Genomic DNA, 57,671 nt, shown 5'->3' with positions numbered 1-57,671 from the left:
TGGGGTGAATGATGCAGGCAAATCCTGCCGGGAAAGGCACCGGGCTCAACCGACCACCGCGCAGCGTCAGAAACTCTGGATGTGTACAGTAACCCGCCGCACCCAAATATAGTTCTACTGGAGTTGTTGTCAGCATGATTCAGCCCTCCACCAATCTGCAAATTGTTTCAATCCCTCTTCAACAGACACCCCAGGGACATACCCCAATCGCTCCCTTGCATCCGTAATATCCAATGTCTGTGGGATGGATAAGGAGCCAACGGTATAACGTGTCAATGCAGGTTCACCGAGCGCAGGAATAAAGCCATGAACACGCTCCAGCAATGCTGCCGCGCTATATGCCATCCGATAAGGAATGTTAAGGCGACGCAGAGACATATCCAGCATGCCAAAAAGGCTGCTCACCAACTCATTAAACGCCCTCGGATCGCCATTGGAGATATTGTAAGCTCTGCCGAGCGCTTCGTCAGAGGCATCACGGCACAACAACAAGACGTCCACCACATTATCCACACAAGTCAGATCAATTAATGCCTGTCCCCCGCCAATCATCGGCACGCCTGATTTCGCGTTCGCTACGACAATTCTGGGAAATAACGTCTGATCATACGGACCAAAGATCGCTCGCGGTCGAATCATGATCGACGGAAGTCCCTTCGCATGCCCCTCCATCACAACCTGCTCCGCGAGAAGCTTTGTGGCTGCATAATGATTGGCTGGTTTGGATGGCAACGGGTCATTCTCATGTACGTCATATCGCGGTATGTAGTTAAAATAGATACTTGGAGTCGAGACATGTATGAATCGCTGTACATCATTATGCAGGCAGCCATCTATGAGGTTTTGTGTCCCTTCTACATTACTACTGTAAAAGTCACGATAACGGCCCCATGGCGATGACAGAGCCGCACAGTGAAAGACCACATCCTGCCCCGTACACGCTTCATTTACTGCCGCCTTATCCCGTATATCTCCATTCAGAAATCGGATGCCTGCCGACTCAAGTTCTGCACCAATCTTTGGCTGTCGGCCCATGCCCGTGACGTCCCATCCCTCTTTTGCAAGCCGTATCGCGAGGTGCCTGCCCAGACATCCCGTAGCTCCTGTAACCAATGCTCTCTTCATTGTTGTTCACCGTTCCATTCTATGTCGTGAGTCAAAGCTTCAGTCAGCGAGAACTTCTGTGATCTTGCCAGACGCCAGGCGGTCAGCACCACTGCAAATTGTTCAAATAAAGGCTGGATATCCTGCCGCATATAGACCACATCCCTGGCTCCACGCCAGGCAGCTACCCATGCCCGGAACTTTCCTTTGCCGAAGATCTGCTGCAGCCCGCTTCCCAGCATGGGAAGCATGAGCATGGCTTTGCTGCCCCGTGCGGGCGTGATCCATTTTCTTTCTTTGACCAACGTCTCCGGTTCAGTCAGTGCACGTACCAAGTCATCTCCGGGGTGAAACAGATGAATCCCGCTCGTTGCCCTCGGATTACACTCAATTGCGTACAGTTGCCCATCCTGACCTTCTATAAAATCAAACCCAATCTGTCCACTAAAACCCGTTGCCTTAACAAATTGTTTCACCCACGCAAGAGCCCTCTCATGTTCCACCTGTTCAAAAAAGACACTGGCTCCCACGCTACCTGTGCGATAGCGGCTGTCGTACGCGGCGTGCGCAATCAATTGACCTTCGTGGGCTATGCTGTATGTACATAATATCTGACCAGGAATGTAGGCCTGTGCAACCCAAGGCGAAGCAAAGGATAATTGCCCGTGTCCCGGAGGGTCGTTTCGTAAATGTCGACGTTTGTTTTCACTTGCTTTTCCTTCCTGATCGGTTCCTGTGCCAGTGTCATCGGTCATACGTGCTGGCATGCGAACCTTGGCGGCAAAGCGGGAATACACCGGTTTCCATACCCAATCCCCCATCGTCTCCAGAACAGACTGAGCGTCCATCCATTCCTGCTCATTGTTGATCAGACGTGTATCCGGAACCGAAAGGCCGAGTGAGCTTGCGAGCTGTATAAAATGATATTTATGGTGCAGCTCATGCAGCTGCTCCAGAGTCGTAACCAGAACACGGCAATATGCACGCAGTCTGTCTGCCCCTTGAGCCACATAGAAGACTTCTTCACACATGGGGATCAGCAGGTCGATCTGCCAATCCTGTGCCAATCGTTCCAGCTCCGCCAGATACGCAGATGTGTCTTGACGGGGCGGTGGGACCACAGCGCACTGTTCTACTGCACTGGATAATCTGGTCAGATGCCGTACGGTACTCTCCGCAACATAGACCCGATGGCCTGCACGATGAAGCATGCGGGCCAGATCGAGTGTTACGGGAGCTCTTCCGCCTGTAAGAAGTACGTTGAGAGAAGCAGATGGACGATGTCCAGTTTCCCCAGATCTAGTAGTCAAAAATGAGTCCTCCCAATGATAATCCGGCAGCCGTGCCAATCATCAGCACCCGATCCCCCCGCTGAATCCGCTGCTGTCTAATCGCTTCATGCAGCCCCATCGGAATGGATGCCGCAATCGTATTGCCATGGTCTCGTGTGATGTCCATGAATCGATCTTCAGCAATGCCAAGCTTCTTGCGGATCAATCTCATCGCCATGGCACTCCCCTGATGGGGAATAACCAACTGGAAATCTTCCATCCGATTACCGGTTGCCTGTAACATATCGCTTGTGAATTCCGGCAGAAGTCTGGAAGCCATGCGGAAGATCGCTTGTCCATCCATATGAAACAGGTAAGGCTCAGGCTGATCTGCCTTGTAATTCGAAGCGTGCAACCGTGTGCCGCCACCTGCTATCTCCGAGAAGCGCGCACCTCGGCTGTAAGTTCGAAGTGAAGCATGCACGATCTGTGATGATGATCCTTCAGGTGAGCGTTCTATAATGACGGCGGCCGCTCCATCTCCGAACAGGGCCGCACTTTCTTTATCCAACCAATTTAATCCCGCCGAGGCAATCTCAGTGGCAACAATCAGTACTCGTTGGTATCGTCCGGCATCTACCATATAGGAGATCACATCCAGTCCGTTCAGGAAACTCAGGCAGGTTGCATCCATATCAAAGGCGGGTACGCCCGAATCTTGCTGCCCCATGGCCTGTTGGATAAATACCGCCGTACTAGGCAACGGTTGTTCCTTCGTGCCACTGGTGCAAACCAGACAGTCGATATCCTCGAATTGCAATCCTGCATCCGCCAGTGCAGCTTCGGCAGCCCGTGCGCCCATGAAGGAGGAAGTCTCTTCACCCGAAGCATAATGCCGTACACCTACGCCAGTTGCTTTGCTCACCCAGCCCGCAGGCACGCCCAAGCGGCGATCCAGTTCCTCATCGGTGACTTCCTGTACAGGCAGGTACTTCCCTGTTCCCGCGATCCTTACTCTTCTAAGTTGCATTTCCCCAACCTCTTTCTGTTCATCTGACTGATATATATAAGTTCAGCTAATTAGTATTTACACAGACACTCCGATGACAGAACAACTTTCCGATCGCTGTTATCCCCAGATTTTTTTGATTCCCTTCTTAAAAAGGGAAAATCCGGGGATAAAGGCGCACGCTTCGCTTCTTCAAGTTATTTCTGTCCTCTCCGTTATCGTGTAAATGTTTAGTTGAACATATATAAATGAAATGAGTCCTTAACCTCAAATGGCGAAACGCCATTTGATAGAAGCCTTAAAATATATAATAAAGGGCAGATGCCTCTGCCCTTGCTGTTGTGTTTTCTTTTGTATGAAGTATTATTTCTTCTTACTCAGGATCTCGGCAAGAGCGGTATCAAGCGTTCCGTATGTGAATGTGAAGCCTTCCCTCTCCAATCGCTCAGGAATGACCCAACGACTTTTGAGAACCAATTCCGTCTCAGTCTGAATGAAGCGTGCACCCAGTTCAAGCATCCAGCGAGGAGAGGGCAGCCCGATCCGAACACCCATCTGTTCTCTCAGACGTGCCATGAGCTCCCGATTCGTCACTGGATGCGGAGAAGAGGCATTGAACACACCATTAAGATGTGGATGCTCTTGCAGATAGATCACCATGCAGAACAGATCCTCGATATGAATCCAGCTGAACTGCTGTGTGCCTGCGCCTTGCGATCCTCCCAGGCCAAAACGGACTAGGTTCGTCATGGGCACCATCACGCCACCCTCACCAAGCACAATCGCAATCCGCAGTGCAATCTGACGCGTAGACGGCAGACTGAATTCAAAGAAAGCCTGTTCCCAAGCTTTGGCAACGTCAACCGAGAAGCCAGATCCAATCTCGCCCTCTTTTTCCGTCATGGGACGATCTTCAGCATGTCTGTATATGGTTGCTGTACTCGAATTAATCCACAGTTGGGGAGGATGATTACAATCCAGGACGGCTTCCCCGAGAATACGCGTTGTACGCGTTCTGGATTCCAGAATGACTTTGCGATTCTCAGCTGTATAACGGCAGTTCACCGATTTACCTGCCAGGTTAATCAACATCTCCGCTTCTTCCAATGCCTCTATGATTCCCGCACGATCCTCCCAGGCAATATGTCCGGGCTGACGCGAGATGATCAGCACCTCATAACCCAGCTTCTTGAACCTCTGGGCAAAATCCTGTCCGACAAAACCCGTTCCACCAGCCAATATAACCTTCTTCACGGTATCCCCTCATTTCCCATACTGGGTAAAGATTTCGCAAGAAATAGATCAACCTGTTTCTATACATGCAAAATACAGATATTAGATTAAACACCGCTGGTGACCCCTTGGTTTGATTTAATTCACACCCAAGGATGCGTACAAGCGATCCCGCTCTTCGAGAGCCCAGATGTTTGCAGGGTTTTGTTCCAATTGATATCGGAGCTCATCATAAAAATCATGAATCATGAATCCGTCTGGCAAGTTGCCAAGCATGGCTGTAAAGTTGTACTCTGGCAGTGTTTTCTTTCCTTCACTGATCTGTTTCAGCCAGTCCATCCACTTCGCAAGAGTGAGCACTTCCTCCTGCCATAATTCAGCCTGTAACCCAAGCGCATCCTGAAGTTGCTCGTACGCCAATGGATCGGCAAAGGCGCGGCAGGTCTGAACAGCCAGTTCATACAACTGGGTCACTGCACGACGCACCTCATGCTCAAGTTCGACCTCCAATCCTCCCATATAATCCTGAACCTGAATGCTCTGTCCATCATCATATAGTAACGGGGCTTGGGCCAACAGGCGTACAATCTCTTCCATCTCGTGCATTGAAACTCGCTTCTGCTCATAGAGAGCAGGTAATTGATATGCTGTAATGATCATTCACTCCTACATCGTTCTTCTATTAATGACCTATATTATAACATGGTTTGGCAATCATCTATCAGGATAACTTGACTACCCACTACAACTTGTAGTAGTTTATACGTACTACGTAGTGTAGTAATACGATCGTTATGGACGCATAACGATGTTAAGGAGTGTTCACTGTGAACCAGATTCAAAAATTATCCGAAACAGAAATGGAGTTAATGGTCGTTATATGGTCATGCGATCCCCCCGTCACCTCGACAGAGCTATTAGACATATTCGCTGATAAGGGAAAAGCGTGGAAAGCGCAGACCATGTCTACCTTTCTGTCCAGATTGGTGGATAAAGGCGCTCTTACCGTGACGAGGCGTGGAAGAATTAATGATTATAAACCTCTTCTACAACCAGAAGACTACAAACTACAGGAAACACAGCACGTGCTTGATGGACTTTATCAAGGTTCAGTCAAGAATTTGGTTTCGGCCATGTATGACGGTGATAAGCTTTCAGACGAAGACATTTCAGAACTGAAAAAATGGCTTTCGGAAAAGTAGGTGCAGATCATGAACATCTTTTTTGAAATTCTGTGCAGTCTGACCGTGGCTGGAAGTATCGTTGCCGTTTGTATTTTGGCACTACGACTCCTACCCGTGGCTGTTTTTCCGACCAAGTGGCTCTACAGGCTCGGTAAAATGGCTCTCCTGTTCTATCTGTTCCCGGTATCTCTTGGCCTTTCATGGCTTTTGGGTTTTGCATTCCCTCCTGCATCAACTGTACCAAGTACGGAGCATGCAACATCTTCGAGCTTACTTGCAGGACCATTCATCCCGGAACAAACCATTTCTGTGACCACAGCCTGGTTCCTGTTATGCATATGGGGCATTGGCGTCATCGGTTTTTCTGCATGGCAGATGTATTGTTATCGGAGATTTTTGAATGAACTATCACGTACACGTACGCCAGTCCTCTGTCATAGTGAGGCAGCTATACAGCTACCATTACTCAAAAAGACTTTGGGTCTCAAAGGGAATGTAACGCTTGCTCACAGCACTGTAGTACGGAGCCCTATACTAGTCGGCTTATTTAAACCAACGATATATCTCCCACCCGAAAATACGGTCAAGATGGACATCAAGATGGTCATTCATCATGAGTTGGTACATCTGAAACATCAAGATCTGTGGGTCAAGGCTCTGACCTTGGGGGTTAGTGCCCTGCACTGGTTCAATCCTCTGATTCATATGATTCGTCGGGACATTCACACATGGAGCGAGTTAGCCTGTGATGAAGATGTGGTGAAAGAGATGTCGCATGAAGAGCGGAGACGGTATGGTGAGACGATTTTAAATGTGATGGCGGGAACCAAGAAAACGCCTGCTCAATTTTGTTCATCCCTCTCGGGTGAAGGCAAACAATTAAAAAGGAGATTGATGAACATGTTTAATGTGAAAAAACTGAAAAAGAAACACTGGATGTTAAGTATGGGAGCCCTATTGCTTATTACAGGAGTAAGTACTTCCACCGCAGTATGGGCATCAAACCATACCGTTAAAGTAGAGGCCAAGGCTACTGAAGCCGTGCCTGTTCCTTCAGTATCTGAAACTCCTGAGATCGTAGCTTCTCCCGATACAGCCGGAGTTTCTGAAGCTGTAACTGCTCCCGCTGCTTCCGAAAAGCCTGAAATCGTGGCTATCCCTGAGGATGAAGTTTCAGAAAATGTGCCAGCTCCTTCTTCTGTTGAACCTTCTGAGGATCAAGTTGTAGAATCGGCCACAGTTCCTTCTCTTGCTGGACCTTCTGATATGGTAGCCCTCCCTTCCGAGGACAAGGCTTCCGAGGCTGCAACCGTTCCTTCTCCTGCCTCATCTTCTGAAATGGTAGCGCTCCCTGCGGATCAGGTTTCGGAAGCTGTACTTGTTCCTTCAAAGAAGTAACTCAACGTTAAGGAACAAGTACACCCAGATAAACAAAAAGGACGAAGCATAAGTCTTACGCTTCGTCCTTTTGTATATTAGATAAACGTTTTGATCGTAGCAAAATATTCACGGATCATGTTGACCGGCTTCAAATATCCTGGTGATGGGGCAGATATGCCGTATTCTGCCGCATAACCGTTCTTGGCTGCAATATATTTGGAGCGGAACATGTGATAGTCACTCGTGACAATCATGATCTCCGGGTGCTCCAACCCGGATTCCTGAATAATTTTTTTGGAAAAGGCCAAATTCTCCTGTGTACTTGTGGAGCGATCTTCCATAATGACTTGCTCAGGGCTAATCCCCTGTTCAACCAGATAGTTTTTCATAGCGAGCGCTTCGGGAATCGATTCTCCAGGTCCCTGTCCACCCGATACAATGACCGGTGTCTGAGGGTGACTGCGAATGTAGTCCAGACTGGCATCCAACCTTTGCTTCAAAGTCAATGATAATTCCGTTCCCCGAATGCCTGAACCCAGAATAATAACGTAGTCCGCCTCTTCCGGATCATTCGCACCCAGCTGTGTGAATACAAGCGCCTCAATAATGACAAAAGAGACGGCAGCCACGCCAAATCCGGTAAGGATAATCCGTTTCAAAATAACATGCTTCTGATAGTCAATCCTTCTTAGCATGATAAAAGCCACCGTGATCAGGCCGAACAACATGACTGGAAATCGTTGGCCCCAGAAGACCAGAAACGCCACAAAACATGCCAACAGGACGAGATCAATGATCAGTCCATATTTTTGCAAGAACTTTTTTATCAAGTCCGTAAACACCCCTTCTTGTACCTTCAATTCCGCGTATCTCTATGATTCAAGCTGTTATGATCGTAATTTGGGCCATTGTTCCTGCCAGCACTTCTTATGAACACGCTGATTGTAATAATCAGCATCCGCGAAGAAAGGACTTTTGCGGACTACGAGTTGGTACAGGTCATGCAAACCATGCGGAGCACAGATGTTCACTCGGTCCTCTTCATCCAGCTGTACGCCTATGGCAGTCACAATTTCTGGCCAATAGCGAAGAGCATCCTTAGTAGATTGATAAGGAACTGTGCCATTGCGCAGATGCATTCTCGCCTGGTTTTTGACCGACCACTTGGCATTGCCAGTCTCCTCACGAAGCTGTTGTTCGAGCTGTATGTCTCGCTCCTCCCGCAAGTCTAGCGCGTCATAATAAACAACATCAATATCGCTATGAAGTTCACGTAGATCATATCCATGCAGAACATCCCATATATAATTACGAATATATCCAGCACCTATGTAACATTGAGGCAGTTGCAGACTTCGAACTCGCCGCAGGTCGTGCATCAATTGCTCGTGATCCATAATTACCCGAATGAATTTCTCCTCATGCAACATATCTGCCTCCCTGCGGTTCACTTTTCATTCTGTCATGAAATAAACCTTTGTTCCAATATATCATGTTTCCCTATCTGCAATAAAATGAACAACGCTTGAACATCCTCATCATTACTTCGCGTTTCTGACCAATCACAACCAAATAGCCCGTAAACAGAGTCGGTTATCCGACTGTCTATGGGCTACATTCTTATAGAGTTTGAGACGGTTAATATTTACTTAATCGGTATCCAGATTTGCGGCGGTTGGTTCGGTCCCGGGTATACTTCCAGCTCTGGCATATACGCATGCTCATAAGGATTGGATGGAAACCATTCCGCAATAATCTGTTTCCACAGAAGCTGCATGCTCTCCGGCATCGGGCCTTCTACTTCAAAAACACTCCATTTGGAAGCAGGCATGGTGAAGGTTGAAAATCCTTTCGGCACTTCACCATCGTAAGTCGTAGCAATCCAATATTGCATCTGTTTCTCCTGAATTTCACTCTGATCGACAACGACGCCAAGTAACCCTGGGATACCCCCATTGTTCAGTTCAAATAAACGATCCTCTGTACCGCTTGTCCACGCCTCCTGCCACATCTTCCCGATTCCTTGCAGATGTTCTCCATCTACATATGAGAAAGTCTGCTTCACCCCTACGATAGTAAATTCAGGATGTTCAACGATTCTATATTTCATCGGTTCTGCTCCTTTTAGACTCACTTGAATCACCAGACGATTATACGATTTGACAGCGTTACTATTCTTTCGAACCTCACTGGGTGCGATTCCATGTTGTCTCCGAAAGGCTTTGGAGAAAGATTCTGGTGTATCGTAACCATATTTAAGCGCCAAATCGATAATTTTAACATCACGCTGAAGTAGCTCATGTGCCGCCAAAGTCAATCGTCTGCGTCTTATGTACTCGGCTACAGTAATATCAGTTAATAAGGAAAAGGTACGTTGAAAATAAAAAGGAGAGATATGAGCCTCTGCTGCAATCTGCTCCATCGTCATGTTTTCGAGCAAGTGGTCTTCCATATATTGAATAGCGACCTGTAATGCGTTGATCCAGTTCATGTGGTAATCACTCCTTGATGTCTAATATAACGGATAAACACCTCAATAACCTGTCATACTGTGCTTTCATTTGTCCGGTGAAAGCACAACGATGTAGTTCATATAACGCCATCTCACAGAATTTGACAATGTAAACGATTTACTATAGCCTTTGAGTATAATGATCGTTCTATCATATTTTAAGGGAGGACATTCCTGATTATGAGCAGCAAAAAAGAAATGCTTTTGAACGTGGCTGAAGAACTGTTCTATCTTCACGGCTTCCATTCCATTGGCTTGAAACGAATTATAACGGATGCCGGGATCGCCATCATGACGTTATATAATCACTTTGAGTCCAAGGATGATCTTATTGTCCAGGTGCTCCTGCGACGTGAACAGCGTTATTTGGAACAGCTTCGGCAATATGCTGACAATAAAGCACAACCCATGTTCCTCAATTTGGCTGAAGGACACGCAAAATGGCTAAAGGAGCACGAATCAAGAGGGTGCTTATTTTTACGCGCCAAGGAAGAATTTGGAGGTCATGCAGATCATATCATCGTCCAGACTGTCAATGCGCACAAAAGACATATGCGAACCTTAATCCATACATTAGCGCCTGCTGCGAGTGAACGTGATCTATTGAGATTCTCCATATTGCTGGAGGGCTCCACCGCACTCGCTGAGACAGAAAATGTAAATGACGTCTGCCGTGAACTGATCCATATGACGCTAACCAGTTTCAAGTAATGCCATTCCGGGTGAGTTAGTAGTTCAACTCACTTTTTTATTTCATGAGAAATATAATGATCGTTCTATCTAAAAAGGCGGTGGACTAAATGAAAAAAATGATCTTTCCAGGCATTGCACTAATTGCTGTATGTTATGCATTCGGGCGATTCAGTTATGGGTTGTTTATGCCGGAAATTTCGGAAGCCTTACAATTAAATGATGCAGCCTCAGGCGCGATTAACTCAGGCACGTATATTGCCTACTGTCTATCCCTTTTAACTGCCCCCCTGTTGATTAATCGCAAGGGACATCATTATGTCATCCAACTGGCCGGAATCAGCGCCGTGCTAGGTTTAACCGGCATTGCCCTATCTCAGAATGCATGGATGCTTACTTTCAGCATATTTCTCGCTGGTCTGAGCACAGGCTGGGCTTCCCCGGCCCTTGGTAATGCAGTGAATGCCGAACTGGCTCCTAATCTGCAAGCAAGAGGCAACAGTTGGATTAATACAGGGACCAGCTTCGGGATTGTTGTATCTGGCCCACTCTACTTGCTCTTTACGGATTACTGGCGTTTAACCTACATCCTGTATGCTGCAATCGGCGTTGTCGTTCTTTTGTGGAACAGACGTGTCATTCCAGCAACCAAGACCCTGCCTTGTACCAAATCTCTCTGGACATGTATGAAACCAACCAGACCTGGGTCTGCTCTGCTCATGGCATGTCTGTTGACAGGTTTCAGTTCTGCAATCTATTGGACCTTTGCCCGAAATTTCCTTACAGACGAGAAAGGGGCCACCGATTCGGAAGCCGTGTTGTTCTGGATTGTGATGGGGGTTATGGGCATACTCGGCGGATGTGCTGGCCGCATTATTGAACGGATCCAGATTGGGTGGTCCTACCGAATTGGCATAATGTTACTGGCTATTTCGCTTGGGGTTATCCTTCTGCCATCCATGACTGCCAGCATAATTTCTGCCATCATGTTTGGGAGCACCTACATTTTCCTGACCAGTGTATTTATCGTTTGGGCAACGAGATTATTCAGTCCGAATGTATCCATTGGAATCAGCCTCGCCTTCCTCGCATTAGGTGTTGGGCAATTTCTCGGCTCCTCCATGGCAGGTTACACGATTGAAGTGTTTTCCAATACAACGGCATTTCTGGCCTTTGCTACGCTTGGACTGCTCGGATTGTTCATTCGGGTGAAATAAAATGCAAGCACAGCCTTCCGGTTGTGTTATTCTACCCGGCGTACACTTCCGGTCAGTCCATGTTGAAGCCGTACATCTGTAAAAGTAACCGTAGTCCCTTGTCCAATTGGGGATTGAGCCACAATGCCGACTTTGATCTCTTCCGGGCAATCAAGGCCAAAATAACGTACCAACTTCCACTTCTCGCCATCCTGAGAATAATGGAAAGCAAAGCTGTCGCCTGCCCGGGCTACACGTAAATAAGGCTTACTGACATCTACAGGGGATGATACACAATCATCCGACTTACCACGGGTCACAACACTGAGAATGGACGGCTGTTCTTCAAAAAATTCAAAGCAGACTTTAGCCCAATTCGTATCGTCCACCATCACCATCAGGCAGCCCGAATCATACTGTTCTTTCATATCCACCTGTACTTGAGTGACGAGGCTGAAATCTCCCTTAACTACCGTATGTAAAAATGGAGCTGAAGCTTTCACCGGCTCACCTCCCGGATCAATAAAAAAGTCGCTGATCGGCGAAACGGTTACCGTTACTTTACCGTCTTCAATGGACCAATCTGCTGGCTTGTTCAGCCATCTCAAGTTGGCAGATAATGTTTGACCTGAACAATGTTCGAATAGATTCGTCATGTGGCACACCCTTTGTGATGGAGTTTAAGCTGACTCATTTCTCTATTTGTATTCGGTATGTAACATGGTTAATCCTGTATGTTTCCCATCAGGTTCCCATCTCTGATATTGTACACTGAAGTCTACAGCTGACAACCATTCACATGCTCCTAGCGTTAGATAATGGGGATATGATTGTACAGGCTTACCCCCCTTGGCAACAAACTGCTCATATGCTCTTTGCTCAAGTGTTCTGCGAATTGTCATGTAATCAGCGGATCGCCGACTGGCAAAGTTCCTTCCCTGAAGACGGATCTTCTGTATTACTGTTTCTGCTTCATCCGCAGACAGGCTGGAGAGATTTTTGAAAGGACCAAGACTTTGTTCAAAATAATGATAGGCATTCCAGTCGTTCAACCCTTCCACTCCCTTCATTATTAATTAGGTAATTTTATCCAAAATATGATAAACTGGACATACGAGATTACTTCAATAATTTGAATCACAACAGGAGGTCATCCTATGTTTGGTGTTAACGTGAAAAAAGCAGAAGATCAACTGGTCATCCGGTGGCAGTTCTCCAAAATTGAAATTCCAATTGCACATATCACATCGGTCACCCTTGATGATACGTACGGTGGAAGCGAACCATCCGCCATTCGGATCGGTCCAGTCAATGGCACAAGCGAGAGGATTCTGATCCGTACGGTTAATCAATCATATATCTTATTCACGAACAGTGTGAATTTATATCCCAATATCCGAGATATGCTACAACTGGCAAACTAGATTGTGGTTCGAAACGGATTTTAATGTTTCTCCAAGGAATAGCTCCATTTACATATGTACGCCACCAGAAAGAAGCGTGAGTATTCGCATTAAATCTTCCAGCGAATACTCACGCTTCTTTGATGCTAATACCAGTTGTTTGAAGTAACGTTCTTACAACCAACTCCATTTCGGTAACTGATCGAGCGTAATGACCTCTTCGCTGCTATACACTTCCTTCAAAAACGCTAGTTCATTATGCGTCCCGTCTTTCAGAAATCCACCTGTCCAAGTGCAGAACCAACTCCAGTGTACATCCTGTTCCTTCATTTGTTTGGAATCAGGGATGGAGCCGTTCTCGGCCAGTGCAATGATTTTGTTGTTCTTCACAAGCTCACGCAGGTTGGTGTAACGTGCAGCCAGCGGGCTGTGGTCTCCTGCTTCCGGGTATACATCCACACTGACAATATCCACGACATCATCCCCTGGATACCATTCCTGTTTTTCCGAGTTCCAGACCCAGATGAGATTGTGCAGTTCGTGCTCGTAAACTAATCGATCATACAACAACCGATACAACTGTATGGCAGGTTCGGGGCCTCTCGCTCCCCACCAGAACCATCCACCTTCGGCTTCGTGCAGCGGTCGGAATAACACGGGCACACCAGCATCTTTCAACTCTTGCAAATGAACTGCAATCGCATCGATATCCCGGATTAATAATTGATATGCTTCCGATTCAGTATCAGCCAGCGCTAAACTCAGATCAAAGGTAGTCGCATCCGTATAAAAACCCCGCCACCACTCCTTGCCCGGTTCATCGATCAGATCCATAGGTGCATTCCAGTGCCAGCACAGCGTCACAATTCCACCTTGTCGGTGCCATGCTATGGCATCCCGAATCTCCTGAGAGACCGAGCCGCGCTCTATTCTCGATGGCGAATATTCCATGAGATCGAAGCCAATCACAGCTGGTTTCCGGCCTGTATTTTCATTAATCCAGTTCAGATTGCTGTAGTCCTGCTGACCTGACAACATCCCTTTCCCATAACGCTCGACCAGGAACGCCATTAGTTCTCTCGCTTCGGATGTCGCTGCTTCATTCACCGGAGCATGGTTGATCGTACGTACCGTCATCGCTAATACCTCCAATTAGGTTTACCATGTTAACCCACAACCCCTGAGCGCTCAATACTCTCCACGAAATACCGTTGTACAAACAGATACAAAATAATCAGTGGTGCAATCGCCAGCAAAATACCTGTATCTACGATCATGGCCACATAGTTCGGATCGGCCTTGATGCCCGAGTTCGAACCAAAGCCCATCAGTTGTGGAATCAACTGGTTCGCCTGAGCAGGCAAGGAAGCCACCTTCAGTGAGATCAGTGGACTTTCACTCATGAATAATGCCGAATAGAACGTATCGTTGTACTGCCACACAAAGGAGAACAGAATGACCGTAATCAGTGGTGAGATGGCATTGGGCAACATGATACGGGCAAACGTCTTGAATCCACCAGCGCCGTCAATCAGTGCAGCCTCCTCGATTTCCTTCGGCATACCCTTGAAGAACTGACGGAAAATATAGATGAACAACCCCGCCTTTAGCCCTCCTGCCGTAGCCGCCGTAATCATGGAGGGCCAATACGTATTCAGCAAATTGATGCCATTCTTTCCCGTGAACAACTGGATTATTCCCATAAAGTCAAAGCTGCGGAAATGTAAATACATCGGCACCATGAGTGTACTTGTGGGCACCAGAATGGTGAGAATGACCAGGATAAAGAGCACATTGCTGCCTGGAAAAGAAAACCGGGCGAAGCCGTATCCGGCAAGTGCACAGGATATGGCTGTCAGAAGCGTTGTGATGGTAACGAACAATAACGTGTTCGCCAGCAGAGGCAGGTAATCCATCACTTGGGCCGCTAGCCGAATATTATCCAACGTAAAGTGCTGAGGAATCATATAGATCGTTGGATTGTAGATATCCTGCTTATCCTTGAACGCAACTGACACTTTGAGAAATAACGGATACAAAATAATAAATGAAATACCAATGACCAAAGCATATCTGAATATGGAATAGAGAAGGTCCGATGTCTTGTTTCGCACCCGCTGCATGTGGTAATTCTGCTTCGGAACTACCACCATGCGATCTGTTCCTGATGCAGCCATAATCTGAAGCCTCCCTCAATGTGAACCGTCAATTGTAATGAACGCGCCGTGATAACACCCAGCCCACTACGATCAGTACAAGGCCAATCACCAGCGTGTACAGCCAGGACATCGCCGAGCTCAAGCCAAAGTTCTGGGTTTTAAATGCAGTCTGATAGATGGCCTGTGTGACCGGACTTCCGGCAAAGGAATCAATGATTGTATAGATGACATTTGTCAGAATCAATGGACTGACCATGGGAAATGTTATTTTCCAGAACGATTCATAGGCTGTTGCCCCTTCGATCTTCGCAACCTCATACATTGATCCCGGTACCGATTGCAGCGCGGCGAGAAAGATCAAAATCTGAACGCCTGAGCTGCTAATAATCTCATAGATTCGCATGATAGCTTCAACGATGTAATCCACATAGGCCATCGGCAATCCCACATCCGCCAGCATTCGCACAATGGATACCACATTGAACGAGGCACCGCCATCAGCGGCCGCATCGACAGCACTTGCATCCCCCATCAGATTGATTAATCCCGCAGACTCTGCTGCTGCGACTGCACTGGAAGCCAGAATAACCGGCAGGAAGAAGATCGCACGTGCCATCGTCCTACCTCTGAACTTCTGGTTAAGCAGTGTTGCCGTAAACAGACTGAAGAACAGAATCATCGGCACATTCAGCAACATCGCTCCTACGGAATCCACCAGAATCCGGTTGTATGTAGCATCAACCAGAAGCGCATCCTTGAAATTTTTGAATCCAACGAAGTCCAGAACGTATCCGCCTGGAGCAACCGACAGATTACTCAGACTGAACCGGATCGATTGCAGGAGCGGTGTGGCAAAGAGGAAGATGAACCCGAGCAGCCACGGGGAAATAAATGCAAGTCCAAGCAGCGCTCTCCGTGACTTCAGCGATAATCGAATGGTTCTCATCGGTTCACTCCTCCCACCACATAGTCCATCCCGCCAACCGTCGTTCCATCCACAGTTACTGCATCCGCATTGTAATTCACAAGAATGGTTGTACCGCCAGTATAGGTGACTCTGACTACACCTTCCTGAATGCGTTCATGTCTGAGGATCTTCTCATTCGCTAAATCTCCCAGTACTTCATCGGCCTGCTTATACAAAGCAATGGCGTCATCCACCCAATAGCTGTACTCCGTTGCATAGGCCGAATCATAATTCGTCAGCTTCAGCCTGGATGATGGTTCATAGGTCCATTTAAAATACGGAGCTGCCCCAAGTTCCAGGCTACGCAGCAACTGTTTGCGTAGATCCTGATCCCCCGACGTGTTCATCGGAGATGCCGCATAGTTCATGTATCCATGAATAACCATCGCATAAAAAGGAACTTCTTCATCGGTAATATTGAACCGACTCGACCCTGCGGGTACATTCACAACATGTTGTGCGCTACCCCAAGCGTAGCTATTCGCTGAGGATACCATCAGGTTCGGATAGGACTGTGCCAACTTGCCCAGCTGCTCCTTCACAATGTTCTTCGCCGTCTCCCGATGAATCACCCGACTATCCCGGTAATCCGAAGTCAGGACCTGCCCCAGATCACGAAGGGATAATCCGCCAAGGTCCAATTGATTGAAATGGTCAGCAAACTCACTCACCACATAAGGAAGCTTCGCGGCTGAGAGTAAATAATAGCTGTCCCTACTCTGATCCATGCGATTAAGCGCAGGATTGTACGGATACAATTCTGCTGTCTCCTTTGTGACAAACCTTGCCGCATCCGAGGAAGGAGCAAAGCTCATATCATCGTGATACATGTGCTGGAAAGCCACATCCGGGAACAAAGCTCCACCCGACTGCTCCAGCTTAGCGGACAACGCTTGCAGTTCGGAACGACTGCCTACTTCACTGTCCAATTTTACCTGGGTTGGTGTATGATGGCTGATGCCACCGCCGAACCATCCCTGATAACGCATTTGTACACGTTTCACACCTTCCTGCTGTAACTTCGCAGCCATTTCAGCGGCCTGTTCGTACGTCGTCATGGCCAAGGTAGTCCGATAGGGCACACTCAGGAACGAAGCCTTTTTGTCCACTGCACCAAGCACATCCACATAGAACGGCAACTCCGTCTGTTCTGCGAGCGGCTTCAGTACGTCCTGCTTGATCAACTGCTGCTGATACAAGCGGGCCATGCCCGAGTAACTGGCATCTTCTCCATGAAGGAAATGATAGCGGACCTGAATATCTCCACGGAAAGGCTCTTCGCTAAGCAGCTGGATCTCCTGCATTTTCTGGGAGGTATACATCTCCAGCTCATCCTCCCCCCGCAGGGAGAAGGTCGCATGTACATGGTTGTAGCTGTTCTGTCTGCCTCCAATATCCGCAGAGATACTGGCTATGCCATCCCCTTTTTCAATGACTGCAAACCACGCATTCTCCCCGTTCTTCAAACCAAACACAGGCATATGCGCGGATTCGCTAACCTGAGGACGACTGAGTGAATTATCATTCGGGTCTGCACCATAGACACGCTGTACATACTGCTCTTCCTGGGTTTTCCCGTTGTTCAGGTGGATCAGACTACCCGAACCGTCAGGTACCAGCATGTAGCCTTCACCTTTCGTATCCGCAGCACCAAAATAAGCGAGCAAATCAATATTTCGGATACGGTATTGCCCACTTTCCTCTATCTGACTCAGAGGCACGGTCACAACAAGCGCCCCTTGATCCAATCGGTATTCTACTGAAATCACGAAGCTTGGCTTATCAGACACACCTCCGCCTTCGACCCCGTTCTCCTGATTGTCATAAGCGAGATCTTCCGCTGTGTAACCTGCCGTCTCGAAGGCACTCAACATCTTGTTCAATACAAGCTGTTTGGAAATCTGTCCATCCAGCCGTTCCAGAATATCGGGATTGTTCTTGGTTGGATAATAACGAGCAGATGTGTATCTTGCGACAGTAGCATCCAGCTTGGAAAGAACCATCTCCTCGAGTCGTTGCTTGCTGATCAGCTTGGGCAGTGCATCAATACCAAGTGATGTATCACCAAGTGTATAGTTGACCCGTATGCCCTGATCGATCTGGCCCGCGGTGAATTGTTTGTTGCTTATACTCGAACTGAAATTTGGAAAGTTCTCCAAAGTGCCCATCGAATCCCGGAAAGACACGTTCAACTGGGAGGACAGGACCTCTTTTTCATATGCGGAAGCAAGGCTGTCCTCCGCCCGTTCTTTCGGGTTGCTGTACCAGATCTCTCCACTTTTCCCGTCACGTACGGCAATTTCCGTTGTCTCCTCGTTATAGTACAAGGCCAAACCCTGATCTTCGGCGACCAGCTTCATACCAGGCACACCCTGCGAAGAGTCGCTAAGAAACTGCAACGGGTCCTCCGTGACGGGCATGGCTTTGGTTGTCGCATCCAGATAAGCCGCGGCTTCTACTGCAGGAATGCCCCTGTTGTTTATATACAGCAGTCCGGCTGCAATCATGATTACAGCTGCACCACCAGCCAGCACCGTATATAGTCGTTGCCTTTTGTTCACGGATGCCGCCTCCTTTAGGTCCGAAAAATCAACTCGCGGTAGATGTTATAACCGAATTCGTACAACTGTTGCAGCATGCTGAAGACCAGTGCGCCAAGGAATACAATAATACCCATCACAATAAGTGTCAGCACCATCGTAACGATTGTTTTAACCACCGTGTACTGGTGTACCGTCATCATGCCAATGAACAGAAGCAGTACAAACCAGAAAAACGCGATGCTATTGAACAGATAATAAAAAGCAGTCTCCTCCTGCACCATGAACCGGCTAATTACGATCATCGGGGCATAGACCAGAATAACGGGAATGAGCGAGTAACCTGTCGCCAGCACGATTTCCCTGAACTTGCCTTCCCCTTCCATCAAGGTCGTTACTGCCCAATTGGCCGTGCACCATAGAAAGAAAGGCACCGCAACTGTGGCGATCTCAATGATGCTGTTAATCGTGCGAGGGTCGATGTAATTGACGAGAAATCCTGCATACTGCTTTTGCAGAATCATCATGACAATGGTAAGCGCTAGTGCTGCAAAAGCAACAAGCAGCCGTCCCCGGTTATCCGACTTGAGGTCCCAGAATGCATCAATGGGGTGAAAAATGAGATGCAGCGGAAACTTAATGAAATCCTGCTTCACGATCGACCTGCCTCCTCCGTCTCCATTTAGCCGCCACCCGGGTCAGGATCAGAATGACAATCAGCGCAATTACAGTGGTCAGGAATGTACCAAAATGTTCCTTCATCATCTCTCGCCGATGCCTCTTAAACGCGACAGAATAACTCTTGCGATCCATCCCAAGTTCGAAGTAACCCAGTGCCTCCTCGTTTTTTTTCTCCATTAATAAGGACTTGCCGATACCGATATAGGCGATGTCATAGTTGGCATTCAGCTTCAGCACTTCTCTCCATATATTTACGGCTTCCGTGTCCTCGCCCCGATAGTGGAGTGCCACCGCTTCATTCACACGGGAACCAAAACGGGTTGGCTCGTAGACGACAAGATTGTTCTTGCCCCGATCCAGAACCAAGTGATGCTCACCCGATTGCTCAATCGCAACTGGCGTTTTGAGCGTGCCCACCTGATTTCCTTTGCCACCGTATATGTAGAGCAGATGACCTTCATCGTCGTACGTGAACACCCGATTCTGTGTCGCATCCAGTACACTGTACATGCCGTCGCCGAGCACTTTCACATCAATCAGTTTGGATGGACCAGGATTGTTGCGGAACCGGATATCGCCTTTGACGTCATAATAACCAAAACGTTTCAGTACATCTTCGCCAGACGGATTCAGCCGTTTGATCGGTTCATTCGAGCCTGGATCAATATTCGTCGCATATACGAAACCTTTGAGGTCAATATCCGCATTGGAGAACTCTGTTGGCACAAACAGAACCATCTGTGCACGCTGGGCTTTGGTGGATAACATGCGCCAGATATATTCGCCGTAGTCCCGCTCCACTTTGTTGGTACCGACGTATCCGATAAATTTCCCACTCTCATCAAACTGCATAATCCCTTCATAAACCCCCTGTGCCACAACATACACTCGGCCCACATGGTCCACCGTCAGCTTCAAGGGCTGGAACTGGAATTGAGTCGACAGGATGTCCGACTCGGGCTTCGTGATGGTTTGTATCAGCGTCCCCTCTCCATCCAGGACAACGACACGACTGTTGCCCGTATCAGCGACGTATATGTGTTCTTCTTCATTCACGAACAATCCGCCCGGAAGATTGAAGGTTTCCTTGCCGCCCTCCATCATGAATCCATCAATGACGCGCAGCAGTTTAAAACGACTGTCCAATACGATAATTCGACTGTTGCCGCTATCCAAAATGTAGATCAACCCGGATGGAGAAACGTTCACATCACCGGGTTCTTTGAACGCACTAATGCCGAGGTCACGGCCTGAAATGGTACGCTCGGGCAGATAGGCATCCGGTGAAGGTACAGCCTCTTTCCAATAGTTGTAGTTATAACTCTCATACGGCGCCGGGGAGGCCGCCGCAGGCACGGCATTCACCAGCAGCAGAGATACTGCCGCCAGGAGAACAAGCCATCTTTTCACTGTGCGTGCCATATCGTTCCCCCTTAATCCTTCATGCCCGAGCTCGCCATCGTCTCAATGATTCGGCTCTGTGAGAAAATAAATAACGTAATCGGCACACTCATCAAAATCAGTGCTACCGCTGCTCCCGCACCTGCCCGGGATATTCCGCCCTGAATAATCTGGCCCGCTGCATAATGCAGGGTCTTGAGTTGCTCGCTGTAGATGTATCCATTGCCATCACTGCCCCATAACATCTGGAATAACAGGATGATCAACGTAAGCCAGGCTGGCTTCACATTGGGCATAACAATGGACCAGAAGATCCGGTATTCGCTGGCACCGTCAATCTTGGCTGCTTCCAGCAGCGCATCCGGAATCTGCTCCATGAATTGTTTCATCAGATACAACCCAAGTGAATAGGCGAATGCCGGAATAATAACAGCCCAGTACGTATCAATCCATCCGAGCCATGACATGATCATATAGTTCGGAATTGCTGTAACTGCCGGTGTGAACATCAGTGATAGTACGACCACTTGGAACATGAATACTTTACCTGGAAACTTGTGCTTGGCAAGTGGGTAGGCCGCTGCGGAAGCCAGAAGCACATGACCGACGATTCCAATACCTGTAATGAATACCGTGTTGAATATATAGCGTGAAAACGGCACCCACGAGTCACTCAGCAGATTCAGCAGATCTGTAAAGTTGCTGAACGTGGGATTTTTGACAAACAGCGTTGGCGGAAAAGTGAAAATCTCATCCAATGGTTTGAATGCATTGTTGATTGCATAGATCAGCGGCAGCACCATGAAGGCACCAAATACGAGCAGAAGGGCAAACAGGGAGAGGCTTCCCGATAGCGAGCGATTCACCCGCTTTTTGCCTGTCGCAATTGCAGCCATAGCTATTCTCCCACCCTTCGAAGCAGTTTCTGTACCAGCAAGTTGGTGCCCACCATAATCATGAACAGCACGGTGGCAATTGCCGATGCGTAACCCATCTCAAACCGTGTTGTACCAAAGTCGATCAAGTGGGTGACTACCGTCTCTGCCGCATAGTTCACACTCGGGAACCCGGCCAGTGCGATTGACACATCGGCCACGGCAAACGAGGTTGTGAGCTGAATGACTGCGCCGAACATGAGCTGCGGACGCATCGAAGGCAAGGTAATGTACCATAGTTCCTGCCAGCGATTCTTGATGCCATCCACCGCTCCTGCTTCGTACAACGTCCGGTCCACCGTCTGCAAACCGGCGATAAATGCCAGAAACCCGGTTCCGAGACTCAACCACAACTGCACAAGAATGAGGATCGGCATAATGTAAGCTTCCGTCTTCAGCCACTGGATCGGCTCCAGCAGAAAACCCCATTTGATCAGCAGCCCATTCGCAATGCCATAACGATCTCCCGAGAAGATCATCAGCCAGATAAAATACACATTGCCCGAGATGGAGGGCGCGTAGAAGATCAATGTCATGAACGCTCTCCATTTCGGTGTTAACTCATTAATGATCCACGCGAAGACGAAACAGGCAATGTAACTGATCGGTCCGGTAATAATGGCGAACAACAACGTATTCTTGATCGCAATCAGGAATACATCATCCTCCAGAAACAGGCGGGTATAGTTCTGCCAGCCAATGAAACGTGGAAATTCCAACATATTAAAGTAGGTGAAGCTGAGTATGATCGATATGACAACCGGAATCACGGTAAACATGATGAACAGGAGCATATACGGTGCAAGCAGAACATAGGAATGTTTGCTGGCCTTCATTTCCTGGAGCTTCCAACTCCACCACGATTTCATGCCCATCCTTGACGCTTTCTCAGGAGGACTGTTTTGTCCGTCTCGGAGTGATATTTGTGGCACGATTAACCCTCCCTCTGCTTACGGAAGACCAAATTCATTACGCTTGACTCGAATTTCGTCCTGAATATATTGGGTATAATCCATGATGGATTCCCTGGCTTCCACTTGGCCAACAACGGTTTTGTAAAATGCATTGAACAGATGGCGGCCTGTAAAATAACCACCAGGTACTTCGGGAATGCCCTTCACGGTTTCGAATTGTGCCTTCAGATTGGCGTAATCCTCCGCAGGCCACGGCAGGGAATCCAGTGCCTTGATGTTGGCCGTTGGATAACGCGCAGCCGCACCCATCAGTCCTTCCATCTCCCGTCCGAATTCAGCCTGAATCGGTGTACTGGTCCACCATTTCATGAACTCCCACGCCGCATCCTTATCCTTGGCACCCTCCAGCATCATGACTGCACTGCCTCCACCCGGTACGTCCCGATTCAAGGTTCCATCCGCCTGAACGGTTCCCGGTACAGGAACAAATCCCCATAATCCCCGAATCTCCGGTGCAAAGACCGACAGCTGGTTGTACATGGTGTAATCCGTTAGTCCAATAGGCATCTGTCCTGTCCGGAAACGGTTGGCAAAATCATATTCCCGCTCCAGCTTGTAATCGGTATAGAATTCTGTCCACCGCTTGAACGTCTCGATGCCGATCCGGGAATCCAGATCCGACTCCTTGTCATCATTCCGATAGAAGGCGCCACCGTTCTGAAGCAGCATCGTGGCATACTGCGAGTTCGGTGGAATATTGACACCCTGCATATTGGCCTGGGTCACAACCGGCATGCCAAATTCCATATGGTTTTTGCTCAAAATCGCGAGTAGCGCCTCGACATCCTCCCAATTCTGTGGCACTTCAAGCCCCAGTTCTTCGAGCACATCCTTACGGTAAAACAGCATGTTAAAGGTCTGCGTCTCCGGTAGGGCATATACGCCTGAATCATAGGCATACGGTATGATCGCACTTTCCCTGAACTCCTCTTCTACGGTGCGATAGTCACTGAATTGCGTCAGATCTACGGCCGAGTTTCGCATGGCAAAATTCACGGGTAGATCATTACCGATCTGCATGGCAATATCAGGTCCTTCACCCGACAGGGTCGCTGGCAGCAAGGTCCCCATGTTGACCAGCTTCAGGTTCACATTAATGCCACTGTCTGGTGTGAAGGTTTTATCAATCATCGCCTTCATCGTATTCGCCTGGTCACGCCCGCTACCAATCCAGACGGTTACGGTCCGCTGATCTTTCGATGTAGCTACATTGCCGATCTGGTTATAATCAATGAAGAATGAATGATAGAATATCTTCGCTTCATGACCGAGCTTGGCAAGTGGGCCCATCCCTGAACCGGGAATATCTCGGTGAATGGAAGTGACGTACAGGGCGTCGATCTCAAGGGGCTGCTCTCGTGCCTGCTGCACCCATGTGCCGAGACCACCTGTGTTGGTTTTGTATGCTGCAAGCCTTCTTGGAATGGTATTTGGCTTGTCAATCATCTCGTCCAGTTGCTGCGCCATCGTCTTGATCAGTGCTTCCTGATCGCTGGACTGTCCTGATAGAAGACGAAGCTGTGCGGCCACGTCTTTAAGCCGTTTACTTTCTCCGCTGAACACTTCGAGCAGGTTCGGGATCTGCTGTTCCACCCGATAATCCCGGAATTCATCAGGTTTGGTACCTGTGATCATCAGAATGCGTCGGTACATGGAGTTCAAGTTGTACAGACTGTCCTCCACATTGCGGATCAGCGGTGCAAAGTCACCGAGGCTGTTCTCCAGCCGTAGCACATGTTTTCCTTTTTCCAAGTGAAATCTGTATGCTTCCTTGCCGCCCATAACATCAATGCGATAATCACTTTGATAACGGAAAGGGGCTTGGGCCATCTCTGCAAACGGAACTTCACCATCAATGGTGAGCTTGCGTGTGGAATAGATGCCTTTAACGAAATTCTGCTGTGCGGTAAAGCCGATATGATACAGTCCGCTCTCCGGAACATCCACTTCCCATTCAATCCATTGTCCCGGCAGACGCCAGTTAAATCCGCCAATCGTATTGATGCGTACCTGGGAAGCACTGTAAGGAGATACCGCAGAACTTGACCTTTCGCTCGTCGGGTATAACGTAGGTGAGGATTTGGCTATTGCAGCTTCTCCTTCAATGCGAATAAGAACATCCTTCGGCTGCCCGGAGGAATCCGACTGTTGTGCCCCCGCAGTCTCTGCGTAAGGAACGGCTGTCTTCTCATTGAAAAGGCGAATGGACCGAATCACCATGGGTTCACGCGATGATTTTAGCGCTAGGGTGTGTTCCCCTTTTTCCAAATAAAACTTGAATGGATCCTGCTCGTACCCGTCGGAGTCCTGAAACGTTTCTTCCATCCAGCGTGGTTGCTCGACTTGTCTAGGACGAAGGTCGTTGCCTTGATTGTCCTGCTCCACGACATCTTTCTCATTGGCCCATACCCGGTCAAACTGCAAATAGGCGGCTTCCGCAAAAGGAAGTTCACCATCAATGTACAATGCACGTTCAATAGCCGAGCTCTTGCCTTCAACGGGATAATAGATTGCGGACAGGTTATACAGCCCGGTCTCCGGCACATTTATGGTCCAATCGACTTGTCCGGTCTCTCCGGTATGGAGAGAAACGCCATCCATTCCCTCATAATTAGTAAGTTTGCGGACGCCTTCACCTTCGGCTCTTATGTAATCTCCCGCTTCAATGGTGATGTCCACACTTGGCTGTGAAGCCTGGCCTGTTCCAGAGCGATACTGTTCGTATCCCTTCTTCTGCCGGGTCTGCTGCAAGATCGCATCCACTTCAATCGCAGGCAGACTGCCAGGTGGGACGTCCGCACGCTTCCCATCAGCGCCGGAAGTTACATACAGAATGATGCAAGCTGCCGCCACGATGATCACTGTGGACCATATCCATGTCTTACGTTGTAGAATTCCAGCCATCCTGCGAGTCCTCCTCATCAAGGCTGATGCCAGCAAAGCCGATTGGGTGGTTCAGTAAAAAGGGGCTCCGTGCAACGTTGCCGACACGAGCCCCTGCCTGGATCGCTTGCTGGTGATAAGTTCTTATTGTTTGCCGAGTTTATCAATGGCAGCTTGTGCCTGCGCTTTATATTTCTCAGCCGTTGCTGTGACGGAAGCATTGTCTTTGATGATATCGTTCACAAAATCCCCAAAAGGGTACCCCGTGTAGGCATCATCCAACAAGATACGGCCTGTTCCAGCGATGTGCTCGCGAATGATGGCAATATCCTTCTCGTCGGTATAACGACTCTCCAGATAATCCTGACCTGGATATTCTTCAATCTGCGGGATGTCGAAGGTCTCTTCATAGATTTGGTAGACGATCTTTGGATCCTCCACACCTTTTGGAATGAATTTCGCCGATGCCGCGTTGTTTGCATACGTTACCTCTTTGCTGCCCTGTGGTCCATTCGGAATGGGTACAACGCCGACAGCAAAGGTGAGATCACCCAACTGCCATTCGGCTGCGGTGAACAGGGCTACGTCTCCATCCTTAAACGTGTTGCTCTCCTCCCAGTTGGTTTTGTCACCGGTTTTGACCTTCACGACATTCTCCACGTTATACAGTCGTTTAACGAATTCGGTTGCTTCAATCGTTTTCGGATCAGATAATCCTTCCTTGCTATTCGCATCATCTACGATCGTGCCACCATTGGCAGCGGTAAAATGGCGAACGACATCAAGGGCCCAGCCAGAAAATCCGTATACATCTGTTTTGCCGTCATTATTCGTATCTTTGGTTGCCTGTTTGGCGAGTTCCATGAATTTGTCCCAATCCCATTCGCCTTGGTTATACAATTCTTGCGGATCAGGCAAAGATAATTTTTTGAACAAGTCACGGTTATAGTGAAGTCCCAGACCAATGCTGGTTGGCGATTCGAAGGCGTATTCATTGCCTGCAATGGCAGGGAATTTAGTAATCAGATTTGCTTCTTGGTTGATGTTGTTCTCAGGTGTAGTGAACTCGGAGAGGGGCAACAATTGCCCTTTGAGGATGGCAGGTAGTGCGGATTTGTATTCCATCTGAACGATATCAGCGAATGGTTCGCCGGCCAGCGCAGACGTGGTGAATTTGTTCATGTATTCTTCGAAAGGTACATTGACGAACTCCAGTTTTACGTTGTATTTCTTCTCCACCTCTGCAATTTTATCGAGTCTGGCCTTATCGGAGGCCGTCTCTCCCGTCGGTTTCAGATCCCACCAGGCCGCAACCTTGATGACACGTCCACCCAGATCAGGCACATTCGCCACAGCTTCTTCCACTACGTCCTCTTTGTCTGTTTCAGCGACTTCGGTGCTGTTACCTGAGTTCGTTGTCCCCTCTATTTCGCTTCCCGTCTGCGCTGTCCCCCCACCACTGCAAGCGGATACAAAAAGCATCACGGCCAATAACATCAGAGGTAGAACATTCCATCTTCTAATCATGTTTTTAACAACCTCCCCGAATGTGTATACCAATCATGGTTCACTCTACACCGTTAACCCCACTCATCAACCAATCGAAAATAAACAACCACCACCATTTGTTATTTATTGGTTTGTTTTTGACAAACAAAATTTAACACAGCAAAATGTAAGCGTCAACATTTTTGTTGTTAACATTTTCTATTTATTCTGATAAAATGCTGATAAAACAGTTTTATCTCTGTGATTCAGCTTATTCAACACCCTCATTCCTAAGTACACCTCAGTAAAACCGAATCTATACTTTTATTTATTTTGTTATTTTTAAATAATAACAAAATAATAATTCATTAGACAAAATTCGTCATTCTATCTGAAAATGTGCTTACCGTCATGTTGATCGTGTATCCTGAAATACTGTGCTTCACTAACATTTTAAATTCTCTGTCCGTTATTAGATTAAGAGAAATACATCATGCTATACTAGGATCAGTTGGATATCGCTCCAAACAAGGAATACGGCAGAATTACGAGTGTAAGGATGGTATGATGAAAACGAAAGTAACAATTCAGGAGATTGCACATTTTACGGGTTTGTCGAAATTCGCGGTGTCACGAGCTTTGTCTGGAAAATCGGGAGTTAGCGATCAGACGAGGGATGTTATTCTCAAGGCTGCTGGCAAACTTGGGTATTTCAAAGATAACAGCCTCTTGTCTGGTGAACTGTCTCACAACAGTGAATTACATGACTCGAAAAACACACGTTCAAGTGGTACCATCTTAATTTTGTTTCCCAATGTTCGGTACCAAAATCAGGACTCCGTATACTGGGGACCCGTCTTTAACGGGATTTCTTCCAAGCTGAACCAAAAAGGCATTAATATTCTGACCTTGACGGAACCATCTGCAGACCAGCTGTTCACCCTGCTCAATCCGGATGCCATTCGTGGAATCATTACCGTTGGTTCGATCTCGACCCCGATTCTGCTTGAAATCAAGCGGCTCAGTATTCCGGTTGTGATGGTCGATCATCTGGACCCTGTTTTTCACAGTGATAGCATATTCACGGATAACTTTGCATCCATGAGAGAGATCATGCTCTATCTGCTCCGCAAAGGCTTCAAAACATTCCAGTTCGTTGGCAATATCGGGGATGCTCATAGTTTCTATGAACGCTGGATTGCATACACTTCTGTACTTATGGGCCATGGGATGGAAATAGATCAGATTCCCGAACTCAGTAATCAGGCATTGGATGAGTTCCGCCAGACGTTCACTTCGGTAATCCATGAGGATAACCTGCCTGAAGTGTTTGTATGTGCGAATGATTTTTATGGGCTATATACCATAGAAGCCCTTGAAAGTATGGGGATCCGTGTACCCGATCAGTGTGTTGTCACGGGATTTGATAATCTATACGAACATATCCCATTACTGGCTACAGTCAATGTGAACAAGGAATTGCTCGGTGCGCGTGCGGTGGATCAGATGTTATGGCGCATAGCGAATCCAGAAAGCAACGTCGAGAAAAAGTTGATTCTTGCTGACGTCATCATTCGTGAACAGTTCGGCAGGCATAGCGGATAAAAGCAGAATATATGATGGCTCGTATGTGTGAATATACATATCGAAGCATATATGGAGTAAAGCTTATGTCCTCACATAACAGCACACCAAATACCCCTATAACCGTATTAGAGCGGCTATAGGGGGTATTTGCATGATTGAATGTTGTGTTCTACGTATCTGTGCGCACATCATCCCATTCCTGATCCAGATAACAGATCAGCCAGTTCAATGCACGGTGACGTTCATAAGCCACTCCACCATTCAAGCCGGCGGGAGGTGTTTTGTCATTCACACGACTATCCACACACACCCAATTATAACGGTAGATCAGATCTGCTTCATCCAGAATCTCGCTCTTGTTACGCAGAGACGCACCCGAGAGAAAGTCGGCAAAGCTGTCCTTCTGTTGCAAATAACCGACATCCTTCCCTACGTTACATAACTCCGTTGGTGCACCTAAATCCTCCACATAACCAAGCGCCCACAACATCACGTGGTACGCTTCATAGCCCCAAGAGAAGGCGATGATCTCCTGCTGCTCCGCTCCGTGTTGGTCGATAAACCTCTGCTCTACGGGTGAAAAAAAGGAATCAGCCTCATACTTGTCGATCACTTCCTGAACCAGAGCTGCGGTATCGTCCGCGCTTTCGCCTGCTCCCAGACACTCTCCCTTAAGCGCGGCAAGACACAAGGCCACCGCACGGCGAGCGACTTCCTCTTTACTCCGGATTGTGGTGTGCTCTTCTCCGGCCCTTGCAGGCAAGTTCGCATTATAAGGAATGCCTTGTTCCGTCAACCGTTGCTCTGAACGCACTTTACGTTGTATTGCAGACTCCGTCTGGGTTCTAGCATCGTCCAGGAGACTGGTGTGCGCTGTCACCGTGTAATCCTCTACCTCTGACTCTCCATTCACATCCAGCAATAACTGACCTTGTGCATTCAGCAGAGATCCACCTCCCCAGAAGATCACAGCATCCAGAGCATCAGCCAGTTGTAATAACTCGCCGAAGAATTCTTCTGAGATATCCTCTTCTGTCTCAATGCCAACCACCATGTTCAGTGTGGAACATTTGATCAATACCTTTTCCTGGAGCGAAGCATTGCGCCCTTCAATCTGACTCAAAAATCCAAGCATCCCCTGAATCATTGTCGTAAATTCCTCAGGATGTGTCTGGCTGGTCATGATATTGAAGCCTTTGGTTTTCTTACTCAGCCATTTTTTCTGAGTCACTTGAATATGAGTCTTGTCTTCCCGGCATTTAATCGTACCCTCAGGATAAATGGATTGAATCACTTCAAACAGCTGATCCAGGTCAAACTGAGAGCTATATATCGCACAATTTCTCATGAAGTCCACCCTCTCTATATATAGTTCAACTAATGAATATTTACACTGGCACTCCGATGGCAGAATAACTTTCCGATCGCTGTTATCCCCAGATTTTTTTATTCCTTTTTTTGAAAGGGGAAATCCGGTGATAAAGGCGAACGCTCCGCTTCTTCAAGTTATTTCTGCCCTCTCCGTTATCGTGTAAATGTTCAGTTGAACATATATGACTAATCCTTATACGGATCGAATTCATTACCTCCGGCCATGGCGACACCAACGGGACGCAGCACATGGTTGATTTTCAGCGTATTCGCATGTGCGTTCAGTACGTCTTGCAGTTTCTTATACACAAACGGACTTTCGTCTGTGCCCGCTCCCCGTAGTTCCACGCCATAGGCACGAATCGCCTCATGCATCTGTGCTTCGCTAATCTCACCGCCCATGCGTGTGCGCAGCTTGTAATTCATTTTGCCAGCCGCCTGGGTTCGGCTCATCGTGCGCCCTGCCCCATGTACGGTGCTGCGGAATGACTCGGTATTTTCTTCGCTGTGGATGCCCTCCACAATTACCGAGATATCACCCATACTGCCTCCAACAAAACCGAGTTGCCCGGGTGCCAGTGGCGTTGCACCTTTGCGGACCACGACTACCTCTTCACCCATGTGCTGTTCCTTCCAGGCAAAGTTGTGATGATTATGAACGGCGTATTCAGCACTTGCGCCGAGAATTCCCAGTACCTGTTCAATAACATAATCACGTCCTGCATAGGCGTATCTGCCCGCCAAAGTCATTGCATCCCAATACATATCACCCATTTCGCTGTTCAAGTCAAACAAGGTAGGCGGTTGATCCATGGATTCGCCAGGTGCTTTGCCACTGAACTGACGCCCTGCGGCCAGGTTAAGGAACCCACTCGCCACTTTGTGACCGAACCCGCGGCTGCCAAAATGATTCGCGATCCACACCTTCCCCGTGGCCTCTTCTACAAAAATATCCACGAAATGATTGCCACTGCCTACGGTTCCGAGTTGGTTGCGTGCGAGTGTCTTCAGCTTATGTTGTAATCCCGGTTCAATGGTATCGAACAGCTTCCAGCTCGCGTCGTCGAACAGTTCATGATCCACGGGTGTTGGATTGTTACGGCCCACGCCGAAAGAGATGGTCGAATTGATGTCATCCATAATCGTACCAATCTGGTCCCGAATATCATCCCACATCAGATTGGTACGCACAGCCTTGTTGCCACAAGCAATGTCATATCCGACACCTGACGGACTGATCATATTCCGGTAAGCGACAACACCACCAATGGGTTGCGAGTAACCTTTGTGATGGTCAGCCATCAGAGCCACACCCAATACATCTCCATATTGCGAGCAAGTCACCGCCTGACTTACGGCGTTCTCCAGCGGCTCCCCCCAAACTTTAATGTTATCTACGATACGCATGATTGTGTTAACCTCCTATGTATTATTTGATTAGTTTAACAGAGATCAACGTGGCCAATTAAAGATGCTTCCGGTAACCCTGCACCTTCTCATCCCTGAAACCCAGTTTCTCATAAAATATATGCGCTTCCTTGCGCTGATCGCCAGACACCAGAATCATGTAACCACAACCCAGATCTTTCGCAATCCGCTCAATCTGGAGCATTAATCTCTGCCCAATGCCCTGCCTGCGTACCTGGTCCGATACAATCACATTCTCCACAACCATGAACGGTTTACATGGACCCACCAGATCCATGCACTCAATCCCCATAACGGACCCAACCAATTTGCCATTGTAAAATGCCCCAAGCACATGATAATGGCCGTTCTGCTGTATGTATTGGAACATCTTTTTCATCTGCTGCTCAAGGGTAGGCATTCCCATCAGCTCATCATACAGTTTGCTTAAAGCCGACAGATCCTGTAGTTCAATAGCTTTGATCGTAACCATACAATATCCCCCTGACGTTCTTTCTAATTTGGTATTCTACCTTCTATCTTAAACGAGGTCCTTTTTAAAATAATAATGACTGTGTCCAGTCGGTGCATTCTCGATTATTGTGATCAATTGGTAGCCATGCTTCTTATAAAATTCCGGTGCTTGATAAGAGAACGTGTTCAATTTGACAAAATCACAAGATTTCTCACGCGCAATACGCTCAATTTCAAGCAATAACTGTGAACCGTATCCCCGATGACGTTGATCGGAGTCCACCCACAGGATATCAAGCTCTACCCAATTCCAGCAAAGTGTACTGAGCACTCCTGCAACAATCTCACCATCCTCATTTCTGATATTGAAATTCAATTCTTCGTAACGATGCCTTAATTCCTCACTCACATGTGCAGCATTAAATGCAATAAGTTGCCCGCGAACATACTCTGAATCCTCTGAAGTGCTTGGGTTAATATTCCCTCTCAACATCTCCTATTCACTCCTTTTATCTCAGCAGTTTATAATTTAGAATCATGTAGTTCAATCCTGATAACAGGGTAACGCCTGCCGCTAGCCATAATAAAATCATATCAACCCGTACATCCCACAGCAAACTGAATGGAACATGATTTAATAAGACAGCGATGATGGCAGCCACCTGCAATACCATTTTGATTTTCCCATACTGATCGGCTGCAAGAGCAATGCCCTGCTCTGTGGCTACCATTCGTAAAGCAGTAATCACAATTTCACGGCCTATAATGATTACAGCAATCCATGAACTGATCATATCCTCCTGAACCATCATGATCAGCGCCGCTGCAATCAACAGTTTGTCCGCTAGTGGATCAAGCAGCTTGCCCAGATTCGTAATTTGATTATATTTTCTAGCCACATATCCATCCAGTTTATCCGTGCCTGCCGCTATGGCAAATATAAATAGAGCAGTTATCATACTTTGTTGATTCAGAAAAGAAATCATAAACAATGGAATCAACATGATTCTAGCCAACGTGATTTGATTTGCCAAATTCATTAGATTTCTCCACTCCTCATGCACCATTGATTCCAAGTATATCCTGGTGCAGACATATGAAACTTAAGTCCCATCTGTTCATTTCGCTTCGATACTGAATCAGACTCCTCCTTGTCTCTATACATCATTTCGACCCAGTTCCATGATCATCCTTTTTTTCCATGTGTCCTTGCACGTAGAAAAGAAAAATGGCAGCCTGTATTCATACAGCCGCCCATTAATTAACCTATTCTGCTATGTCACTTACTCCTGACCTCATTCTACAAAGCTTCCTTAATCACCCGTTTATAGTACCACACAGACAATAGACCAAAGATCGAATATAACAAGGTATACACAATCATGACAATAACCGTAGGTGTCGCCAGTTCCGTACCAAAGAAAAACCAACCTGATTTTACGGCAAAGTAACTATGACTCAGTCCCACCACAAGCGGAATACCGAAGTTGAACAATTGCTTGATCTGAATGCCACGCAACAGATTGCCTTGCGTAAATCCGAGCTTTCGCAGAATGGTATAGTTGCCCTTCTCCTCTTCACTCTCATTCATTTGTTTAAAGTAAAGGATACATCCTGATGTAATTAAGAACGTCAAACCAAGAAAACCAACAATGAACATAATCAGACCCATATTGGACCGTTGGTTATTTCTGAATTCGATCTGTGAGAAGCTGGGAGCCTTCAATTGCAGATCCGCAAAAATCGCATACGCATTCTCGTTTTGACCGGGATCTGTAATTTGTACACCGTAATAATCCGTCGCTTCCCTAACCTGGATGTTCGGATCCAGATCCTGGGCAAGCTCAGCATAAACCGATTCATCTACTACTGCTACAGGCGTACCTTTGGTGTAATATAAGGGAAGAACGCCCTGTTTGGTGGTGCCAATCAATTGCTGGTCAATCGTCTTCTTTAATCCGTGCAGCACAATGGGACCCTCATCCCGAATGGAGAAGAATTGCTGAACTACATTGCCGTATCCCATGAAAATGACTTCGCCTGGTCTGAGTTCGATGTTATCTACCATGCTGTCACTTACTACACTGCTGAACAACAGCTCACCCATTTCCGGGGCATCCATCACTTCTTGTGCATCCATTTCAATATAAATAGGCTCTCTATGCTTCTCTTCATATGGAATTTGATTGTTATCCAGCTCTGCTACAAAACGATTTTTCACATTCGCTTGAGCAAAAGAAAAATCCTCTGGCAAGCTTTCCTTAGCCTGTGCCTCTGCCGAATAATACGAAATGTAACTAAGTGACAGCATGCCAATCGCAAGTGCAGACACGGTTGTAATAATCGTGAGCAGCAATGCATTAGACTTCATGCGGAACATGATTGAAGATAACGATAACACCTCATGAATGGATAAGTAGCCGTTTTTGCTTTTGCGAACCAGATTAAAGATAAAACTGACCGACCCCTTATAGAACAGATATGTCCCCAGTATGACCGATAACAGAATCAGGATCATCGTGTACATCAACTGCTGCATATCCAATTTCTCGACGCTGAACAACCTTGCAGACAGTATGTAACCGAACACGATCAGGGCAATGCCCAAGATGCCAACAACCATCTGTCCAAACGACATCTTCTGCACCTGCTGCTCCGAGGTGGCTGATACCCGAAAGAGCGAGAGAATACTCTGCCTCTTGATAAAGATATAATTCATCAGCATGATGAGCAGATACATTATCGTGAAGACAATACCCGTTTGCAACAGTGCCATCGGAGAGAAGTACAGCTTCGTAATCGCATCCACACCAAGAATTTTGAACAATATCATCAAGACCAGCTTGGATGCAAGAAACCCGATCAACACCCCAATGGCCATGGAGCCAAAATAAAGGATACTGTTCTCCGCGCTCAAAATGCCAAAAATTCTGCCCTTCGTCAGTCCGATTAATTGAAATAATCCAATTTCTTTGCTGCGCCGCTTAATAAAAATGGTATTGGCATATAACAGAAAAATACCGACAATACCGATTAATAATACCGAAGACGCGCCTATCGCCGCCGCACCTTTCGTTGAAGCAGCCACCTCATCCATGGAAGGATCATACTGTAACGTCACAAAGGAAAAATACAAAGCTACACTAAACACAAGTGCAAATACATAGAGATAATAATTCTTCAGATTTTTCCTAAGATTGCGGAGGATGATATAATTCAAGCTCATTGCTGTACACCACCCAACACGCCCTGAGTTTTGATAATGTCGTTGAAGAACGATTGCCGCGACTCATCTCCTTTATTCAGTTGGGTGTAGATCTGACCGTCTCGAATGAAGATCACTCTGCTGCAATAACTTGCAGCAACCGGATCATGGGTAACCATAATAATGGTCGCCTTTCGTGCGCTGTTCATATCACTTAACTTGCCGAGCAGATCGGAAGCGGATTTGGAATCCAACGCTCCTGTCGGTTCATCCGCAAAAATGATACTCGGCTCGTGGACAAAGGCTCGTGCTGCCGAAGTTCGTTGCTTCTGCCCCCCTGAGATCTCAGATGGATACTTGTCTTTCATCTCGTAGATCCCCAGTTCACGGGCAATCTGTTCAAACTTCCGGTGTGCCTCCTGCTTCGGAATGCCCGTGATCGAGAGCGGCAATAATACATTTTCCTTCACCGTAAGGGTATCCAGCAGATTATATTCCTGGAAAATAAAGCCCAGATGATGTTTGCGGAACTCAGCCAGCTGTTTCTCCTTCATTCCCGTGAATTCTTTGCCCTCAATATCAATCGTGCCCTGGCTCACCCGATCGATGGAGGAGAGCACGTTAAGCAGCGTCGTTTTACCTGAACCCGAAGGCCCCATTATGCCCACAAACTCTCCCTTGCTTACCCCGAGATCAATCCCTTTCAGCACTTCCTGTTTATTTAATTTATTACCATAGACTTTATGAATTTTTTTGGCTTCCAGTATCCACTTATCCCACTCACTCCTCTTTGATCTTCTGTATAATGCTCATGTCTATATCATAGGCGGGATGTGAAATGTTATCGTGCGATTCAACGAACAAAACCAAAAAGCATGTGACATTGTTGTCACACGCCTACAAGATGCACCATGTCGTTTTTTCGCGGAAAAGTAAGTGTGACGGTCGTGCCCTCACCAAACGAAGACTCTACATGAATGCGCATATGAAGGGTTTGGACCACCTGACGAACCAGATACAGCCCCATACCAGTAGCCGCTCCGTCCATTCTGCCTCGGGTGGACGTAAATCCTTTATCAAATATACGCGGCAGATCCTGAGCCTCAATTCCTCGCCCATGATCCTGAATCCGGAGTATGATGTGTCCATCCTGTTCCCGACTTTCAATGAGGATGTCCGATGAATCACTATATTTTACCGCATTACTTAACAACTGCCGGAGGATGAAACCTAACCATTTGCTGTCTGTGAGCACGCGCGATACCATTAAAGACACATCAAAGCCAATGCCTTTGGATATGCACCATGATCTCAGCGCTCGGATCTCGCTATTCAAGACCGGTTCAAATTCCGTCTCTTCGATGAACAGATCATTATGCATGAACGGAATCCGCTTTTGGTGAAGCTGCTGATCCAGCAACTGATGGATTCGTAACCATTCATATGTCATTTGGCTCTGCAACTTGTCATCTGGCAAACGCTCAATCATCAGTTGCAACGCAGTCAGTGGGGTCTTCACCTCATGAATCCAGGACAACATCTCGTCCTTCTCCTGTTCCAGGGCGATAAAATGTTGTGACGACTCCTTACGATACCGCTGTGTCTGGGAACTGAGGGCCTCATGTACGATGTGCTCATACGGACTATCGGCGATATCGAGTTCTCCCAGATTATAAGTTTGATCCCAAGTGCTCAACTTTGTGTAGAAACGAGTCTCTTTCAGGTATCTCGCCCAGATAAAAACAAGACAGACCACTACATTCAGGACTACGATATACACCACAGACTGGAATGGAATGGACGAGTCCATGTAGGCCACCAATAAAATAATAAGCTGTATGCTTACCAGTAACCATAACCAACTAGCCCTTTCTCGTATGTACTTTCCAATCATGCTTCCGCCTCTTCCGTCGCCATGTACCCCTGACCTACTTTGGTTTCAATGTACTGCTCCAAACCCATGGGTTCAAGCTTCTTCCGTAACCGATTAACGTTAACCGTCAGCGTATTGTCACTTACGAAATGCTCATGATCCCACAAGCTCCGGATGAGATCCTCGCGGGTAACAATCTGATTTTTGTGCTCAATCAGCACTTTAAGAATGAACATCTCATTTTTGGTTAACAGGATAGATTTATCTCCGCAGGTCAACGTATTTTTCACATATTCAATAGCAGCACCGCGCCAAGTCCGAAGTTCAATATGCTCTGTATTATAGTTGTACACCCTCCGCAGAGTCGCCTGAATTTTGGCAATCAACACATCGAAGTGAAAAGGCTTCTGGATAAAATCGTCTGCACCCAAATGCATGGACATGACCATATCCGCAGGATGATCCCGTGAGGACAAAAAGATAATCGGCACATTGGAGTGCGAACGAATGATCCGGCACCAATGAAACCCGTCATATTGGGGTAACTGAATATCAATAATGACCAATTGCGGCTGAATTACGCTGTACTCCTGCAATACCTTGCCAAAGTCCTGCACACCATACACGTCATACGACCATTGGGACAAGCGTTCCTTGATTTCACTGAATAACGATTCATCGTCTTCAATGAGCATAATTTTAAACAAGAGACTTCACCACGTTTCTGATCTTCTACGGTCGACTAAGGTAAGGGTCATTAGACTCCGTTACTACCAGGTCGTCACCGTTACCCTTAAGAGTCGTTCTTCTGATCGCTGACTCCAGTGTACAGGGAAGTTGGGCTTATATCAAAAGGTATCCATACTTCGTATCGAACACGAGCCGAAATATGGATATCATATCAACTCTCAATAGTGTGTATAACATGGCTTGCATCACTGTTTTCATCCAACCGCTTGATCAACTGCTGTGCCACATCTCGTGGCGATCTTAATTGGCCAGCCTCGTATACTTGATTGAACAGTCCGGATAGCGCAAATTCCTCTGTGCTTTTTCCGCGCGCAGCAGCCTGTAACTCTGTATCGACCATTCCCGGATCAAAAGCCATAATCTCAACAGGGTTCTGTTGGCCCATTTGCTCCAAAGATACACATTGGGTGAACATGTTCAAGCCTGCCTTGGATGTACAATACACTGCCATTGATGGCGCGGGATAAGTTGCCGAACCCGATGAGAGATTAATAATCTTACGTCTGGCGGACAGGTGATTCGTTTGTTGAATAAAAGAGGAACTCACTATCATTGGCGCTGAGAGACTAATGTTGAGACTCTGACTTATCTCTTCCGCACTGCATTGATCGATAGGTCTTAGTGGCTCCAGCATCGCTGCATTATTAATGAGCCCAATAAAACGAGCTTCCTGACATGGGATTTGGTCTAATACACGTTTAACCAGATCATCAATCCCGGTCAGATCGGCTAGATCGTACTGAACATGATGGTAACGCCCACTCCATTCCTCGCCTGATTCCAACAGATCCGAACACCCGCGTGAAATACCGTAAACGTAATCCCCCTTAGCCAATAATAACTCCGCAAGTTGTAAACCGATCCCCTTGGATGTACCTGTAATGATAAAGTGTCTTCCTGTTCTTGTTTCCATTCCGATACCACGGCTCCTCTATTTTCAATGCATATTATTCCCCTACTCTTATGAGTTTTTCTTTCTCCACAACGTGGCCCAGAGAAAAGGTACACCAAAATACGGTTCATGCTGTTCCATCGCCTTCATCGCACGGAACTGGGCACACGCGAAGCCATCTTCCATCATGTAGCGAAGTTTCTCCTCCGTGAATGCTAGACCACCGCGCATCGACTTCTCTTGATACACTTGCCAATCATTCATAACGATCTCCGGCCCACCAATATCGCCAAAACCGGGAGCAAAACAAGTCATTCCAAAATATCCTCCAGGTCGGAGCGCATTGTGGATCATTTCTATGTAGGGAATGCGCTGATGAGGTAACAGATGGTGCAGACAACCCGAGTCGTAAACAAGTTCATATTCTTGCTCTGGAGCAAGTTCAAACACGGAGCGACATTCAAAGTTCACATCCAGCTGCTCTTCTGCTGCCCTCTCCTTAGCCCAGGCAATCGCTGTCTCGGAAAGATCATAAGCATCCACCTGATATCCTTCGCGCGCTAAATACAACGAATTTCTGCCCGGACCACAACCCAATTCCAGTGCTTTACCACCTGTCAGCATACCTGCGTTCACATGCGCTACCAGATTCTCATCAGGTTTGTTTGGAAAAAAGGGGATGGGTCTGTTCCGATCCTCATAGAATGGCTCCCAGAATTGCTTGGCAGATCTGAAGTCCGCATCGAGCATATCATACAGATCCTGTACACTTTTAATCGTCTTTTCCACTACCACATTCCTCCTCAAATTATCCATTCAAACCTTCTTATCCAACTGTTCATTTCTCGTAATTTCTATTAAATTCGCACACTCTATTATAACATTTTTACCCATTAATTCTCTATTTTTCTTGCGTTTTTTCACTACAAAATATAAGCTTTTTCCCAACAAAAAAACGACCGACAAGGATGTCGATCGTTTGCAATCATAGCGGTTTTGAGTTGTAATTTACTTCGCCCGTTCCAAGACTGCAAAGTAATTTCCTTCGTTATCAGCAAAGTTGAAGACACGCCCCGTTGGCATCTCGACAATCTCTCCAACCGTTACATGTTTGCCAGACAAGTCGGCATATAACTGATCCAGATTTTCAGTGAAGAACATTAACGAAGGTGTGCCGAGATTTACACCCGCCGACATCCGTTCGACGAACTCTTTGTCATGAAGAATAATACTCGTTTGCGAATCTGGGGTAGGCGCAATCTCAATCCATCTCATGCCCTCATCAAGGTTTACTTCATCCACAATGTGGAATCCTGCAACTTCGGTCCAAAAAGCCAGGGATTCATCTTGATTATTGACATACAACATAATCTGGCCAACTTTGCTAAACATGGATCAATCACTCCTCTGATCATCTAATCTCTCAACGTCCTGCTTATCATTCCTCAAATTCCAATAGAGTATAACATGCAAGACGGATTTTTATCATATTTCTTTAGAGTGAAGTGGATATCACTATGAGCATCAATGATAAGTCATCAGATGAGTTTCTTGAAGTTCCCTTATAAGGTTTTAACAAGGGAAAGTCTATGAAACCCCGAGGTATAATAATTCATATCAACACCTTCTTTTTGAAAATTCATTCGTTCATAAAATACGAGCGCTGCTTCATTTTCTTCATGATCAAGCGTGTACAGCATGACATCACTACAACCGAATTCAGCTATTTTTATACATATTTTTGTAATTAGTGAACGTGCTACTCCCTGCCGAAGATGTGATTTACATGTAACAACGCCAACGATCTCATACCGGTTAACGGTAGGCTGAAAGATATAACCAGCATGACCTATGACAACATCTGCTTCGTCGACCATGACATAATAAGCATGGATACGTTCATCCGTCATTTTTAAAAATGAATCCCAGCGCGCAGGGTACTGATTGCGTATAAAAGAAGGGAATTGAAAATGATGATCTGTCATCATCTTCAGCACTACTGGTTGATCAATATCTTGAAAAAACCGAATAGTCATCTTTTTATCACCTCCCCTTCGTGTGCTTGTTAACATCTTTTAAGTTACCAGCTTCATCATATTTCATTGCCGCCACCAGTCCTTTCGTTGCCTCAATAAAAATAAAGTGTTTGATCAAAAGATCAAACACTTTGCCCAGGCGTACGGCATTTAATATATGTGCTTCCTCGTGGTTCACTCCACGTTTACGCCAGTCACACACAACAGATATTTAACAACTAGTAACACATGACTTACACTTATTGCGTGCCTTTTAACTTCTTCGTCAGATAAAGTACAACATCGTCGTCCATAATCGTTTCTTCACCCGGCTGAATGTAATGATCATGTTTGTGTACACCGTGACCGTCCGGTATGTATCCGCGATGGGCATACAGAATCTGCGCTTTGCCATAATCGGAAAACACGCCTACACCAATACCTGCTACATCCGTTCGTTTCAAAATAACTTCCTCTGCCCTGTCCATCAATTGCGAACCAATACCTTGGCGCTGGAACTTCATCAGCACATTGAAATCATTAATTTCGGGAATGCCTTGTTCCCTGAAAGACGGGTAATATGATGTCCATAGAACATTGACGTAACCAGCAAACTCTCCATTCAACTCGGCTACCAAGGTCACACGTTCGCCATTCTGCTGTTCAACTAAGTAATGGAGATACTGCTCTTCGAACCTCCCCCAACCCTGCTCCTGGAACGCCTTGGATATGATGACAGGATCGCTCTCATTTAATAGTCTGATATGTACACTCACTGATGAATCCTCCTTGAAAAGGTTTTTCTCCTAACTATATTCCCAATCGATCCCGAAGCGATGTGATATGAGCAACATGGTGTTTGCCATGCCAAGCATACATGCCCAGATTATAATCCAACCTTGTCGTTTCTTCCGATGAGGGATGATAGAATTGTTTGGCATAATCTGCATCTGTCAACGCGTTTAACAGAAACACCCAACGACGATGGAGCGCATCGAGAATCTGAAGCGAAAATTCAACATCGAGGTCTCTTGAATCACTCAGTTCGGCCCAACGCTCTTCATAATAAGGTCGAATCGTTGGTGTATCCTCTGTCAGTGCCAGCTTGAAACGAATCATACTGTTCATATGGCTGTCTGCCATGTGATGAATGACCTGTTTGAGCATCCAGCCACCTTCTCGATACGGCAGACTTAATTGCTCTTCACTCAGTCCCTTTACTGCTTCTCGCGCGCGTTCAGGTAGCTCAGCAATGTCCTGAATCCACTTCTCCCGCTGTGCCAAAGTAACTTCACCCGTGTGTACAAATGGTCCTATCGGAAATCTTTCATCCATCCATTATTCCTCCTTGTGTATATGATTCAAAATATCGCTTAACCTTATCTAAGGAGCATATTCCATGAGCCAGCAGTCTCTCATCTGTCCTTCGTGCTGCTCATGTTTCTCCAACAGCTTAATCCTGTGGAAACCACACTTCTCATAACAAGATATCGCTCGCAAGTTCCAGGCTTGAGGGTCCATGACCACTTTACAGGCTTGTTGTTCATCAATCAGATAAGACAGCATGGATTGCACCAGCAATGTCCCAATACCTTTATTCCAGTAGCCTACCTCACCAATAAACTGATCCGTTCCATAGATGATCTCATCCGTGTCTCCATAACCATACTCCGTTCGTTCTTCTTCCTCAAGCTTATAGAACTGAATGTATCCAATCGGATTCCCCCCATACTCTACGATACAACGGGTAGCATCATCATCCTGATTGTAAAAATGCTCTCTAACCAGATGAAGATCATGCGGCCGATCACGGCCTTCATAGTATTGAAGAACTTCCGGATCAGTCAGCCACTCCACCAGATGGTGTTCATCTTTTTCATCTAATAAACGTACCGTAATCTCATTCCATTCATAGATTATCATCACTCTGCATACTCCTTAATGATTTCAAGAGGATTTCCCGAGACCCAACTCAGGTCCTTGCCCAACACACTTTCCTCATGAACATAATAGATCATAGGTTGCTTAATTGGTTCTGCTTTCCCACCCAAAGGATGAATGGTAAAACGCATCTTGTACGTGCCTGCTGCATCAGGTATGGAGAATCCTGAAAATTCGGTCATTGCCGTGGATGACTGCCTCTCTAACGCTTGACGAAGAACCTCTTCCGTTGCACCCGTGCTGCCAACCGAAGTGGGTTGAATAAATCGGTTGTCCTTTTTATCACTAAAAGTTATTGAACCCCAGCCAGGCACAACGGGATATACCGTATGCTGTCCCTTATCTTCTTTTCTTCGTATTATGTTTAATTGTACCTCGTATTCCTCCGCAGCTGTCTGCCGAATCGTGCCCTTTAAGCTAACATCCTGCGCTGTAACGCTTGGATTCAGATTATTATATATAATGAGAACTGCTATAGTAACAACCGTAATGCCTGTTAGCCAAAATGTCGTAATTCTACGCATGTATTTACCCCCAAGATTAACCGTAAGTCTGGAGCAATTCACTCTCCATTAGTGTCTGTGTAATGCTGTCTAATTCCGGAGAAGCAGACCAATCACGATGTGTATTCAACCCATATTTAATCGTATGAATGACGCTATGGGCTGACATGTATATATTATGGTGTACTCCCGGCTCTACAATCATGTGGTCCCCCTCACCCATAACCCTTATTTCAAGATTCTGATCATCCGTAAAATTTGCATAAGCAATCCATCCGGATTGCACTACATAAAACTCCGTTAGATTAGTATGAAAATGACTGTTCTGCCACGCTCCATGGGAAGAAGCAACTGTTCTACAATAATAGCTTCCGTCTTCTGCTATCATTTTATATTTCTGTTCTCCGTTCGCCATTTGCTCGAAGCTAGTTTTAACGCCAGTCTCACCATATTTTCGTTCTGGAAATTCTATATCCAATTCGCTTCAACTCCTTACAATCTGCCAAACGTACTTGCGTCTAGAGATTCACCTGACAAAAAATCCCTTCACACAAACATTCGACATAGACAACTCGATTCTCCTGTTATTTTCACGATATATCTTTTAGTAAAATTTGAAACGCTTCTCTTCCAATTTCCGTATTAAGGTCGAAGTCGTATTTATCCCCAAATAGTAAACCATCTGATCTGGAGGTTGAGCACATGTCATTTTTCAAGAAAATGTTAGCCAGTGTGGGTGTTGGAGCAGCCAAAGTAAATACGGAATTGCATACACCAGAGGTCACGCCTGGAGGGATCATCTCGGGGGTTGTGTACATTGAAGGTGGAGATGTGGAGCAGAACGTAGATCGAATCTATCTTTCAATTAAAACCCATTACATACGGGAGCACGATGATCGCAAAGTAAAAGAAACAGCCGTTATAGCCAAATATTTGCTCACTGAAGGTTTCACATTACAGCCTGGATCCAAATTGGAGAAAGACTTCTCATTTGACCTGCCTGAAAACCTGCCAATTACACTGCATCGTGCAGAGGTCTGGGTAGAGACGGGCCTGGATATCTCAAGCGCCGTAGATCCCTCAGACCGGGACAGACTGCATGTTGTTCCTAGCAAAGACATGAAAACTGTGCTCGATGCGATCGATATTCTTGGCTTCAAGCTGCGTGAAGTAACCAACGACTATGCACCGAAGCTGGGCGGAAATCTGCCATTTGTGCAGGAATTCGAATTCGTTCCAACAAACAAGTTCCGTGGTCATCTGGATGAGTTGGAAGTACTGTTCTATCCGATGGGCGATTCGCTCGAACTACTGTTGCAGATCGACCGCCGCGCTCGTGGGCTCAGTGGAATATTCTCCGAAGCCATGGGTACGGATGAAAGTTTTGTCCGCCTACACCTGTATGAAAGACATCTGGCGCGAGGTGCGCATTCTGTCGCTCAAGGACTGGAAGAAGTCATTTCCAAACATATTTAGTCTGTGAAAAAAATAAAACCGTCCTCTATCAGACAGTTCTGATGAAGGACGGTTTTTGATTTTCGGAGTAATAAGGCTTCGAAGTTCTCCCCATACAAAGACAGCTTAAGTACTTGGGACAGTCATGGAGCTCATGTAGACAAACCTTCAGGAACGCTGTGTCCAGCGCTGCATTCCTAATCGAAGACCGTAATATGCAGCGGCGAGCAAAATGAACCCGGCAAAAGCCATGATCATGGTTGTTGTATCCCATCGAACAATGGTTCCAAAAGCAACCTTGGATTGCAATGGCGTACCGGATGAAGCAGTGTTCATTAGATCTGGTACATAATTCTTGGTCGTAATCATACCTTGAAGAACATTCCATGCTACAAAACCGATGATGAATAACAAAGTAACCAGAACGGATTCCGTTGCTAATCTTTTGTTCATGTGTGTCATTTCGCCTCCTCTTCCCATTCAATTAGACAAGAAGTGCTGCATCTCCTTTTTCAAAAGATCTTTGTTGGCATCCACATACTCATACAGCAAGTCGAAGCTTTCCTCGTTATCCGCTTGCATGCTTAAATTCGCAGCTTCCAATTCAATCTCCTGCAATATCTCATGAATCTGTTCCCCGTGTGTTTGCAGGCTTGTCGTGATATCGTCTTCGGACAGGCCATTCACATTATCTCGTAATTGCCCGTGCGTTATGCCGCTTTCGGACAACTTCTGCTCAATCTTCTTGAGGATCACAGCATCTGCATCATTGCCGATCCGCTCCATCGCTGCTATTGTCTCAACCAGATACTGCCCGCTGGCATTCTCAAGGAAACCGGTCATGCCGTTCATGGACAGCTCGGTATCCAGATCGATGATCAGAATGATATCTCGCAGCACATGCGGAAGTTCCGGCCCACTCTCTCGAATTGTTGCAAATTCAGCCCGATAAAGGTCCATGGCTATACTCCCTACCACCTCTTCACCTGACATCTCATCAAGCTGATCGAGGGGTAACAACTCCTGCAGTTCTTCTTGTAACTTGTTCATCTTTCTCTGCCTCCTGTATCTCTCTGTCTATATACGCCGACACGTTATTACATCATAGCAGAATACGCTATACAAGTTGAATGCTTAGAAAATGGTTCTTGCAACCTGTTATCAAATTTACAGGGAATATCGCCAAGTTAACGTGCACTTGACCTGTGGAAAATGTTCCGCTGTTATGATCTTGGCATCACGAGTCTTGGGAGGGGTATTGATGCGCCTGGCCTTGTTCACAGACACCTATCTTCCGGAAACCAATGGTGTTGCTGGCACGCTGCACCGCTTAAGTAACCACCTGAACCGCAGAAGAATTGAACATCTGCTGTTTACGCCGAACTCCATCATCGAAGGAAGCCATGAGACTCAAGTCGGATCGGTTGCCAACATTCCTTTTTTTCTGTATCCCGAATGCCGCATTGCGTTACCCAACAGAGCAAATACTCACAAGCAGCTAAAAGCCTTTCGGCCCGATCTGCTGCATATCGCCACGCCTTTTAATATGGGGCTGCTTGGTCTGAGGTATGCACTCAAGCATTATACTCCCCATGTAATCTCCTATCACACCCACTTCGATCGTTATCTCGAATACTACCGGTTGAAAAGCATGATTCCGTTCTACTGGAAATACATCCAATGGTTCCACCGTGCCTGTGATGCTACACTCACGCCATCGCAGGAATCGTTGAACACATTACAAACCCAAGGCATTCAGCGTCTGAAGCTCTGGTCCCGCGGAATTGATTGCAAACTGTACTCCCCTGATAAACGCAGTTCGGCTATCCGTGAACGATACCACATCACCGCTCCCCTGATTCTACTCTACGTTGGACGCATTGCCCCGGAAAAAGATATCGCTACGCTCACCACTACCATGCAGCAGTTGCCCCAGGAAATGCAATCCCGTGTACATTGGATTATCGTTGGCGACGGTCCTTCTATCCCCAAAATGCGTCTGCAATCCCCACCAAATGTTACCTTCACAGGGTATATGCATGGGGAAGACCTTGCTGTTATGTATGCTTCGGCAGATCTGTTTGTGTTTCCTTCCTCTACGGAGACATTTGGCAATGTGGTGCTGGAAGCGATGGCTTCAGGCCTTCCTGTCGTAGCGGCTAATGCCGGGGGTGTAAAGGATCTGGTAGCCCACCACCGTAATGGTTTATTATTCAAGCCAGGTCAGGCTGATGCACTGATTCGGGAGATATGTCTCTGGGGGAATCATAAGAACCAATTGCAGATGATGGGATTGGAAGGCAGAAAGCTAGCTGAGCAGCGGTCGTGGGAACATATCTTTGATACACTGATCGGGGATTATGAAGAGGCTATCGAACATCGGAACAGACCAACGAAAGATCGAATTATTACAGCGTAATCAGATGTCCTGAGGTTATCCAAATGAATCAACCCGGCTCAATCTCTGCAAAGTTAAAACGTTTCGCCTGTTCAGGCTGCCACAGCATATACACTATGCTGTGGTCAGCCTGAACAGCGAATACGCTGAGCGTTAAGGTGTGATACCAGGAATCAGATTTCCATTCTGACGCGAGGTAACCGTGTTCCACACATCATAGGAAGTCTGCATTGGACGAATAGAAAAAGACATGATCTTATTGAACTGGATCATGCCTTTTATTACATACGATTTATTGGCTGAATTTACTGAACGGAACTTTGATATCTACAAACCCTTTAGCGTAGGGTGCAACCTCATAAGGATGGAATCGGATGACGATGCCTTCATCATATAAAAAGAATTGAGATGTTTGATCAAGCTGAAAATCATAAATATTTTCTTCAAAAATAGAAACTCCTGCATTATACATAGCTAACAGACTGTTGGAGATTGATTTCTCTACCTTCTCCATCTGAGTATCATCTGTAACATACTCGCTTAACTTCAGTTCTTTCCCCGTTCTTAAATCATAGTTATATGATGTTGTCGCATCCATTCCATGTGCTCCACCAGTGTACACATGATCTTCATACACCACAGATAACTTTTCTTTTGCATTGTATTTTACACTGGCCATGGTAATGTAGAAATAATTTTTGTTTGATCTCTTTTCTTCTTTATCCAGGCGAGCTGCCTTTACTGCGTGGAGTTTTAATGTCTTGTTCAGCCGATCCGTCACAGATTTCTTTCCACCTGTTAGATGTATGTATGGCTGTCCTTTGTAATATTGAACCTTCGATTTCACTGTAATCGTGTTGCCTGCCTCTACATGACCAATCGGAAGAATGATAGCAATTAATACAGTGATTAACAGGTAATTTATCCATCTGAATTTTTTTATTCCAGCTCTATATTTCAACACTATTGATGATCCCCTTTGGTTCAAATGATATCGTTTCCTGCATTCTGTTCCATATGACCTGCGGAGTGCCCTTTAGGTCTGTTCCGCTCTGAACGTTGCCAATCCAGATGTCTTCTGCTCCAGGGTGTTGTAAATAGTGCCTGAGCGTCGCTTTGACCAGAATGGACGCATGCAAATCCAGTACCTCATCCTGTGGTATCCAAAATAACTCACCTTCATCGGAGGGCACATAATGTCGATGCTTCGTCTCTCCGAAATAGACAAACTGCTGCCAAATCTCACCACCGCTAACCTCTAACAGAATATATCGAAGCCGAAAGTGTTCAACATCCGCTTGCTTGAATCCGGTCTCTTCTTCAATCTCCCGATAACTGGCGGTCATGGGTGCGTTCAGTTCCCCTTGTTCCAGATGCCCGCCAATGCCACCCCAGAATTCAAAATTGAACAATCTGCTGCTCGCCTTCTTCATCATCAGCATGTCTGAGCCATTGCTCAAAAACGCTGTAGCCATCTGTCTAATCTCCATATGTTCCTCCCTTTTGAAACTGTGATATTAGATTTTACTTATATAACCGTCCTCTAAAGCCATTCCTTGAGCTCCCTTAGATGTTCAATTGTATGTAAAGGACTAATCGTGATGCTGTCCTGCCAAGGCTGGTTGACCTTCATCCAGATGGTGCTCATGCCTACGCTTGCTGCTCCTTGAATATCGTTCACTGGATGATCGCCAATATAGATACACTGCTCCGGAGTTAGACCGAAATGATCAAGTGCAAGCTGAAAGATGCGTGGATCAGGCTTTTTGACTCCTGCCTCTTCTGAAACAATAATATGGTCGTAATCATCCCGGATACCGAGTTGATCGATTTTCCCATACTGAATATCGGTCTGCCCATTGGTGATCAATCCAGTTCGATATTTCCCCCGCAGATGATAGACGACTTCTCGCGCCTCTTCCATTAGAACTGAACTTCTCACATATTCTCTGCCATAGAACTCCATCAGTTCTGCATGTGGCGGATGTTCTGCCCAAGGTAATTCATGCAACAGCTCGTTGAACAGGAGGGGCTTGTCCTTATAACCGTCCTGATCGAGTTCAATGATTCGTTTGCTTATATCTTCAGTGGACTCCAGATGACCAAAATAAGTCTTAATCAAACTTTGCGTGAAGCCGTCAAAGGTCATCGTTCTGTTCAGAATTGTATTGTCCAAATCAAAAATAACTGCTTTAATATGATTCATTCCTCTTCCCCCTGTTCAAGAATGTAAAGCAGTGCTTATTTTTTCTTTTTATGATAGTGATAACCCGTGCACAGACCCTTTTGTTTGGATTTGGCTGAACAGTTATGTCCACCGTTCTTATCCAGTCTGCCTGGATGAGCATAAGCGGAAGAGGATACACCAACAAGTACGACAAGAGACAAGATTACGATAACAACCTTTTTCATAAGTCACCCTTCGATCTACACCCTATGCTTTAGGGCTTAATACGTGCTATATCATTCTACATGAAAATCCACAATTGGGATATCCTTCATCTTTTTTTACGTACATTCTTATAACATTTTAAATTGCTTCAATGCATGGGTGACGCCATCTTCACTTGCCCGCAGGGTGACATAATCGGCGCTTTGTTTAATTCGTTCTCCGCCATTTCCCATCGCAATTCCGATTTCGGCGTACTCTAGCAGATCCACATCATTCTCTCCATCGCCAAAGGCCATCGTCTCTTCTCTGGTTATCTTCAGGTATTCGAGGACTTTCCCTGCGGCTATCGATTTGCTCACTTCGCTCGCTTCCAGCACATTCACTACATAGGGATGGAACCTCACAAATCGTAAGGAAGGAAATTTGGATTGGAATTTCTTCGTCTCCGTTTCATCCGCATATAAACAAATGCAGAATACGTCCTGATCCAACGTGCTGATTTTCTCCGGGAAATCCATGAGTCCTAGCGTATCTCTTAATGCGTCAGTAACACGACCATCTGCTGTACACAACCCGTTCGTCTCAAATGACTCTGTAAGATATGAAATACTGTGCCCATGCAGCTCGGCAAACTCACTAAATGCTCTAACCATCTGTGCTGAAAGTACAGACTTATGTATCACATCATCACCTGCTTTGATCAATGCTCCATTAGCCGAAATGATCGTCTCGATTCCGAGATTTCTGAATTCTTCGCATAAATTATAGGGCCTGCCTGTGACGAGTACGACTTGAACGCCTTTACGAATCAATTCCCGGATCGACTCTGCTGTACGCGGTGATAAACTCCGATCTATTTCGCTCAGCAATGTACCATCCACATCAAAGAACACAGCTTTCATCAAAATATCCTTCCTCCTCTACCCCGCTTCCTGGGACTTCACGTAAAAAGAGCAAGCACAGAATAACCTGATGTGGTCTTCCTGCACTTGCTCTTGCGATTAACGGGTCTGAACATCTTGGGTACGTCCCATGTACCAGGATTGAAATGATTCCGCCGTATCCAGGGGAATGTCATGTGCCCGATGATGCAGAACAGGTTTGGCACGGTTTACGGTATGAATGGAAGCCACACCGAACCAACGCTGTAACACATTACGGGTGATCTGCACTTCGATGACTTTCTCACGTTTGGAGATGAAGAGGGTTGAAGTGAGTGCACCGGTTCGAAGTTGAATGAAATTCTGATTCAGAATGTATCGGGTATGGAAAAAGTCCATCACTCTGCTTGTTGCAATCCACACGAGCAGAATCGCAGAAATCATCCACCAGGCATGCTTCTGCCCAAACACCAATGGTTTGAAGTACCACAGTAAACCTGTGATCACAATCCACCCCCAGCTTGGTTTAAACAGGCGCAGACATAGTGATATTCTCGGAAGTTTTTCCATCTCCTGCGTCACCTGATAGGATGGTAGTATCTCTTCAATCATGGTATAAGCTTGCTTCACCGGCAAGAAGGGATAGAGCGAGTTTACCTCCTGTTCGGATTCCCCCAGACTACCTGCAGTGGTCAATTCTACTTCCGCTAGTCCAAGCAGCCTTTTCATCGGAGACTGTGTAATTTTTACGGCCTGAACTCGTTCTTTCAGGATTGAAAATGACGTTTGTTCCATCACGCCCTTCGAGATATAGATCCGCTTGGCATCCGAGGTGATCTGGAAGTTTCCATACTTCACAAAGGTTCTGACAATCCCCAGAGCGATGGATATGATCAATAAAACCAAAATCATCAAACCGGCAATCCACCAGGAATCAAGCCAGGTTAAGAATAAACTTTCCGTTACTTCTTCATCGGGGAAGAAATCTTTCACCCAGGAATAAAGTGTGCCCAGAACCGGAATCAGTACGAGAAAGCTGAGCGAGGTAAACGACGCTTTGATTATATCCTTGCGGGTCGAATGATAATGAACAACCCGTTCTTGTTTCTCTTTTGCAGGCAGAGCCATGGCTTGATCGGTTATAACAGGGCGGGAGTGCTCCACTCCCTCTTCCATATCCCTAACTGCATCCAACGGTTCATGTTCCTCTGTTGCTTCTACAGTTTCTGCATCTTCTGTCATATAACCCGCCACAATCTTCTCCAGCTGTTCTGCTTCAGAAAGTGAAACAACATGTAACTGAAAGGTAGCATCTTCTCCCTTAATCCCGGTCTCGAATCGGATCGATGTCACGTTGAACAGACGGTGAAACAGAGTCGTGTGGCGATTCACATTTTGCACTTTGGTATATGGTATCGTTCTTCGAGTACGGTTGAACACCCCACTGTAGATGTGAAAGGCCTTATCGTCTGCAGCATAACGAGAGGTAAACCACTTCCAGATGATTGACACGATGCCGATGGAGATACCTGCATAAAAGGCGATCCTTCCATAGAAAAGCCATTGAGACTCTGAGCCCTGACGGAAAACAAACAAAAAAAGGATGATGGCAAACGAATTCTTCACCAGTTTCCACAGACTCCACAGTATGGTTAATGAATGATGTCGCTTCATATCGATCATTCATCCACCTCATTAATACGTGCATAAGACGCAATCTGATGACGGAGCGCAAGCGCGACTTCCTCGGGCAATGCCGGGATTTCATGCGATGACCCCATCGTGCCAACCGATACGGAATAGAGTCCATATTTTCGCATCAAAGGTCCCTGATTAGTTGTAACCGATTGTATCTTAGCCATGGGGATGATCTGATGTACCTTGGTTAGCGCCCCACGCTTCAATTGCAGAAACTCCTCGTTCACATCATAGTACCAATGCTTATATAACCATGCAGGCTGGATGAAAATATCCCACGCCGCATAGAGCACGGATATGGCCGTAACCCCCCACAGGATCCAACCGACCCACGTCTTCCATCCATAGATGGAGTCGAGTATTAACAGTACGGCAAGGATCAGGAAACCTATGGCATTCCATAGGATGGCGCTAATTCTCCATAGATTTACCGCATGAGGGGAGAGCCGTTGCTCGGGTATCTTCCATTGGATTGACATATGTTCACTCCTTTTTCCTTCGGCTACATAAAAACAAACATAATACACTGTACGAATAATCGTCTACGATCGATGCAGAAAGATTCACTTAGTAAAAAAGATGACCCCTGTAAAGTACAGGTCGTCATCTCTTTATTTGTAATCAAAAGCGGGCTTTTTGAACAACCTCTATAAAATCCTGTACTTTACACAGCCAAATCATATGATCTTTTCCTTCACCCCAATAGTTCTTCACTACGACATAGGGTTCACCGAATTTGCGTTGCCACTTCTTCTGTGCGATTTGATAGCCGCTATCCAGGCAGAATTGTTTAATTCTACGCCGCTGAAGCTCAGTAACCAGTGCGAATATGAGCGCCGAACCAATCCCTTGCCCTTGAACCTCGGGCATCACGTAAAGGCTACCCAGCTCTCCAATATCATTCAGCCTGCCCTCTGTACATTCTCGAATCTCCTCACCACAAGGTCCATACGAGATTGCGCCTACAATGGACTTACCCATTTTGGCCACGAGGAAAAATATATTTGCTTCCTTGTTATGATCTGGCTGCAATGCAGTGTTAATTAATGCTCTCTTATGTGCTATTTCATCCTGGATATCATCCAGTAGCGAGCCTATGCCCTCCTGTTCAAATGCTGCCGGGATCGTTGTCTCGAACACCTGATACGCTCCATCTGCGTCCGATCGTGTCAATGGTTCAATGGTAATTTTGTCATCCACAGGTTCTTCTCCGTTCCATATACCTTCTTAATCTGTACGTCGCTGAATCAGTCTTCTTAGTTGATTCGCATCCTCAAGAGCAATGCTATATCCAGTATGCGTGTCTTCCTCGTTTACTAACAGTCCTTGCATCTTGGGATCCATTCCTAATGAAAAATCATACCGGGTAACCGAACCATCTGCATTATTAATACTCATCTTGTACTGTGTACCATAATCAATAATACCCGGTATACGCTCTGCCTTATGTATGGCCTCCATCATGATTTGAATCTCGTCAGGTCGATCAAACTCAACATCTTGGCATGGTTCAGAGGCGAGGTTGGGATTACACGTTAAAGTGATTAGTACAGGAAGCCCTTCTTCCGTGTTCGATTCATTCGGTTGACTGCACCCTGCGATGAACGTGGCAATGACGAATACGAGCAACACTCCTACATATCTCACCATACTGCGTGCCCCCCCTGACTTCGTGTTAAATACAAGTGATGAACAGAGAAGTTATAAATACAGCATCTAATGACTCAACTGCACTAACTATCTGTAGTCATATCCAGTTACGTAACTCCGGGTCCCATGAAGACAACAAAGCGCTCAGTCGCTCTACGGTCTCTTCCACAAATACCTGAACTCTCTCACCCGTAATGAACTCAGGAGTAATTCCAGGTTCTTCCCCATTCAGAAAAGAAAACGTGTGGTCCCTCCAACGTACAATCTCATCAGCAGTTAAACGATCCGTCATGTCATAACCTGGTGAGCTGTTGAGCACCCGCCATACCTCTTCACTCCAACTTGTACCTCTGTAGAGATTGAAATCGATCTGGTCCGTCTCCTGATAGTATAAACGCGCCAGCTCTTCCTTGGATCTACTTCTACCCATGGACAAGTCTGCCTTCTTGATCCGTTCTACGAATTCAGGATGCACGCTCCGGAACCAGTAATAATCGGTCATCACATGCATAAAGTACCCACGAACAAACCACTTCCATCCTTCTTCTGCACGTTGTTGCATATATAATGAGTAGCGTTCTTTCAGTCCTCCAACGTAATCTCCATCATCTTTCGGGTTAAAATGGGTGTATTCCTTATCCTCTCTGGTTGTGCCTTCACGCATATGTATGGAATCCGGGGCGATGTTCCCCAGATAGAATGAACCTCGATCAGCCTGCATTTGCAGCGAGTCAGCAATCCGATTAGCAATATTGAGATGAACCATGGGTAGCGGCATAGAGTTGATCTCCTTTTATCGGGAAGTATTCTACATTAATTAAAAAACGATATACCTACTGGTGGAACGTACAGATCACTGGAATAGTGTGACTCCGCTATGTTTCACCTTTTTTCACCGTAGATACGTGATTAGTCCTGTATTCTCTCCGCTTGCATTTGATCAAACAATTGCTCCAGATCCGTATGGTACTCCGGGTGCTCCTTCACAAGCAGACTAATATATTCCGACCCACATTCATAGAACATTAAGCGGTTAAACGGGGCTGTGTCTCCCATATGATTGCTTTCCTGTCCGAATTTTGCCCGAATCAGATTCTCAATATAACGTGCGTAACCCTCGTTCCACTCCAACCAACTCCAGTACTCAGCTTGTTCTTCAGTTAATGAAGTAAACAACGCCTTTCTAATTGTGTGTACTTGTGTTAGGTCTTCACTCTTCAAAGCAGACAACAATGAGTTAATCCGCTCCACAACGACTGCATCTTCATACGGAAATTCATAATCCAGTTCCCATGTCACACGCTTCAGTTGTGTCATTTTATGCTTAATCTGGAGACGGTTCACGATCCGTTCATCGTATTTCTCATATACATAGCAGTGAACATATTCGTGGAATAGATAAACTTTCTGCTCCAGGTCTTTGAACGCTGCGTCCGTTACAATCGCACACATTCGTCCGTCCATATGAGGCACTGGCATGGCTGCAAGGCATTCATCTGGAATATATAAATCGTCCGGCACCGTCTTTACCCACTCATATTGCTGAGTCTTGGACGAATAATCATAGATATATAATAAAGCTTCATGGGCGACAACCACTGGATAATGTTCTGCAAACAGAGGATGTAGGCTAACCAAGTCCTTCTGAAGCTCGTTTAACTCGTTAATTTGCTCTAAAAAAGCTTCCATGTTGTGAACCTCTCTTTACTGGAATGATGCGTTAATCATACTAGATCAGGAAAGATAAAACACTGAGAGAAAAATGATAATTCTGTTCGAATGTGATCCGGTGAACATTAGAACCGCTCTCCGCGTTTCTCATACAGATAGATATCCAGTGCCTGAATCCCGCGCCGAGCCAACTTAATAAACAGGATCAGCGCATACACACCGAGTCCATATAACAACACATTAATCAACATAGCAAATATCGTAATCATAGAACCAAACATCATAATTATTCCTCCTAATTAATTTATTAAATTACCACTTCCTATTCTAGCATATTTTTCCTCAGTTAACTTTTATGGTGGATGTAGGGGTATTAAGTGTGTTTATCCGTTGAAACTAAAAAATCTTCCGTACCCGTACGAGAAGGGTGGAAGATTTATATGGATCAGCTAGACTCTTATGATTTTCTCAAGATTCCCTGATCCACGGAGCTCTGAATAAGGTGCTGCGCATACTCCCACAATGTCTCGGAACCGTTCGCAATCTCACGGTTTCTGTTTAACACCTGTTCACTTGTAATGTTATATTTCTGCCACGTATCACCCTCATTCTGATGGTTATGGATAATAGGCTGCAACCGATCGAGAGAAGAGGCAAATTGCGCTTCAGGCGTCTGTTTTACTTCAAACTCCAACCATAATTGGAGTAGTTCTTCAGCCTGTTCCTTAGGCAACATACCAAACAGCCGATGAGCGGCTTTGAGTTCACGATCATATTTATCCGTATTCCCCACCGTATCGTAGGCAAAGGTATCTCCGGCATCGATCTCAACCAGATCATGAACGAGAAGCATCTTAATGACTTTGAGCATATCAACATCCTTGTTGGCGTGACTCTGTAAAACCAAAGCCATCATCGCCAGATGCCAGGAATGCTCTGCATCATTTTCAAGTCTATCACCATGGATAATTCTAGTCCTCCGTTCAATCGTTTTGAGTTTATCAATCTCAATGAGAAATTGAATCTGATCCTGTAATGAGTCGCTCACAGCACATCCTCCTTCATGTCAGAAATCAAATCTGATATTCATAGATTCTCGTCTCTTCATCATCAAGCAAATATCCTTTGCCGATATAGGCAATGTTAATCTCCCTTCGCTTGGATTTGATTCAACATATATTCCGCATACTCCAGAAGTAAGGCTTTACTCAAATTCACATTCTCCAGATCACCATTGTACTTCGCAAGGCATTGTGAGATGACATCTGTGTATTTCGAAGGAAGGTTTGTACGTGCCCATTCTCCTGCTTCTCGTTTGGAGTGAATGACTGAATCTCTCACGTACAAAAGAACACGGCACAGACTCAGTACATAATAGACTGGGTTGTCCACAATTCCCTCCAAAGCTGAACTCGCGTCCGATGTGATTGAAGCAATCATATGTTCACGATTTTCCGGTTGGAACAGATCCTTAATGGGTTTACCAGCGAGTACAATACCTCGATCATAAATGACCGCCATATGAGCTACCAGATCCGGATCTTCATATCCACCACATAGATATTGCTCATCGGTTCGATACTTCTCCCGGTGATAAGCAGAGTAATGAAACTCGAAAGGAGTTGGGTATGCCATAGCAACAACTGTAGATTCCAGTACGATACTGAGTTCAAACCCTTTCGTAATGCGCATCTCATCTTCAATCTGCATCAGCTTTTTTGCAATCCTTCGATAGGTGTCGGCAGATCGCTTTTCCCGGCTAACGACCAATATATCGATATCACTCTGATTCGGATGAAAGCAACCCATAGCCATAGAACCGTGTAGATAGATTCCCACCAAAGCATCCGTTAATTCTTCTTTCAAGACACGAGTAGCGCTATCTAAAACCGTCTTTTCATTCAAAACAACAACAACAACTCCTTTATGTATATGATCAGGTATCCAATTCAACGTTCAGTTCACGCACAAAAACAGCTGTCCCCTTCATTCTGACATCCATATCCTCACCGTCCCGAATCACGCTCACTTGAACCTTTCCATCTCTTCCAATCTCATGCCCTTGCTCTACTACAAACTGTACCTTATCGATCTCCGGTTTCACATAGGTTAAATAATAAGCACCCATCACCCCGGAGGCTGTTCCAGTCACTGGATCTTCCGTTGTCCCTGAGTAAGGGGAGGAAAAATGTCTGGCATGCATCATCGCATTGGAATCACGGGTTTCGAAACAAAAGGGATGCAAGGAGGCTTTGGGATTCTCAATTAAAATTCCTGGGAACAAGGAAGAATCCGGTTTCATTTTCATAAAAGACTCTAATTTACGAATGGGAATCAATAACGTCCAGGTTCCCGTACTCCCATAAACGATTGGCGTAGAATGGTCCACATCATCCAAACTGAGATTTATGGCGCTTACCAGCTTCTCGATATCCCCCTGGAACGGTATAAACTGCGGTTGATCCTGTTTCATTTCCATGTAAATGGTGTCAGCATCG

At 46.3% G+C, this 57,671-nt stretch carries 64 protein-coding genes and 1 riboswitch (2 of these 65 only partly in view); of the genes, 8 read left to right on the top strand and 56 right to left on the bottom strand.

All coding sequences use genetic code 11. The features are described from left to right. The 6 genes from MHH93_RS08055 to MHH93_RS08030 form a co-directional block, all read right to left on the bottom strand. Positions 1-136, bottom strand: the start of a protein-coding gene (locus MHH93_RS08055; RefSeq protein WP_500053612.1) for an MBL fold metallo-hydrolase. Its footprint begins 725 nt before the window's first position; 136 of the gene's 861 nt are visible here — the first part of the coding sequence; its start codon is at positions 134-136; its stop codon lies off the left edge, out of view. Beyond that, entirely contained in the window at positions 130-1,125 is a 996-nt protein-coding gene (locus MHH93_RS08050; RefSeq protein WP_500053611.1) for an NAD-dependent epimerase/dehydratase family protein, read from the bottom strand. Before MHH93_RS08050 ends, MHH93_RS08055 begins: the two co-directional genes overlap by 7 nt. Further along, positions 1,122-2,414 carry an ATP-grasp domain-containing protein gene (locus MHH93_RS08045; RefSeq protein WP_500053610.1) on the bottom strand — a complete coding sequence of 431 codons (1,293 nt, stop codon included), beginning with the start codon at positions 2,412-2,414 and terminating at the stop codon, positions 1,122-1,124. Before MHH93_RS08045 ends, MHH93_RS08050 begins: the two co-directional genes overlap by 4 nt. Beyond that, the gene (locus MHH93_RS08040; protein WP_500053609.1) at positions 2,404-3,405 is read right to left on the bottom strand and encodes a beta-ketoacyl-ACP synthase III; all 1,002 of its coding nucleotides are present in this window, start codon (positions 3,403-3,405) and stop codon (positions 2,404-2,406) included. Before MHH93_RS08040 ends, MHH93_RS08045 begins: the two co-directional genes overlap by 11 nt. A 342-nt stretch (positions 3,406-3,747) precedes the next feature. Then, positions 3,748-4,638 carry a TIGR01777 family oxidoreductase gene (locus MHH93_RS08035; protein ID WP_500053608.1) on the bottom strand — a complete coding sequence of 297 codons (891 nt, stop codon included), beginning with the start codon at positions 4,636-4,638 and terminating at the stop codon, positions 3,748-3,750. A gap of 117 nt (positions 4,639-4,755) precedes the next feature. Beyond that, positions 4,756-5,277, bottom strand: coding sequence for a hypothetical protein (locus tag MHH93_RS08030; protein ID WP_500053607.1), 522 nt, complete (start codon positions 5,275-5,277; stop codon positions 4,756-4,758). 167 nt (positions 5,278-5,444) lie between these two features. On the opposite strand from MHH93_RS08030, the gene MHH93_RS08025 reads away from it, so the two are divergent. Continuing rightward, positions 5,445-5,819 carry a BlaI/MecI/CopY family transcriptional regulator gene (locus MHH93_RS08025; RefSeq protein WP_500053606.1) on the top strand — a complete coding sequence of 125 codons (375 nt, stop codon included), beginning with the start codon at positions 5,445-5,447 and terminating at the stop codon, positions 5,817-5,819. A gap of 9 nt (positions 5,820-5,828) precedes the next feature. After that, the gene (locus MHH93_RS08020; RefSeq protein WP_500053605.1) at positions 5,829-7,199 is read left to right on the top strand and encodes a M56 family metallopeptidase; all 1,371 of its coding nucleotides are present in this window, start codon (positions 5,829-5,831) and stop codon (positions 7,197-7,199) included. 77 nt (positions 7,200-7,276) lie between these two features. Here MHH93_RS08020 and MHH93_RS08015 read toward each other — a convergent pair whose 3' ends face one another. The 3 genes from MHH93_RS08015 to MHH93_RS08005 all read right to left on the bottom strand — a co-directional run bounded on the left by MHH93_RS08015 (position 7,277) and on the right by MHH93_RS08005 (position 9,672). Continuing rightward, the gene (locus tag MHH93_RS08015) at positions 7,277-8,011 is read right to left on the bottom strand and encodes a YdcF family protein (RefSeq protein WP_500053604.1); all 735 of its coding nucleotides are present in this window, start codon (positions 8,009-8,011) and stop codon (positions 7,277-7,279) included. 57 nt (positions 8,012-8,068) lie between these two features. Beyond that, positions 8,069-8,611, bottom strand: a complete 543-nt coding sequence (locus MHH93_RS08010; protein ID WP_500053603.1) for a nucleotidyltransferase family protein — start codon at positions 8,609-8,611, stop codon at positions 8,069-8,071. Between the two features lie 215 nt (positions 8,612-8,826). After that, entirely contained in the window at positions 8,827-9,672 is an 846-nt protein-coding gene (locus MHH93_RS08005) for an AraC family transcriptional regulator (protein WP_500053602.1), read from the bottom strand. A gap of 201 nt (positions 9,673-9,873) precedes the next feature. On the opposite strand from MHH93_RS08005, the gene MHH93_RS08000 reads away from it, so the two are divergent. After that, the gene (locus tag MHH93_RS08000) at positions 9,874-10,404 is read left to right on the top strand and encodes a TetR/AcrR family transcriptional regulator (protein WP_124113650.1); all 531 of its coding nucleotides are present in this window, start codon (positions 9,874-9,876) and stop codon (positions 10,402-10,404) included. A gap of 89 nt (positions 10,405-10,493) precedes the next feature. Then, complete coding sequence (locus tag MHH93_RS07995; RefSeq protein WP_500053601.1) at positions 10,494-11,600, top strand: MFS transporter; 1,107 nt, start codon at positions 10,494-10,496, stop codon at positions 11,598-11,600. Between the two features lie 26 nt (positions 11,601-11,626). On the opposite strand, the gene MHH93_RS07990 is transcribed toward MHH93_RS07995, so the two are convergent. After that, positions 11,627-12,235, bottom strand: coding sequence for a DUF1349 domain-containing protein (locus MHH93_RS07990; protein ID WP_500053600.1), 609 nt, complete (start codon positions 12,233-12,235; stop codon positions 11,627-11,629). 42 nt (positions 12,236-12,277) lie between these two features. After that, the gene (locus MHH93_RS07985; RefSeq protein ID WP_500053599.1) at positions 12,278-12,631 is read right to left on the bottom strand and encodes a hypothetical protein; all 354 of its coding nucleotides are present in this window, start codon (positions 12,629-12,631) and stop codon (positions 12,278-12,280) included. A gap of 105 nt (positions 12,632-12,736) precedes the next feature. On the opposite strand from MHH93_RS07985, the gene MHH93_RS07980 reads away from it, so the two are divergent. Then, the gene (locus MHH93_RS07980) at positions 12,737-13,003 is read left to right on the top strand and encodes a SunI/YnzG family protein (RefSeq protein WP_500053598.1); all 267 of its coding nucleotides are present in this window, start codon (positions 12,737-12,739) and stop codon (positions 13,001-13,003) included. Positions 13,004-13,156: 153 nt separating this feature from the next. On the opposite strand, the gene MHH93_RS07975 is transcribed toward MHH93_RS07980, so the two are convergent. From MHH93_RS07975 to MHH93_RS07930, 10 genes are all read right to left on the bottom strand, one after another. Then, on the bottom strand, positions 13,157-14,119 hold the full coding sequence (locus tag MHH93_RS07975; protein ID WP_500053597.1) for a glycosyl hydrolase: 963 nt from the start codon (positions 14,117-14,119) through the stop codon (positions 13,157-13,159). A gap of 29 nt (positions 14,120-14,148) precedes the next feature. Further along, on the bottom strand, positions 14,149-15,159 hold the full coding sequence (locus MHH93_RS07970) for a carbohydrate ABC transporter permease (RefSeq protein ID WP_339307558.1): 1,011 nt from the start codon (positions 15,157-15,159) through the stop codon (positions 14,149-14,151). 28 nt (positions 15,160-15,187) lie between these two features. After that, positions 15,188-16,087: a carbohydrate ABC transporter permease gene (locus MHH93_RS07965; RefSeq protein ID WP_339259938.1), complete on the bottom strand. Its 900-nt coding sequence runs from the start codon at positions 16,085-16,087 to the stop codon at positions 15,188-15,190. Next, positions 16,084-18,669 carry a DUF5696 domain-containing protein gene (locus MHH93_RS07960; RefSeq protein ID WP_500053596.1) on the bottom strand — a complete coding sequence of 862 codons (2,586 nt, stop codon included), beginning with the start codon at positions 18,667-18,669 and terminating at the stop codon, positions 16,084-16,086. Before MHH93_RS07960 ends, MHH93_RS07965 begins: the two co-directional genes overlap by 4 nt. Before the next feature lie 14 nt (positions 18,670-18,683). Continuing rightward, the gene (locus MHH93_RS07955; RefSeq protein ID WP_500053595.1) at positions 18,684-19,304 is read right to left on the bottom strand and encodes a YIP1 family protein; all 621 of its coding nucleotides are present in this window, start codon (positions 19,302-19,304) and stop codon (positions 18,684-18,686) included. Beyond that, positions 19,285-20,751, bottom strand: coding sequence for an NHL repeat-containing protein (locus MHH93_RS07950; protein WP_500053594.1), 1,467 nt, complete (start codon positions 20,749-20,751; stop codon positions 19,285-19,287). Before MHH93_RS07950 ends, MHH93_RS07955 begins: the two co-directional genes overlap by 20 nt. An 11-nt stretch (positions 20,752-20,762) precedes the next feature. After that, complete coding sequence (locus MHH93_RS07945; protein ID WP_017689719.1) at positions 20,763-21,626, bottom strand: carbohydrate ABC transporter permease; 864 nt, start codon at positions 21,624-21,626, stop codon at positions 20,763-20,765. Positions 21,627-21,628: 2 nt separating this feature from the next. Continuing rightward, entirely contained in the window at positions 21,629-22,540 is a 912-nt protein-coding gene (locus MHH93_RS07940; RefSeq protein ID WP_062833376.1) for a carbohydrate ABC transporter permease, read from the bottom strand. Positions 22,541-22,615: 75 nt separating this feature from the next. After that, positions 22,616-25,543 (bottom strand): extracellular solute-binding protein, encoded by a 2,928-nt coding sequence (locus MHH93_RS07935; protein WP_500053593.1) that lies wholly within the window; start codon positions 25,541-25,543, stop codon positions 22,616-22,618. Positions 25,544-25,666: 123 nt separating this feature from the next. After that, the gene (locus MHH93_RS07930; RefSeq protein WP_500053592.1) at positions 25,667-27,049 is read right to left on the bottom strand and encodes an ABC transporter substrate-binding protein; all 1,383 of its coding nucleotides are present in this window, start codon (positions 27,047-27,049) and stop codon (positions 25,667-25,669) included. A gap of 528 nt (positions 27,050-27,577) precedes the next feature. Between MHH93_RS07930 and MHH93_RS07925 the strand changes: the two genes are divergently transcribed. Further along, positions 27,578-28,615, top strand: a complete 1,038-nt coding sequence (locus MHH93_RS07925) for a LacI family DNA-binding transcriptional regulator (protein ID WP_500053768.1) — start codon at positions 27,578-27,580, stop codon at positions 28,613-28,615. Between the two features lie 151 nt (positions 28,616-28,766). On the opposite strand, the gene MHH93_RS07920 is transcribed toward MHH93_RS07925, so the two are convergent. The 18 genes from MHH93_RS07920 to MHH93_RS07835 form a co-directional block, all read right to left on the bottom strand. Beyond that, the gene (locus MHH93_RS07920; RefSeq protein ID WP_500053591.1) at positions 28,767-29,945 is read right to left on the bottom strand and encodes a DUF4272 domain-containing protein; all 1,179 of its coding nucleotides are present in this window, start codon (positions 29,943-29,945) and stop codon (positions 28,767-28,769) included. Positions 29,946-30,154: 209 nt separating this feature from the next. Beyond that, positions 30,155-31,375: an RtcB family protein gene (locus MHH93_RS07915; RefSeq protein WP_500053590.1), complete on the bottom strand. Its 1,221-nt coding sequence runs from the start codon at positions 31,373-31,375 to the stop codon at positions 30,155-30,157. 58 nt (positions 31,376-31,433) lie between these two features. After that, positions 31,434-31,868 carry a GNAT family N-acetyltransferase gene (locus MHH93_RS07910; RefSeq protein ID WP_500053589.1) on the bottom strand — a complete coding sequence of 145 codons (435 nt, stop codon included), beginning with the start codon at positions 31,866-31,868 and terminating at the stop codon, positions 31,434-31,436. A gap of 48 nt (positions 31,869-31,916) precedes the next feature. Beyond that, positions 31,917-32,342, bottom strand: a complete 426-nt coding sequence (locus MHH93_RS07905; RefSeq protein ID WP_500053588.1) for a GNAT family N-acetyltransferase — start codon at positions 32,340-32,342, stop codon at positions 31,917-31,919. A gap of 16 nt (positions 32,343-32,358) precedes the next feature. Next, entirely contained in the window at positions 32,359-32,889 is a 531-nt protein-coding gene (pgsA, locus tag MHH93_RS07900) for a CDP-diacylglycerol--glycerol-3-phosphate 3-phosphatidyltransferase (RefSeq protein ID WP_500053587.1), read from the bottom strand. Positions 32,890-33,149: 260 nt separating this feature from the next. After that, positions 33,150-35,075, bottom strand: a complete 1,926-nt coding sequence (locus MHH93_RS07895) for an FtsX-like permease family protein (protein WP_500053586.1) — start codon at positions 35,073-35,075, stop codon at positions 33,150-33,152. Next, positions 35,072-35,821: an ABC transporter ATP-binding protein gene (locus MHH93_RS07890; RefSeq protein ID WP_500053767.1), complete on the bottom strand. Its 750-nt coding sequence runs from the start codon at positions 35,819-35,821 to the stop codon at positions 35,072-35,074. Before MHH93_RS07890 ends, MHH93_RS07895 begins: the two co-directional genes overlap by 4 nt. A gap of 122 nt (positions 35,822-35,943) precedes the next feature. Beyond that, positions 35,944-36,948: a sensor histidine kinase gene (locus tag MHH93_RS07885; RefSeq protein WP_500053585.1), complete on the bottom strand. Its 1,005-nt coding sequence runs from the start codon at positions 36,946-36,948 to the stop codon at positions 35,944-35,946. Next, positions 36,945-37,634, bottom strand: coding sequence for a response regulator transcription factor (locus MHH93_RS07880; RefSeq protein ID WP_500053584.1), 690 nt, complete (start codon positions 37,632-37,634; stop codon positions 36,945-36,947). The genes MHH93_RS07885 and MHH93_RS07880 overlap by 4 nt, the downstream gene beginning before the upstream one ends. A gap of 194 nt (positions 37,635-37,828) precedes the next feature. Beyond that, positions 37,829-38,590 (bottom strand): SDR family NAD(P)-dependent oxidoreductase, encoded by a 762-nt coding sequence (locus tag MHH93_RS07875; RefSeq protein WP_500053583.1) that lies wholly within the window; start codon positions 38,588-38,590, stop codon positions 37,829-37,831. Positions 38,591-38,638: 48 nt separating this feature from the next. Beyond that, a complete protein-coding gene (locus MHH93_RS07870) occupies positions 38,639-39,358 on the bottom strand; it encodes a class I SAM-dependent methyltransferase (protein ID WP_500053582.1) in 720 nt (239 codons plus the stop codon). A 219-nt stretch (positions 39,359-39,577) separates the two neighbouring features. Next, positions 39,578-39,961, bottom strand: a complete 384-nt coding sequence (locus MHH93_RS07865) for a VOC family protein (protein ID WP_253432519.1) — start codon at positions 39,959-39,961, stop codon at positions 39,578-39,580. Between the two features lie 170 nt (positions 39,962-40,131). Further along, positions 40,132-40,605 carry a GNAT family N-acetyltransferase gene (locus MHH93_RS07860; protein WP_500053581.1) on the bottom strand — a complete coding sequence of 158 codons (474 nt, stop codon included), beginning with the start codon at positions 40,603-40,605 and terminating at the stop codon, positions 40,132-40,134. Positions 40,606-40,731: 126 nt separating this feature from the next. Beyond that, a riboswitch (ZMP/ZTP riboswitch) is annotated at positions 40,732-40,813 on the bottom strand. Between the two features lie 31 nt (positions 40,814-40,844). Next, positions 40,845-41,360: a GNAT family N-acetyltransferase gene (locus MHH93_RS07855; protein ID WP_500053580.1), complete on the bottom strand. Its 516-nt coding sequence runs from the start codon at positions 41,358-41,360 to the stop codon at positions 40,845-40,847. A 34-nt stretch (positions 41,361-41,394) separates the two neighbouring features. Further along, entirely contained in the window at positions 41,395-41,919 is a 525-nt protein-coding gene (locus MHH93_RS07850) for a YfiT family bacillithiol transferase (protein ID WP_036610311.1), read from the bottom strand. A gap of 48 nt (positions 41,920-41,967) precedes the next feature. Next, a complete protein-coding gene (locus tag MHH93_RS07845; RefSeq protein ID WP_500053766.1) occupies positions 41,968-42,507 on the bottom strand; it encodes a GNAT family N-acetyltransferase in 540 nt (179 codons plus the stop codon). Further along, on the bottom strand, positions 42,507-43,049 hold the full coding sequence (locus MHH93_RS07840; RefSeq protein ID WP_500053579.1) for a hypothetical protein: 543 nt from the start codon (positions 43,047-43,049) through the stop codon (positions 42,507-42,509). The genes MHH93_RS07845 and MHH93_RS07840 overlap by 1 nt, the downstream gene beginning before the upstream one ends. Before the next feature lie 16 nt (positions 43,050-43,065). Continuing rightward, positions 43,066-43,506, bottom strand: coding sequence for a cupin domain-containing protein (locus MHH93_RS07835; RefSeq protein ID WP_500053578.1), 441 nt, complete (start codon positions 43,504-43,506; stop codon positions 43,066-43,068). A 224-nt stretch (positions 43,507-43,730) separates the two neighbouring features. On the opposite strand from MHH93_RS07835, the gene MHH93_RS07830 reads away from it, so the two are divergent. After that, positions 43,731-44,504 carry a sporulation protein gene (locus tag MHH93_RS07830; RefSeq protein ID WP_500053577.1) on the top strand — a complete coding sequence of 258 codons (774 nt, stop codon included), beginning with the start codon at positions 43,731-43,733 and terminating at the stop codon, positions 44,502-44,504. A 147-nt stretch (positions 44,505-44,651) separates the two neighbouring features. Here the strand turns inward: MHH93_RS07830 and MHH93_RS07825 are convergent, their stop codons facing one another. Together MHH93_RS07825 and MHH93_RS07820 are read right to left on the bottom strand one after the other, a co-directional pair. Next, on the bottom strand, positions 44,652-44,936 hold the full coding sequence (locus MHH93_RS07825) for a hypothetical protein (protein ID WP_500053576.1): 285 nt from the start codon (positions 44,934-44,936) through the stop codon (positions 44,652-44,654). Between the two features lie 27 nt (positions 44,937-44,963). Beyond that, positions 44,964-45,533, bottom strand: a complete 570-nt coding sequence (locus MHH93_RS07820) for a DMP19 family protein (protein ID WP_500053575.1) — start codon at positions 45,531-45,533, stop codon at positions 44,964-44,966. A gap of 211 nt (positions 45,534-45,744) precedes the next feature. Here MHH93_RS07820 and MHH93_RS07815 point away from each other — a divergent pair, with 211 nt between their 5' ends. Then, on the top strand, positions 45,745-46,902 hold the full coding sequence (locus MHH93_RS07815; RefSeq protein WP_500053574.1) for a glycosyltransferase family 4 protein: 1,158 nt from the start codon (positions 45,745-45,747) through the stop codon (positions 46,900-46,902). A 271-nt stretch (positions 46,903-47,173) separates the two neighbouring features. Here the strand turns inward: MHH93_RS07815 and MHH93_RS07810 are convergent, their stop codons facing one another. The 15 genes from MHH93_RS07810 to MHH93_RS07740 form a co-directional block, all read right to left on the bottom strand. Beyond that, positions 47,174-47,845: a DUF3298 and DUF4163 domain-containing protein gene (locus MHH93_RS07810; protein ID WP_500053573.1), complete on the bottom strand. Its 672-nt coding sequence runs from the start codon at positions 47,843-47,845 to the stop codon at positions 47,174-47,176. Next, complete coding sequence (locus MHH93_RS07805) at positions 47,832-48,371, bottom strand: NUDIX domain-containing protein (RefSeq protein WP_500053572.1); 540 nt, start codon at positions 48,369-48,371, stop codon at positions 47,832-47,834. Before MHH93_RS07805 ends, MHH93_RS07810 begins: the two co-directional genes overlap by 14 nt. 53 nt (positions 48,372-48,424) lie before the next feature. Continuing rightward, positions 48,425-49,087, bottom strand: a complete 663-nt coding sequence (locus tag MHH93_RS07800; RefSeq protein ID WP_500053571.1) for an HAD family hydrolase — start codon at positions 49,085-49,087, stop codon at positions 48,425-48,427. A gap of 35 nt (positions 49,088-49,122) precedes the next feature. Then, on the bottom strand, positions 49,123-49,293 hold the full coding sequence (locus MHH93_RS07795; protein WP_094030640.1) for a YHYH domain-containing protein: 171 nt from the start codon (positions 49,291-49,293) through the stop codon (positions 49,123-49,125). Between the two features lie 108 nt (positions 49,294-49,401). Further along, positions 49,402-50,178: a Cof-type HAD-IIB family hydrolase gene (locus MHH93_RS07790; RefSeq protein WP_500053570.1), complete on the bottom strand. Its 777-nt coding sequence runs from the start codon at positions 50,176-50,178 to the stop codon at positions 49,402-49,404. A 96-nt stretch (positions 50,179-50,274) separates the two neighbouring features. Next, on the bottom strand, positions 50,275-51,837 hold the full coding sequence (locus MHH93_RS07785) for a PH domain-containing protein (protein ID WP_500053569.1): 1,563 nt from the start codon (positions 51,835-51,837) through the stop codon (positions 50,275-50,277). Beyond that, complete coding sequence (locus MHH93_RS07780) at positions 51,834-52,331, bottom strand: PH domain-containing protein (protein WP_500053568.1); 498 nt, start codon at positions 52,329-52,331, stop codon at positions 51,834-51,836. Before MHH93_RS07780 ends, MHH93_RS07785 begins: the two co-directional genes overlap by 4 nt. A 142-nt stretch (positions 52,332-52,473) precedes the next feature. After that, on the bottom strand, positions 52,474-53,052 hold the full coding sequence (locus MHH93_RS07775; RefSeq protein WP_500053567.1) for a GNAT family N-acetyltransferase: 579 nt from the start codon (positions 53,050-53,052) through the stop codon (positions 52,474-52,476). A gap of 27 nt (positions 53,053-53,079) precedes the next feature. After that, positions 53,080-53,502: a YhfM domain-containing protein gene (locus MHH93_RS07770; RefSeq protein ID WP_500053566.1), complete on the bottom strand. Its 423-nt coding sequence runs from the start codon at positions 53,500-53,502 to the stop codon at positions 53,080-53,082. Positions 53,503-53,599: 97 nt separating this feature from the next. Further along, positions 53,600-54,280, bottom strand: a complete 681-nt coding sequence (locus tag MHH93_RS07765; protein WP_500053565.1) for a zinc dependent phospholipase C family protein — start codon at positions 54,278-54,280, stop codon at positions 53,600-53,602. A 131-nt stretch (positions 54,281-54,411) separates the two neighbouring features. After that, positions 54,412-55,191: a hypothetical protein gene (locus MHH93_RS07760; protein ID WP_500053564.1), complete on the bottom strand. Its 780-nt coding sequence runs from the start codon at positions 55,189-55,191 to the stop codon at positions 54,412-54,414. A gap of 107 nt (positions 55,192-55,298) precedes the next feature. Further along, positions 55,299-55,457, bottom strand: a complete 159-nt coding sequence (locus MHH93_RS07755; RefSeq protein ID WP_500053563.1) for a hypothetical protein — start codon at positions 55,455-55,457, stop codon at positions 55,299-55,301. Positions 55,458-55,630: 173 nt separating this feature from the next. Further along, on the bottom strand, positions 55,631-56,221 hold the full coding sequence (locus tag MHH93_RS07750) for an HD domain-containing protein (protein WP_500053562.1): 591 nt from the start codon (positions 56,219-56,221) through the stop codon (positions 55,631-55,633). A 95-nt stretch (positions 56,222-56,316) separates the two neighbouring features. Further along, positions 56,317-57,078, bottom strand: coding sequence for an aminoglycoside adenylyltransferase domain-containing protein (locus MHH93_RS07745; RefSeq protein WP_500053561.1), 762 nt, complete (start codon positions 57,076-57,078; stop codon positions 56,317-56,319). Between the two features lie 31 nt (positions 57,079-57,109). After that, positions 57,110-57,671: the 3' portion of a PhzF family phenazine biosynthesis protein gene (locus MHH93_RS07740; RefSeq protein WP_500053560.1), read on the bottom strand. 332 nt of this gene lie beyond the right edge of the window; the window shows 562 of its 894 coding nt (coding positions 333-894); the start codon falls outside the window, past its right edge — the gene reads right to left on this strand; its stop codon occupies positions 57,110-57,112.

The sequence above is a fragment of the Priestia sp. FSL H7-0729 genome (genome assembly GCF_038005685.1).
GTDB lineage: Bacteria > Bacillota > Bacilli > Paenibacillales > Paenibacillaceae > Paenibacillus.
This window is presented reverse-complemented; position numbering and strand designations above follow the sequence as displayed.

Coding starts and splice junctions, on each gene's coding strand:
- MHH93_RS08050 (WP_500053611.1), bottom strand. CDS start 1,125: ATGAAGAGAGCATTGGTTACAGGAGCTACGGGATGTCTGGGCAGGCAC.
- MHH93_RS08040 (WP_500053609.1), bottom strand. CDS start 3,405: ATGCAACTTAGAAGAGTAAGGATCGCGGGAACAGGGAAGTACCTGCCT.
- MHH93_RS08030 (WP_500053607.1), bottom strand. CDS start 5,277: ATGATCATTACAGCATATCAATTACCTGCTCTCTATGAGCAGAAGCGA.
- MHH93_RS08020 (WP_500053605.1), top strand. CDS start 5,829: ATGAACATCTTTTTTGAAATTCTGTGCAGTCTGACCGTGGCTGGAAGT.
- MHH93_RS08010 (WP_500053603.1), bottom strand. CDS start 8,611: ATGTTGCATGAGGAGAAATTCATTCGGGTAATTATGGATCACGAGCAA.
- MHH93_RS08005 (WP_500053602.1), bottom strand. CDS start 9,672: ATGAACTGGATCAACGCATTACAGGTCGCTATTCAATATATGGAAGAC.
- MHH93_RS08000 (WP_124113650.1), top strand. CDS start 9,874: ATGAGCAGCAAAAAAGAAATGCTTTTGAACGTGGCTGAAGAACTGTTC.
- MHH93_RS07995 (WP_500053601.1), top strand. CDS start 10,494: ATGAAAAAAATGATCTTTCCAGGCATTGCACTAATTGCTGTATGTTAT.
- MHH93_RS07990 (WP_500053600.1), bottom strand. CDS start 12,235: ATGACGAATCTATTCGAACATTGTTCAGGTCAAACATTATCTGCCAAC.
- MHH93_RS07980 (WP_500053598.1), top strand. CDS start 12,737: ATGTTTGGTGTTAACGTGAAAAAAGCAGAAGATCAACTGGTCATCCGG.
- MHH93_RS07975 (WP_500053597.1), bottom strand. CDS start 14,119: ATGACGGTACGTACGATCAACCATGCTCCGGTGAATGAAGCAGCGACA.
- MHH93_RS07970 (WP_339307558.1), bottom strand. CDS start 15,159: ATGGCTGCATCAGGAACAGATCGCATGGTGGTAGTTCCGAAGCAGAAT.
- MHH93_RS07965 (WP_339259938.1), bottom strand. CDS start 16,087: ATGAGAACCATTCGATTATCGCTGAAGTCACGGAGAGCGCTGCTTGGA.
- MHH93_RS07950 (WP_500053594.1), bottom strand. CDS start 20,751: ATGGCACGCACAGTGAAAAGATGGCTTGTTCTCCTGGCGGCAGTATCT.
- MHH93_RS07945 (WP_017689719.1), bottom strand. CDS start 21,626: ATGGCTGCAATTGCGACAGGCAAAAAGCGGGTGAATCGCTCGCTATCG.
- MHH93_RS07940 (WP_062833376.1), bottom strand. CDS start 22,540: ATGGGCATGAAATCGTGGTGGAGTTGGAAGCTCCAGGAAATGAAGGCC.
- MHH93_RS07935 (WP_500053593.1), bottom strand. CDS start 25,543: ATGGCTGGAATTCTACAACGTAAGACATGGATATGGTCCACAGTGATC.
- MHH93_RS07930 (WP_500053592.1), bottom strand. CDS start 27,049: ATGATTAGAAGATGGAATGTTCTACCTCTGATGTTATTGGCCGTGATG.
- MHH93_RS07925 (WP_500053768.1), top strand. CDS start 27,578: ATGAAAACGAAAGTAACAATTCAGGAGATTGCACATTTTACGGGTTTG.
- MHH93_RS07920 (WP_500053591.1), bottom strand. CDS start 29,945: ATGAGAAATTGTGCGATATATAGCTCTCAGTTTGACCTGGATCAGCTG.
- MHH93_RS07915 (WP_500053590.1), bottom strand. CDS start 31,375: ATGCGTATCGTAGATAACATTAAAGTTTGGGGGGAGCCGCTGGAGAAC.
- MHH93_RS07910 (WP_500053589.1), bottom strand. CDS start 31,868: ATGGTTACGATCAAAGCTATTGAACTACAGGATCTGTCGGCTTTAAGC.
- MHH93_RS07905 (WP_500053588.1), bottom strand. CDS start 32,342: ATGTTGAGAGGGAATATTAACCCAAGCACTTCAGAGGATTCAGAGTAT.
- pgsA (WP_500053587.1), bottom strand. CDS start 32,889: ATGAATTTGGCAAATCAAATCACGTTGGCTAGAATCATGTTGATTCCA.
- MHH93_RS07895 (WP_500053586.1), bottom strand. CDS start 35,075: ATGAGCTTGAATTATATCATCCTCCGCAATCTTAGGAAAAATCTGAAG.
- MHH93_RS07885 (WP_500053585.1), bottom strand. CDS start 36,948: ATGATTGGAAAGTACATACGAGAAAGGGCTAGTTGGTTATGGTTACTG.
- MHH93_RS07875 (WP_500053583.1), bottom strand. CDS start 38,590: ATGGAAACAAGAACAGGAAGACACTTTATCATTACAGGTACATCCAAG.
- MHH93_RS07865 (WP_253432519.1), bottom strand. CDS start 39,961: ATGTTTAGCAAAGTTGGCCAGATTATGTTGTATGTCAATAATCAAGAT.
- MHH93_RS07860 (WP_500053581.1), bottom strand. CDS start 40,605: ATGACTATTCGGTTTTTTCAAGATATTGATCAACCAGTAGTGCTGAAG.
- MHH93_RS07850 (WP_036610311.1), bottom strand. CDS start 41,919: ATGGATGAAAGATTTCCGATAGGACCATTTGTACACACGGGTGAAGTT.
- MHH93_RS07845 (WP_500053766.1), bottom strand. CDS start 42,507: ATGATAATCTATGAATGGAATGAGATTACGGTACGTTTATTAGATGAA.
- MHH93_RS07840 (WP_500053579.1), bottom strand. CDS start 43,049: ATGCGTAGAATTACGACATTTTGGCTAACAGGCATTACGGTTGTTACT.
- MHH93_RS07830 (WP_500053577.1), top strand. CDS start 43,731: ATGTCATTTTTCAAGAAAATGTTAGCCAGTGTGGGTGTTGGAGCAGCC.
- MHH93_RS07825 (WP_500053576.1), bottom strand. CDS start 44,936: ATGAACAAAAGATTAGCAACGGAATCCGTTCTGGTTACTTTGTTATTC.
- MHH93_RS07820 (WP_500053575.1), bottom strand. CDS start 45,533: ATGAACAAGTTACAAGAAGAACTGCAGGAGTTGTTACCCCTCGATCAG.
- MHH93_RS07815 (WP_500053574.1), top strand. CDS start 45,745: ATGCGCCTGGCCTTGTTCACAGACACCTATCTTCCGGAAACCAATGGT.
- MHH93_RS07805 (WP_500053572.1), bottom strand. CDS start 48,371: ATGGAGATTAGACAGATGGCTACAGCGTTTTTGAGCAATGGCTCAGAC.
- MHH93_RS07800 (WP_500053571.1), bottom strand. CDS start 49,087: ATGAATCATATTAAAGCAGTTATTTTTGATTTGGACAATACAATTCTG.
- MHH93_RS07795 (WP_094030640.1), bottom strand. CDS start 49,293: ATGAAAAAGGTTGTTATCGTAATCTTGTCTCTTGTCGTACTTGTTGGT.
- MHH93_RS07785 (WP_500053569.1), bottom strand. CDS start 51,837: ATGATCGATATGAAGCGACATCATTCATTAACCATACTGTGGAGTCTG.
- MHH93_RS07780 (WP_500053568.1), bottom strand. CDS start 52,331: ATGTCAATCCAATGGAAGATACCCGAGCAACGGCTCTCCCCTCATGCG.
- MHH93_RS07770 (WP_500053566.1), bottom strand. CDS start 53,502: ATGGTGAGATATGTAGGAGTGTTGCTCGTATTCGTCATTGCCACGTTC.
- MHH93_RS07765 (WP_500053565.1), bottom strand. CDS start 54,280: ATGCCGCTACCCATGGTTCATCTCAATATTGCTAATCGGATTGCTGAC.
- MHH93_RS07760 (WP_500053564.1), bottom strand. CDS start 55,191: ATGGAAGCTTTTTTAGAGCAAATTAACGAGTTAAACGAGCTTCAGAAG.
- MHH93_RS07755 (WP_500053563.1), bottom strand. CDS start 55,457: ATGATGTTTGGTTCTATGATTACGATATTTGCTATGTTGATTAATGTG.